50 protein-coding genes and 1 tRNA gene (1 of these 51 running past the window's edge) are annotated in these 56,258 nt (G+C 75.7%); 14 read left to right on the top strand and 37 right to left on the bottom strand.

From position 1 onward, the window contains the following. The first annotated feature begins 538 nt into the window (after positions 1–538). Positions 539–949: a large conductance mechanosensitive channel protein MscL gene (gene mscL, locus DMH08_RS10540; protein WP_026402304.1), complete on the top strand. Its 411-nt coding sequence runs from the start codon at positions 539–541 to the stop codon at positions 947–949. A 2-nt stretch (positions 950–951) separates the two neighbouring features. On the opposite strand, the gene DMH08_RS10545 is transcribed toward mscL, so the two are convergent. Beyond that, positions 952–1,986: a D-alanyl-D-alanine carboxypeptidase family protein gene (locus DMH08_RS10545; protein WP_034517708.1), complete on the bottom strand. Its 1,035-nt coding sequence runs from the start codon at positions 1,984–1,986 to the stop codon at positions 952–954. Between the two features lie 100 nt (positions 1,987–2,086). After that, positions 2,087–2,503, bottom strand: coding sequence for a hypothetical protein (locus DMH08_RS10550; protein WP_125613332.1), 417 nt, complete (start codon positions 2,501–2,503; stop codon positions 2,087–2,089). Positions 2,504–2,701: 198 nt separating this feature from the next. On the opposite strand from DMH08_RS10550, the gene DMH08_RS10555 reads away from it, so the two are divergent. Further along, positions 2,702–2,777 (top strand) — tRNA-Arg (locus DMH08_RS10555). A gap of 6 nt (positions 2,778–2,783) precedes the next feature. Here DMH08_RS10555 and DMH08_RS10560 read toward each other — a convergent pair. Next, the gene (locus DMH08_RS10560) at positions 2,784–3,164 is read right to left on the bottom strand and encodes a winged helix-turn-helix transcriptional regulator (RefSeq protein ID WP_026402306.1); all 381 of its coding nucleotides are present in this window, start codon (positions 3,162–3,164) and stop codon (positions 2,784–2,786) included. Between the two features lie 111 nt (positions 3,165–3,275). On the opposite strand from DMH08_RS10560, the gene DMH08_RS10565 reads away from it, so the two are divergent. Then, the gene (locus tag DMH08_RS10565; protein WP_125613333.1) at positions 3,276–4,142 is read left to right on the top strand and encodes an NAD(P)-dependent oxidoreductase; all 867 of its coding nucleotides are present in this window, start codon (positions 3,276–3,278) and stop codon (positions 4,140–4,142) included. Positions 4,143–4,190: 48 nt separating this feature from the next. Here DMH08_RS10565 and DMH08_RS10570 read toward each other — a convergent pair whose 3' ends face one another. The 14 genes from DMH08_RS10570 to DMH08_RS10635 form a co-directional block, all read right to left on the bottom strand. Then, positions 4,191–5,768 carry a sialidase family protein gene (locus tag DMH08_RS10570; RefSeq protein WP_158642287.1) on the bottom strand — a complete coding sequence of 526 codons (1,578 nt, stop codon included), beginning with the start codon at positions 5,766–5,768 and terminating at the stop codon, positions 4,191–4,193. A 102-nt stretch (positions 5,769–5,870) separates the two neighbouring features. Continuing rightward, positions 5,871–6,974, bottom strand: a complete 1,104-nt coding sequence (locus tag DMH08_RS10575; protein ID WP_051300599.1) for an alanine racemase — start codon at positions 6,972–6,974, stop codon at positions 5,871–5,873. Continuing rightward, the gene (locus DMH08_RS10580) at positions 6,971–7,798 is read right to left on the bottom strand and encodes an amidohydrolase family protein (protein WP_034517710.1); all 828 of its coding nucleotides are present in this window, start codon (positions 7,796–7,798) and stop codon (positions 6,971–6,973) included. Before DMH08_RS10580 ends, DMH08_RS10575 begins: the two co-directional genes overlap by 4 nt. After that, positions 7,795–8,667, bottom strand: a complete 873-nt coding sequence (locus DMH08_RS10585; protein WP_084550164.1) for an IclR family transcriptional regulator — start codon at positions 8,665–8,667, stop codon at positions 7,795–7,797. The genes DMH08_RS10580 and DMH08_RS10585 overlap by 4 nt, the downstream gene beginning before the upstream one ends. Before the next feature lie 17 nt (positions 8,668–8,684). Next, the gene (locus DMH08_RS10590) at positions 8,685–10,295 is read right to left on the bottom strand and encodes an N-acyl-D-amino-acid deacylase family protein (RefSeq protein ID WP_125613335.1); all 1,611 of its coding nucleotides are present in this window, start codon (positions 10,293–10,295) and stop codon (positions 8,685–8,687) included. Then, complete coding sequence (locus tag DMH08_RS10595) at positions 10,292–10,756, bottom strand: RidA family protein (RefSeq protein ID WP_125613336.1); 465 nt, start codon at positions 10,754–10,756, stop codon at positions 10,292–10,294. Before DMH08_RS10595 ends, DMH08_RS10590 begins: the two co-directional genes overlap by 4 nt. After that, a complete protein-coding gene (locus tag DMH08_RS10600) occupies positions 10,753–11,778 on the bottom strand; it encodes an ABC transporter ATP-binding protein (protein ID WP_125613337.1) in 1,026 nt (341 codons plus the stop codon). The genes DMH08_RS10595 and DMH08_RS10600 overlap by 4 nt, the downstream gene beginning before the upstream one ends. After that, on the bottom strand, positions 11,771–12,766 hold the full coding sequence (locus DMH08_RS10605; protein WP_199747729.1) for an ABC transporter ATP-binding protein: 996 nt from the start codon (positions 12,764–12,766) through the stop codon (positions 11,771–11,773). The genes DMH08_RS10600 and DMH08_RS10605 overlap by 8 nt, the downstream gene beginning before the upstream one ends. Next, positions 12,763–13,668, bottom strand: a complete 906-nt coding sequence (locus tag DMH08_RS10610; RefSeq protein WP_064743612.1) for an ABC transporter permease — start codon at positions 13,666–13,668, stop codon at positions 12,763–12,765. The genes DMH08_RS10605 and DMH08_RS10610 overlap by 4 nt, the downstream gene beginning before the upstream one ends. Beyond that, complete coding sequence (locus tag DMH08_RS10615) at positions 13,665–14,624, bottom strand: ABC transporter permease (protein ID WP_026402314.1); 960 nt, start codon at positions 14,622–14,624, stop codon at positions 13,665–13,667. The genes DMH08_RS10610 and DMH08_RS10615 overlap by 4 nt, the downstream gene beginning before the upstream one ends. A 97-nt stretch (positions 14,625–14,721) precedes the next feature. Then, positions 14,722–16,332, bottom strand: a complete 1,611-nt coding sequence (locus tag DMH08_RS10620; protein WP_158642288.1) for an ABC transporter substrate-binding protein — start codon at positions 16,330–16,332, stop codon at positions 14,722–14,724. A 127-nt stretch (positions 16,333–16,459) separates the two neighbouring features. Continuing rightward, positions 16,460–17,314, bottom strand: coding sequence for a fumarylacetoacetate hydrolase family protein (locus DMH08_RS10625; protein ID WP_125613339.1), 855 nt, complete (start codon positions 17,312–17,314; stop codon positions 16,460–16,462). Positions 17,315–17,317: 3 nt separating this feature from the next. Next, positions 17,318–18,259, bottom strand: a complete 942-nt coding sequence (locus DMH08_RS10630; protein WP_125613340.1) for a Gfo/Idh/MocA family protein — start codon at positions 18,257–18,259, stop codon at positions 17,318–17,320. A 26-nt stretch (positions 18,260–18,285) separates the two neighbouring features. After that, the gene (locus DMH08_RS10635) at positions 18,286–19,308 is read right to left on the bottom strand and encodes a Gfo/Idh/MocA family protein (RefSeq protein WP_125613341.1); all 1,023 of its coding nucleotides are present in this window, start codon (positions 19,306–19,308) and stop codon (positions 18,286–18,288) included. A gap of 181 nt (positions 19,309–19,489) precedes the next feature. On the opposite strand from DMH08_RS10635, the gene DMH08_RS10640 reads away from it, so the two are divergent. Further along, positions 19,490–20,824 carry an aspartate aminotransferase family protein gene (locus DMH08_RS10640; RefSeq protein ID WP_125613342.1) on the top strand — a complete coding sequence of 445 codons (1,335 nt, stop codon included), beginning with the start codon at positions 19,490–19,492 and terminating at the stop codon, positions 20,822–20,824. Positions 20,825–20,902: 78 nt separating this feature from the next. Here the strand turns inward: DMH08_RS10640 and DMH08_RS10645 are convergent, their stop codons facing one another. From DMH08_RS10645 to DMH08_RS10680, 8 genes are all read right to left on the bottom strand, one after another. Further along, on the bottom strand, positions 20,903–22,150 hold the full coding sequence (locus DMH08_RS10645; protein WP_125613343.1) for an endonuclease/exonuclease/phosphatase family protein: 1,248 nt from the start codon (positions 22,148–22,150) through the stop codon (positions 20,903–20,905). Between the two features lie 47 nt (positions 22,151–22,197). After that, entirely contained in the window at positions 22,198–23,277 is a 1,080-nt protein-coding gene (locus DMH08_RS10650; RefSeq protein ID WP_125613344.1) for an esterase-like activity of phytase family protein, read from the bottom strand. Between the two features lie 175 nt (positions 23,278–23,452). Beyond that, positions 23,453–23,779: a monovalent cation/H(+) antiporter subunit G gene (gene mnhG / locus DMH08_RS10655; protein ID WP_026402322.1), complete on the bottom strand. Its 327-nt coding sequence runs from the start codon at positions 23,777–23,779 to the stop codon at positions 23,453–23,455. Further along, entirely contained in the window at positions 23,776–24,042 is a 267-nt protein-coding gene (locus DMH08_RS10660; protein WP_125613345.1) for a monovalent cation/H+ antiporter complex subunit F, read from the bottom strand. The genes mnhG and DMH08_RS10660 overlap by 4 nt, the downstream gene beginning before the upstream one ends. Further along, positions 24,039–24,563: a Na+/H+ antiporter subunit E gene (locus DMH08_RS10665; protein WP_125613347.1), complete on the bottom strand. Its 525-nt coding sequence runs from the start codon at positions 24,561–24,563 to the stop codon at positions 24,039–24,041. The genes DMH08_RS10660 and DMH08_RS10665 overlap by 4 nt, the downstream gene beginning before the upstream one ends. Continuing rightward, positions 24,560–26,074 (bottom strand): Na+/H+ antiporter subunit D, encoded by a 1,515-nt coding sequence (locus tag DMH08_RS10670; protein WP_125613349.1) that lies wholly within the window; start codon positions 26,072–26,074, stop codon positions 24,560–24,562. The genes DMH08_RS10665 and DMH08_RS10670 overlap by 4 nt, the downstream gene beginning before the upstream one ends. Continuing rightward, positions 26,071–26,607, bottom strand: a complete 537-nt coding sequence (locus DMH08_RS10675; RefSeq protein ID WP_125613351.1) for a Na(+)/H(+) antiporter subunit C — start codon at positions 26,605–26,607, stop codon at positions 26,071–26,073. Before DMH08_RS10675 ends, DMH08_RS10670 begins: the two co-directional genes overlap by 4 nt. Next, positions 26,604–29,513, bottom strand: coding sequence for a Na+/H+ antiporter subunit A (locus tag DMH08_RS10680; protein ID WP_125613353.1), 2,910 nt, complete (start codon positions 29,511–29,513; stop codon positions 26,604–26,606). Before DMH08_RS10680 ends, DMH08_RS10675 begins: the two co-directional genes overlap by 4 nt. Before the next feature lie 277 nt (positions 29,514–29,790). On the opposite strand from DMH08_RS10680, the gene DMH08_RS10685 reads away from it, so the two are divergent. Then, on the top strand, positions 29,791–30,582 hold the full coding sequence (locus DMH08_RS10685; protein WP_125613384.1) for an SAM-dependent methyltransferase: 792 nt from the start codon (positions 29,791–29,793) through the stop codon (positions 30,580–30,582). 106 nt (positions 30,583–30,688) lie between these two features. Here the strand turns inward: DMH08_RS10685 and DMH08_RS10690 are convergent, their stop codons facing one another. Further along, the gene (locus tag DMH08_RS10690) at positions 30,689–31,711 is read right to left on the bottom strand and encodes a CU044_5270 family protein (RefSeq protein ID WP_125613355.1); all 1,023 of its coding nucleotides are present in this window, start codon (positions 31,709–31,711) and stop codon (positions 30,689–30,691) included. 1 nt (position 31,712) lies between these two features. Beyond that, the gene (locus DMH08_RS10695; protein ID WP_026402328.1) at positions 31,713–32,261 is read right to left on the bottom strand and encodes an RNA polymerase sigma factor; all 549 of its coding nucleotides are present in this window, start codon (positions 32,259–32,261) and stop codon (positions 31,713–31,715) included. Between the two features lie 107 nt (positions 32,262–32,368). On the opposite strand from DMH08_RS10695, the gene DMH08_RS10700 reads away from it, so the two are divergent. Continuing rightward, on the top strand, positions 32,369–32,749 hold the full coding sequence (locus DMH08_RS10700; RefSeq protein ID WP_233617518.1) for a YchJ family protein: 381 nt from the start codon (positions 32,369–32,371) through the stop codon (positions 32,747–32,749). A gap of 20 nt (positions 32,750–32,769) precedes the next feature. On the opposite strand, the gene DMH08_RS10705 is transcribed toward DMH08_RS10700, so the two are convergent. Continuing rightward, positions 32,770–33,150 (bottom strand): winged helix-turn-helix transcriptional regulator, encoded by a 381-nt coding sequence (locus DMH08_RS10705; RefSeq protein WP_125613358.1) that lies wholly within the window; start codon positions 33,148–33,150, stop codon positions 32,770–32,772. Between the two features lie 81 nt (positions 33,151–33,231). Between DMH08_RS10705 and DMH08_RS10710 the strand changes: the two genes are divergently transcribed. Further along, on the top strand, positions 33,232–33,642 hold the full coding sequence (locus DMH08_RS10710; RefSeq protein WP_026402331.1) for a RidA family protein: 411 nt from the start codon (positions 33,232–33,234) through the stop codon (positions 33,640–33,642). On the opposite strand, the gene DMH08_RS10715 is transcribed toward DMH08_RS10710, so the two are convergent. The 5 genes from DMH08_RS10715 to DMH08_RS10735 all read right to left on the bottom strand — a co-directional run bounded on the left by DMH08_RS10715 (position 33,585) and on the right by DMH08_RS10735 (position 44,581). Beyond that, complete coding sequence (locus DMH08_RS10715; RefSeq protein WP_125613360.1) at positions 33,585–34,364, bottom strand: ABC transporter ATP-binding protein; 780 nt, start codon at positions 34,362–34,364, stop codon at positions 33,585–33,587. The two genes, DMH08_RS10710 and DMH08_RS10715, sit on opposite strands and share 58 nt — an antisense overlap. Beyond that, positions 34,357–35,304: an ABC transporter ATP-binding protein gene (locus DMH08_RS10720; protein WP_125613362.1), complete on the bottom strand. Its 948-nt coding sequence runs from the start codon at positions 35,302–35,304 to the stop codon at positions 34,357–34,359. Before DMH08_RS10720 ends, DMH08_RS10715 begins: the two co-directional genes overlap by 8 nt. Beyond that, positions 35,301–37,913: an FtsX-like permease family protein gene (locus DMH08_RS40040; protein WP_158642290.1), complete on the bottom strand. Its 2,613-nt coding sequence runs from the start codon at positions 37,911–37,913 to the stop codon at positions 35,301–35,303. The genes DMH08_RS10720 and DMH08_RS40040 overlap by 4 nt, the downstream gene beginning before the upstream one ends. Then, complete coding sequence (locus DMH08_RS10730; protein WP_125613364.1) at positions 37,913–41,221, bottom strand: ABC transporter permease; 3,309 nt, start codon at positions 41,219–41,221, stop codon at positions 37,913–37,915. The genes DMH08_RS40040 and DMH08_RS10730 overlap by 1 nt, the downstream gene beginning before the upstream one ends. 114 nt (positions 41,222–41,335) lie before the next feature. After that, positions 41,336–44,581, bottom strand: coding sequence for a BTAD domain-containing putative transcriptional regulator (locus DMH08_RS10735; RefSeq protein WP_125613366.1), 3,246 nt, complete (start codon positions 44,579–44,581; stop codon positions 41,336–41,338). A gap of 134 nt (positions 44,582–44,715) precedes the next feature. On the opposite strand from DMH08_RS10735, the gene DMH08_RS10740 reads away from it, so the two are divergent. Both DMH08_RS10740 and DMH08_RS10745 read left to right on the top strand, forming a co-directional pair. Next, positions 44,716–45,396: an NADPH-dependent FMN reductase gene (locus DMH08_RS10740; protein ID WP_233617519.1), complete on the top strand. Its 681-nt coding sequence runs from the start codon at positions 44,716–44,718 to the stop codon at positions 45,394–45,396. A 23-nt stretch (positions 45,397–45,419) separates the two neighbouring features. Further along, positions 45,420–45,980, top strand: coding sequence for a dihydrofolate reductase family protein (locus DMH08_RS10745; RefSeq protein ID WP_026403595.1), 561 nt, complete (start codon positions 45,420–45,422; stop codon positions 45,978–45,980). 25 nt (positions 45,981–46,005) lie between these two features. Here DMH08_RS10745 and DMH08_RS10750 read toward each other — a convergent pair whose 3' ends face one another. After that, complete coding sequence (locus tag DMH08_RS10750) at positions 46,006–46,632, bottom strand: TetR/AcrR family transcriptional regulator (protein ID WP_026403596.1); 627 nt, start codon at positions 46,630–46,632, stop codon at positions 46,006–46,008. A 72-nt stretch (positions 46,633–46,704) separates the two neighbouring features. Here DMH08_RS10750 and DMH08_RS10755 point away from each other — a divergent pair, with 72 nt between their 5' ends. Both DMH08_RS10755 and DMH08_RS10760 read left to right on the top strand, forming a co-directional pair. After that, positions 46,705–47,490, top strand: coding sequence for an ABC transporter ATP-binding protein (locus DMH08_RS10755; RefSeq protein ID WP_125613368.1), 786 nt, complete (start codon positions 46,705–46,707; stop codon positions 47,488–47,490). Positions 47,491–47,517: 27 nt separating this feature from the next. Beyond that, on the top strand, positions 47,518–48,267 hold the full coding sequence (locus tag DMH08_RS10760) for an ABC transporter permease (protein ID WP_125613370.1): 750 nt from the start codon (positions 47,518–47,520) through the stop codon (positions 48,265–48,267). Positions 48,268–48,307: 40 nt separating this feature from the next. Here the strand turns inward: DMH08_RS10760 and DMH08_RS10765 are convergent, their stop codons facing one another. Further along, on the bottom strand, positions 48,308–49,234 hold the full coding sequence (locus tag DMH08_RS10765) for a helix-turn-helix domain-containing protein (RefSeq protein ID WP_425248266.1): 927 nt from the start codon (positions 49,232–49,234) through the stop codon (positions 48,308–48,310). A 266-nt stretch (positions 49,235–49,500) separates the two neighbouring features. Between DMH08_RS10765 and DMH08_RS10770 the strand changes: the two genes are divergently transcribed. The 3 genes from DMH08_RS10770 (at position 49,501) to DMH08_RS10780 (ending at position 52,149) form a co-directional block, all read left to right on the top strand. Further along, positions 49,501–49,851: a YciI family protein gene (locus DMH08_RS10770; RefSeq protein WP_026403599.1), complete on the top strand. Its 351-nt coding sequence runs from the start codon at positions 49,501–49,503 to the stop codon at positions 49,849–49,851. 133 nt (positions 49,852–49,984) lie between these two features. Beyond that, positions 49,985–51,226 (top strand): RNA polymerase sigma factor, encoded by a 1,242-nt coding sequence (locus DMH08_RS10775; protein ID WP_233617520.1) that lies wholly within the window; start codon positions 49,985–49,987, stop codon positions 51,224–51,226. Next, a complete protein-coding gene (locus DMH08_RS10780) occupies positions 51,223–52,149 on the top strand; it encodes a threonine/serine dehydratase (protein ID WP_125613374.1) in 927 nt (308 codons plus the stop codon). The genes DMH08_RS10775 and DMH08_RS10780 overlap by 4 nt, the downstream gene beginning before the upstream one ends. Here the strand turns inward: DMH08_RS10780 and DMH08_RS10785 are convergent. Together DMH08_RS10785 and DMH08_RS10790 are read right to left on the bottom strand one after the other, a co-directional pair. Then, positions 52,146–53,399: a serine hydrolase domain-containing protein gene (locus DMH08_RS10785; protein ID WP_125613376.1), complete on the bottom strand. Its 1,254-nt coding sequence runs from the start codon at positions 53,397–53,399 to the stop codon at positions 52,146–52,148. The two genes, DMH08_RS10780 and DMH08_RS10785, sit on opposite strands and share 4 nt — an antisense overlap. 193 nt (positions 53,400–53,592) lie before the next feature. Further along, positions 53,593–56,258: the 3' portion of a DUF6493 family protein gene (locus DMH08_RS10790; protein ID WP_125613378.1), read on the bottom strand. Its footprint extends 298 nt past the window's final position; only the last 2,666 of its 2,964 coding nucleotides appear in the window; its start codon lies off the right edge, out of view; it ends in the stop codon at positions 53,593–53,595.

Here is a 56,258-nt window from a genome sequence, read left to right on the forward strand (position 1 = left end):
TCGGGCCCGTCCTCCTCCTGGGCGATGGCCTGCTCCAGGACGATCAGCGAGTGCTCGTAGACGTCCTTGTGCCGGTGGTGCTCGTCGATCTCCAGCCGCGCCCTCCGCCCGTCCGGCAGGCGACGCGTCACCGTGGGGCGGCGCGCGCGTGGTGGTGTCGTCCGTCCCGGTGATCGCAGTACCGGCCGCCGACGAGGAAGCGACCCGCGACGGCGCCCTCCTGGTCCTCGCCACCACCAGATCCCAAGCCTCCGCCCTGGCCGGAGCCCGAACGGACCTCTCCGTAACAATCGCCCCCACCTGACCTCCGGCCCCGAGGGCGGTCGACCGGCACGGAGGCGTCCGGCTTCGCAGTCACTCACCTGAGCGAGGGTGAAAGCGCTCAACCCGGCCGCGGTGGGATGGGTGTGACTTGGCGAAATGGGTGGGGAAACCATACGATCCGTGACCGTTCCGGTGCGTGCTGTTCGGGTTGTGTGCCGGGCGGTTCAGCGGCGCGTTCGTATGGGCGCGTCACCCCCGAGGAGTGGAGCGTTCAATGGGTGGTTTCAAGAAGTTCCTGCTGCGCGGCAACCTGGTCGACCTCGCGGTCGCGTTCGTGGTCGGCGCGGCGTTCGCGAGCCTCGTGAAGGACTTCGCCGACTCGTTCATCAACCCGCTGATCGCGCTGATCGGGGGCGAGCCCGACTACACCGGCCTCGCCGTGACCGTCAACGGAACGAAGTTCCCGTACGGAATCTTCCTCACCTCGGCGATCGCGTTCCTGATCACCGCGACGGTCGTGTACTTCTTCGTCGTGCTGCCGATGTCGAAGCTCATCGAGCGCATGGACCGCAACAAGGAGGTCACCGAGCGGGACTGCCCCGAGTGCCTCGGGAGCATCCCGGTCAAGGCGCGCCGCTGCCGGTTCTGCACCGCGGAGGTCACGCCCGTCCAGGCGTCCGTCTGAGGTCAGTGGGCGCTGTCGGTCCCGTACTCCCAGTGCCACGGTTCGAACGGATTGCTGTAGGCCCACGCCGGGTGGAACCATCCGTACCGCTCGGCGTTGGCCTCCATCCACGCGAACTGGACGGACCCGGCGCTCTGGACGCCGCCGCACAGGTCGAGGGCCTGGCCCTTGCCGTGGTTGCTGGTTCCGGGGACGGCGGCGAAGCCGGGGCGGCGCGCGTAGACGCTGTGCTGCTCGGACAGGTTGCGGTAGGCGTCCGTCACGCACATCTCACGGCCGAACCGCTCCTTGTAGGCGGTGTTCAGCTTGTAGAACCCCAGGGCGGCGTCCGCGCGGAGCTGGTGGCCCTTCTGCGGCAGGTCGCAGAGGTACTTGGACGGGATCAGCCCGTTCGGGAACCCCTTCGCCTCGGCCACCAGGCCCTCGTCGCACTCGAGCTGCACCCGCTTCGACCGGGGGAGGTCGCCGAGCAGGCCGTTGAGCTGCTCGGTGAGTTCGGCCGACCGCTTCTTGAGCGAGGCGATGTCCTGCTCGACGCGGGCCTGCTCGACCGCGTTGCTCGACTGCAGTTCCTGCGCGGTCGACGCGAGTTCGCGGTGGCGGCCCTGGAGGTCGTCGGCACGGTCCACAAGCGCCTGCTGCGTCTGCGCGAGCATCGTGACGTCCGCGGTGGAGCGCAGCACCTGCACCGGGCTGCCGCCGCCGAAGATCGCGAGGGAGCCGGTGGCGTCCGGATGCTGGTAGGACGTGTTCGCCAGCCGGGCCACCGGCTCGCGGATCCGGTTGAGCTCGGCCTCGGCCGCGGCCAGGTCCTTCAGCGTGGTGCGCAGCTTCTCCTGCGACTCCTTGAGGGCCTGCCGGCGGTCCTTCATCTCGCCCGTGGCCTTCTCCAGCTCCTCGCGGGCCTTCGCGGCCTCGCTGCGGAGCTTCTCGAAGGCATCGGCCGGGTTGTCGGCCGCTCTCGCGACGCCGTGCGCGGAGAATATCGCCATCACCAGGAAGACCGCGGTCAGCGCAGCCGACCGGGGGTTCGGCACGGTGGTTTTCCTCCTGATGCCCGAATGCGGATCAGCGCCAGAACGCTACCAGAACCGGGACGGGCACCCTGCGTCATCGCGGTGCCGATCCGGCGACGGTTCAGCGGTCGCCGCGGCCGCGCCAGCGGCACCACCGTTCGAGGAACGGGACGTCCTCCCACCTGCACTCGCGCCGCTCCCTGGACCGCTCGGCCCGCTTCGGCGCGGACGACCTGCGCGGCGTCGCGGCCGTCGGCGCGGGCGCCCGCGGCGGCGGCGGCGGGGTGAGGGTGTCGGCCTGCGGCCCGGCCTCCGGCGCGACGTACTTCCCGTACGTCGGCTCCGCCGCCGGCGTCATCTGCTGGACGGGCGCCGCGGCGCGGGCCGAGCCGTCCCGGTCGCCCCCGAACGTGAACGCGCCGAGGGTCGCAAGGACCGGCACCACCACCAGCACGCCGATGACCGCCGCCCGTCTCCGCCGGGGCGTCCGCTCTTCGGCCGTGCCCGCCTCCGACTGCCCACGATGCCGACCCGTCACGGCACCGAAGCGTACCGAGGTCGTCGCACTCCGCCTAGCGCCATCCCCACAGATTCCGCGCACCGGATGTCAACTCATCCCACATCCGCCGCGATCGACGGGACAGGACGGGCGAAGGGGATAAGGACGCGCGTCATCGGCGCCCGTCCTCTACCCTGTAGGTGCCGTCCGCTACGCTCGTGCGGCGAGCGACGACCGGCCTCCGTAGCTCAGGGGATAGAGCACCGCTCTCCTAAAGCGGGTGTCGCAGGTTCGAATCCTGCCGGGGGCGCCACCACCGTCAGGGGCGGGGCATCGGGGGGACTTCGGGGTGGTCCACCAGGTCGGACGCCTCGCGGCGGATGCGGTCGCGGCCCCATGCGCCGAGCGGTTCGAGGGCCTTGTTGAGGGCGCGGCCGTGCTCGGTGAGGGAGTACTCCACGCGGGGCGGCACCTCGGCGTAGACCTTGCGGTGGATCAGGCCGTCCTCCTCCATCTCGCGCAGGTGCTGGGTCAGCATCTTCTCGCTGACGCCCGGGAGGCCGCGGCGGAGTTCGGCGAAGCGCCGGGTGCCGAGTTCGTCCAGTTCCCAGAGGATCAGGCCCTTCCACTTGCCGCTGACCACGTCGAGGGCGGCGTCGATTCCGCAGAAGTACGGTCCGCGCCTGGCCGGCTTCGTCATGCGCACCCACTAACTCGGAGGTAAGTACCCCAGAAGATAGTGGGTACTTCCGGGTTCGGCGGGACGGTTCCAGCATGGAGGCGACCGATCGACGATCGAGGAGTTGCTTCCATGGCGAAGACGCGGGTTCCCGTCGCGATGCTCGGGATGGGTGCGATGGGACGGGCGCTGGCCGGTGCGCTCGTGGACGCCGGGCGTCCGGTGGCGGTGTGGAACCGGACGCCGGGGAGGGCGGACGACCTGGTCCGGCGGGGTGCCGTCGAGGCCGGGCTGCGGGACGCGGTGGCCGCGGGCGGCCCGGTGGTGGTGTGCCTGTTCGACCACGCGTCGGTGCACGAGACGCTCGCCCCGGTGGCGGACGGGCTGCGGGGGCGCACGGTCGTGAACCTGACGACCACGACGCCGGGCGAGGCGCGGGAACTGGCCGTGTGGGCGGACGCGCACGGGATCGCGTACCTGGACGGGGCGATCATGGCGACGCCGCCGATGATCGGCGCTCCGGGCGGGCAGATCCTCTACAGCGGGTCCCGGGAGGTGTTCGAGGAGCACCGGGAGCTGTTCGGGCTGTGGGCGGACGCGGTGTACGACGGGGCGGACGCCGGGACGGCGTCGCTGTTCGACCTCGCGATGCTGGCGGGGATGTACCCGCTGTTCAGCGGGTTCCTGCACGGGGCGGCGATGGTGCGGGCGGCGGGGATCACGGCCGCGGAGTTCGCCGCGCGGGCCGCGCCGTTCCTCGCCGCGATGACCGGGGCCCTCCCGGAGATGGCGCGGGTCGTGGACGGCGGCGGCAGCGGCGACGCGGGGCAGAGCCTCGACTGGACGGCCGCGGCGCTGGACGCGATCGCCCGGGCGAGCCGCGAGCAGGGCGTCGAGCCGGTGCCGGTCGAGATGGTCGCGGGGCTCGTCCGGCGGCAGGTCGAGGACGGGCACGGCGCCGACGACTTCGAGCGGATCATCGAGAGCGTGCGGGGGTGACGGGGAACGCGCCGGATCCCCGAGGGGACCGGCGCGTTCCGTGCGCGGTCAGTGCCGTCCGGGGGCGCGGACGGCGACCTCGGACAGGACGGCCCACCCGTCGGCCTGCGTGATCTCGACCGCGATCCGGTCGATCGGTGCGCCGGGGGCGGCGGGGAACCAGGTGAGGTCGTCGCCCCAGCGGACGCGGTGGTCGAGTTCGCCGACCGTCCGCCACGTGCCGTCGGCGGCGCGGACCCGGACCGTCGCCGCTTCGGCGTGGCCGGGCTTGAGGGAGACGCCGATCTGGGCGGCGCGGGTCGGCCGGTCGAAGGCGATCGTGTACCGGGCCGGTCCCGACCGGGGCGCCCACGCGGCGTCGTTGTAGCCGACGACCCCGTCGATCGCGCCCGCGGGGCCCACGTCCGGCCGGTCGGCGGCCGTGTACGTCAGGTCGGTGTCGATGGTGAGGCGGCCGGCGGCGTGCAGGGCGGCCAGGTCGACGCGCCTCGGGTCGGGGCGGTCGGGGCGGATGCCGTGGACGTCGACGAAGTCGCCGATCAGGCGGCCGGAGGTCGAGTCGTAGCCGAGCACGAGGACGCGGCCGGGCCGCACCTCGGCGACCGCGGGGTTGGCCTGGTCGCCGGTGCCGGAGTCGTAGACGAGGTCGCGCGGGGCTCCGGTCCACGAGCGTCCGGGGTCGCGCAGGACGGCGCCGACGGTGCCGCGGCGGCTCGTGAAGCGGCCGGAGAGGTCGCCGTAGGCGAGGAAGACGTCCCCGTTGCGCAGGACCTCGGTGTGCGCGGAGGACGTCACCATGTCGATCTCGGCGGGCGCGCTCCAGGTGCGGCCGCCGTCGCGGGACCAGGATTCGCGCGAGCGGACCGCGCCCATCGTGGAGGCCGCCGTCCCGATGCGGAGCAGGGCGTGGACCGTGCCGTCGGGCAGGACGGTGAGGACGGGCTCCTGGAAGTGGGTGCCCTCCGCGGCCCCGATCGTCGCCTCGGTGCCGGCGTCCCACGTCTCGCCGCCGTCCAGGCTGCGCACGACGGTGGCGCGCTGCCAGCGGTCGTCGGGGACGGTGCCGTAGAGGGGGATGACCAGTTCGCCGTCCGGCAGTTCCTTGACCTGCCCGTGGCTCGCCGCCCAGCCCAGCTCGTAGGTGTCGACGATGTCGGACTCGCCGCTCATCGCGGTGCCCACCGCGACGGGCTCGGACCAGGTGGCGCCGCCGTCGTCGCTGTGCCGGACGAACGTGCCCATCGGCTCGGCGGGCGAGACCGAGTAGTCGATCTGGAACCAGCTCAGGACGAGCCGGCCGGACGACAGCTGGGCGATCATCGGGTCGCGGTCGTCGTACGGGGAGTCGTGGGCGACCGCCGGGGAGGTCCAGGTCCGGCCGCCGTCGCGGCTCGTCAGCATGAGGAGCCGGCCGTCCTGTCCGGTGTGCCCGGCCCCTTCGCGGACGACCGTGAAGAGGGATCCGTCGTGGAGGCGCTCCATGTTGGGGAAGTGGAGCTTCTTCCCCGGGGCCGCCTGTCCCACGATCACGTCGGGCCGGTCCGGGGTCGAGGCGTCGGGCGGGGCCGCGTGCGCCACGGCGCCGGACAGGGCCGGCAGGAGCGCCGCACCCAGGGCGATGGACATCGCTCGTTTGAACAACATAAGCCCGGATAAAACACGGAATATCATTCCATGTCAATGGATCCGGGCTCATGCGTTTTCAGTTTTGCGACCGTGGCGCAGGATTCAGTGGCGGGCCTCGATCGGGTGCCGTTCTACGGCCGAACCGGCGTCCACGAAATGTACGGCGCTCCACATATTGGTCGTGCCGCAGGCATGGTTGGGAATGATGCGCAGCAGGTCCCCCACGCGAAGCCTGGACGTGCCGGGGCCGGTGAGGTAACCGTGCTCCTCGTTGGCGTTGCCGAAACGGATTCCTTCCATGGGCACGCCGTCGACGTCGCAAACGATGCCGAGAATTCCGGCCGTGGCGATGGTGTCGGAACTCATCGCTTTGATTCCCGCGTCGATGATGACCGTTCCGGGGCGCTGGGCGCTGGTGACGCGGGCGAGCACCGTCTGCGCGCACTGCTCGACCCGCGCGCTGCCGAGCCCGACCTGGTTGGAGTCGTAGTAGACGTACGTACCGGGACGGGCCTCGGTGACGCCCTCGGCGAACGGCGCGGACGTCGCGCCCGGCGTGGAGCCCACCGAGACCAGCGGGCACGCGTGGCCGTCGGCGCGCAGCGCCTCGGCGACCTGGACGAGCGTGCGCCCCGCCAGGTCGCCCGCGGCCTCCAGCCCGGCGCGGTCGGAGCCGTGCGCGGCGAGATGGCCCTCGTGGGTGAGGACGCCCCGCAGCTCCAGCGCGGGCAGCGCGGCGATCGCGGCGGCGGCCGCCACGGCCCGGTCGGGATCGACGCCCGCCCGGTGCAGGCCGGTGTCGACCTCCAGGACGAACGGCACGGCGACGCCCGCGGCCGCGGCCGCCCGGGACAGCGGCCCGGCGGCCTCCGCCGAGTCCAGCGCGACGGTCAGCCCGCCCCGCCCGGCGGCCCGGACCGCGAAGTCGACCTTCGCGGGCCCGACCGGCTGGTGCGCCCACAGCAGGTCCGCGACCCCCGCGTCCTGCAGCAGGGCGACCTCGGCGGGCGTCGCGCAGGTGAACCCGACCGCGCCGTGGGCGAGCTGGCGGCGGGCCACCGCCACGCACTTGGACGTCTTGAAGTGCGGGCGCAGCGCGACGCCGGCGCGGCCGACGGACGCCGCCATCGCGGCCAGGTTCGCCTCCATGCGGGCCCGGTCGACGAGCAGGGCGGGGGTCGCCATCTCCGCCAGCGGCACGTTCACGCGAGCCCCATCGCCGGACGCGGGTCGCCGTCGAGCAGCCACTCGACGGTCTCCGGCCTGATCTCGGGGAAGCCGGACGGGCGCCGCCCGACCATCTCGCGCAGCCCGGCCACGGCCTCGGCGGGCGTCCAGAGCGGGTAGTCGGAGCCGAAGACGAGCCGGTCGACCACGTCCCACTCCTGGGCGCGGGCCAGCGCCAGGTAGCCGTCCATCGGGCGGGCCCAGCTCGCCGACACGTCGGAGTACACGCGCCGGTTCTTGCGCAGCGTCACGATCGTCTCGCGCTGCCACGGATGGCCGAGGTGCGCGATGATCTGGACGAGGCCGGGGTGCCGCCGCGCGACGTCGTCCACCACCAGGGGGTTGCTGACCGACAGGTCCCCGGCCGGGCTCGGGGTGGCCCCCATGTGCCACAGGACGACCAGTCCCGCCTCGGTCGCGGCCCGGTAGAAGGGGTCGTACGCGGTGTCGGTCGGGTCGAACAGCGCCAGCACCGGGTACAGCTTGATGCCGCGCAGCCCGCGCCGGACGCCGTCGGCGAGCTGGTCGAGGACGTCGGGGTCGGTCGGGTCGAGCGCCATGAAACCGATCGTGTCCGTGCGGGTCTCCGCGCAGAAGCGCTCGGTGTGGTCGTTGGGGGTGAGGACCCCGGCGGCGGTGGCGCGGATGCCGAAGACGCACGCGGCGGTCACGTCCGCCATCGCCCGGTCGTAGTCGGCCGGGCCGAACTCGTGGGCGCCCCGGCCGTACACGGGTTCCCAGTGGTCGTCCCACTCGTGGCCCCAGTGCTCGGGGCGCTGGCAGTGGGTGTGGAAGTCGATCAATTGTCCTCCGGTGTGCCGGGTGCGCCGGAGCGCAGCGACGAGTGCAGGTGTTCCAGGGCCGCGACGACGTCGGCGTCGGCCGCGAGGGCCGCCGCGGCCGCGCGGAGCCGGTCCAGGTGGGCGGCGATCCGGTCGTCGCCGAACTCGGCGGACGGCCCGGACACGCTGACCGCCGACACGCAGACGCCGTTCACCTCGACCGGGACCGCGACGCAGCGCAGCCCGACGCTGCCCTCGTTGTCGTCGAGGGCGTACCCCCGCTCGGCGGTGGCCGCCAGGTCGCGGGCGAGGGCGGCGGACGTGGTCAGCGTCATGTCGGTGCGGCGCGGAAACGGCTCGGGCGGCAGGTGCGGCGCCCGGCCGGCGGCGGGGACGCGGGAGAGGAGCATCTTGCCGAGGCCCGTGCAGTAGGCGGCGTCGCGGGTGCCGGGCAGGATGTGGAACCGGATCGGACGGTCGGGTTCCCGGACGCACACGTGCAGGACCTCGGGCCCGTCCAGCACCCCGAGGTTGGCGGTCTGCCCGGTGTCCGCGGCGACCCCGGCGAGGTGGGCGCCGGCGATCTGGGACAGGTCGAGACCGGACAGGTAGGCCGTCGACAGCGCCAGCGTCTTGTGCCCGAGCCGGTACGCGGGGCGCTCGTCGGCGCGCACCACGTACTCCATCTCCTCCAGGACCGCGAGCAGTCGCACCAGGGTGCTCTTCGGCAGGCCGGTGTCGGCGGCGAAGTCGTTCAGCGTCAGCGTCGCGCCCTGCGCGGCGAGCCTTTCCAGCAGGGCCAGCCCGCGGGCCAGCGCGTTGGCGTGGTAGTTGGCCGACGCCGGGCGGTCGTCGTCCACGTCGCGGCGGCGTGCCGTGGTTCGTGCCATGGGTGCCTCGCCTTCGTTCAGGGGATGCGGAGGATCTCGCCGGGACGCGCGCCGCCGTGCACGCCGTCCTCGACCACGGGACGGCCGCCGACGACGACCGCGCGGATCCCGTCCGGAAACCGCTGGGGTGAAGCGAACGTAGCCCGATCGGCGATCCGTTCGGTGTCGAACACGGCGACATCGGCGACCGCGCCCTCGCGGAGGACGCCGCGGTCCGCGAGCCCGGCCCGCTCGGCGGGCGCGGAGGTGCACTTGCGCACCGCCTCGGCCAGCGGGAGCCCTCCGGGGCGGCGCGCGTACTCCGCGAACAGCCTCGGGAAGCAGCCGTAGGAGCGCGGGTGGGGGGCGCCGCCGCCGGTGGGGCCGTCCGGGTCGAGCGCCTGCCCGTCCGACCCGATCACGGCGGCCGGGTGGGCGAGGGCGTCCAGCAGGTCCCGTTCGCCGCGGCCCGCGGCGATCATCTGGACGCCGTTGCCGTGCTCGGCCGCGAGGTCGAGCGCGACGCGCGACGGGTCGGTGCCGGCCGCGGCGGCGATCTCGGCGATCGTCCGGCCGACGATCGCGCCGCCGGCCTCGCCGTCGCCGTCGCCCGAGCCGGCCGGTCCGTCCGGGACGCGGCTGACCGTGATGTCGTCCCAGGTGAGCGGCATGTCGCGCCACTCGTCCGCGACGCGCGCGCGGACGTCCGGGTCGGCGAGGCGGCCGCGCATGGGGTCCTCGCCGCCTTCCTGCGCCCAGTCCGGCAGCAGCTGGGACAGCGGCGCGTTCCCGGCCAGGTAGGGGTAGACGTCGAAGGCGACGTCCGCGCCGCCGGCGCGGGCGTCGTCGATGAGGTCCAGGGCGCGGGCGACCGAGCCGTGGTTGCGCCGCCCCACCGCGACCAGGTGGGAGATCTGCGTGCGGCAGCCGGTGGCGGACGCGACCGCGAGCGCCTGGCGGACGGAGTCGAGCAGCCCGTCGGCGTAGTCGCGGACGTGCCAGGCGAACAGGCGCCCGTGCTCGGCCGCGGTGCGTCCGAGCGCCAGCAGTTCGTCGTCGCGGGCGTAGCAGGCCGGCGCGTACACCAGGCCGGTGGAGACGCCGGCGGCCCCGGCGGCGAGCGCGTCGCCGAGCAGGCCGCGCATCCGGTCGAGTTCGGCCGCGCCGGCCGGGCGGTCCGCGAACCCGACCGCGGCGGCCCGCAGCGGGATGTGCGCGACGAGCGCGGCGACGTTGACCGAGGGGCGGGCGGCGTCGAGCGCCGCGAGGTATCCGGGCAGGTCCGACCAGGTCCAGCGGACGGCCGGGTCCAGGTCGAGGTAGCCGGCCGCGGCGCGCAGCGCGGCCGGGTCGGCGGCGACCGGCGCCACGCCGAGGCCGCAGTTCCCGACGACGACCGAGGTGACGCCCTGCCGGACGGCGCTGTGCGCCTCCGGCCCCGACAGCAGGGTGAGGTCGGAGTGGGTGTGGACGTCGACGAAGCCCGGCGTCACCGCGTGCCCGGACGCGTCGAGGGTCCGCGCGGCGGGGCGTCCCGCCAGGTCCCCGATCGCCTCGACGCGGCCGCCCGTGACGGCGACGTCGGCGCGGACGGGGGCGGCGCCGGTCCCGTCGACGACCGTCCCGCCCGTGATGAGCAGGTCGGTCATGAGCGCAGCAGGAAGGTCGCCTGGACCTCGACGGGGCTGCCGGTCGGCAGCGCGGCGACGCCCAGCGCGGCCCGCGCGTGCCGTCCCGCCGTCTCGCCGAGGACCTCCAGGAGCAGTTCGGTCGCGGCGTCGGCCACCAGGTGCTGGTCGGTGAAGCCGGGCGCGCTCGCCACCCAGATCGTCACCGCCTCGACCTGCTCGATCCCGTCCAGCCCGCCCAACTCGTCCCGGACGGCGGTGAGGACGTTGCGGGCGCACTGCCGCGCGCACGCGCGGGCCTCGTCGAACGCGACGCCGTCGCCGACGCGGCCCTCGGCCAGCAGCTTCCCGTCCCGGACGGCGACCTGCCCGGAGGCGATCAGCCGCGTCCCGGCGCGCCGGACGGCGGCGACCGCGGGGCGCGTCCCCGCCGGTGCGGGGTCGGCGGGGGCGGCGGCCAGGCGGGTGTCGGCGTCGTTCACAGGGTCTCCTTCGTCGTGGTGGTGCCGGTGCGGGGTTCGGCCGGTCCGGGGAAGTGGCAGGCGACCGGATGGCCGCTCCCCTCCCGGACGACCAGCGGCGGCTCCTCCGCCGCGCAGACGTCCCGGGCCTTCCAGCAGCGGGTGCGGAACCGGCAGCCGGACGGCGGGTCGACGGGGCTCGGCACGTCCCCGGTGAGGGTGATGCGGTCGCGGCGCCCGGCGCCGCCCGGTTCGGGGCGCGGGACGGCCGACAGCAGCGCCTGCGTGTACGGGTGGGCGGCGCGCCGGAAGATGTCCTCCCGGGTCCCGCGCTCCACGACCTTCCCGAGGTACATCACGGCGATCTCGTGGGAGACGTGCCGCACCACCGAGAGGTCGTGCGAGATGAACAGGTACGCCACGCCCAGGTCGCGCTGGAGTTCGCGCAGCGTGTTGACGACCTGCGCCTGGATCGACACGTCGAGGGCGCTGACGGGCTCGTCCAGGACGAGCACCTTCGGGTCGAGCGCGAGGGCGCGGGCGATGCCGATGCGCTGCCGCTGGCCGCCGGAGAACTCGTGGGCGTAGCGCCGGGCGTGCGCGGGCGCGAGCCGCACCATGTCGAGCAGCTCCGCCACCCGCTTCGCCCCGCCGTCGTCGTACCGTCCCTGGACGCGCAGCGGCTCGGCGATGATGTCGTGCACGGTCATGCGCGGCGACAGCGACGCGTACGGGTCCTGGAACACCAGCTGCAGGTCGCGGCGGAGCGCGCGCAGGTCGGCGCCGCGGGCGCGGGTGACGTCCCGTCCCGCCACGACGATCTTCCCGGCGGTCGGCTCCAGCAGCCGGACCGCCATCCGTCCCGTCGTGGTCTTGCCGCAGCCGGACTCGCCCACCAGGCCCAGGGTCCGGCCGGCCCGGAGGGCGAGATCCACGCCGTCCACGGCGTGCACCCTGCCGGTCCGGCGGCGCAGCGGGCCCGACCGCACCGGGTAGTGCTTGGCCAGCCCGGTGACGCGCAGGACCTCCTCGGTGTCATCCATCGGTGTCCTCCCCGGCCAGTTCGGCGTGGAAGTGGCAGGCGCTGGTCCGTCCGGGCCCGGTCGGGGCGGGTTCGGGACGCTCCGTCCGGCACCTGTCGCGGACCATCGCGCACCGCGGCGCGAACGGGCAGCCGGCCGTGACCTCGCCCGGCGCGGGCGGCGCCCCCGGGATCGGGGTCAGCTCGTCGGCGTCCTCGTCCATCCGCGGCAGGCTGTCCAGCAGCCCCCGGGTGTACGGGTGCCGCGGCGCCCGGAAGATCTCGGCGACCGGGCCGTGCTCGACGACGCGGCCCGCGTACATCACCACGACCCTGTCGGCCATCTCGGCGACCACGCCCAGGTCGTGCGTGATCAGGACGGTGGCGGCGCCGGTCTCCCGGCGGGCCTCCCGCAGCAGGTCGAGCACCTGGGCCTGGACGGTGACGTCCAGCGCGGTGGTCGGCTCGTCGGCGATCAGCAGGTCGGGTTCGTTGGCGATCGCCATCGCGATCATCGCGCGCTGCCGCATCCCGCCGGAGAACTCGTGCGGGTACTGCTTGAGCCGCTTCGCGGCGCCCGGCACCCCGACGAGCGCGAGCAGGTCGGCGGCGCGGCGCCGCGCCGCGGCCCGGGACATGCGCGCGTCGTGCAGCCGGAGCGCCTCGGTGAGCTGCCCCCCGATCGTCATGACCGGGTTCAGCGCGGTCATCGGATCCTGGAAGATCATCGCGATCCGGCCGCCGCGCAGCCGCCGCAGCTCGCGCGGCGGCAGCCCGCGCAGGTCGACGCCGTCGAACACGACCCGTCCGGACGCCACCCGGCCGGGCGGCTTGATCAGCCCGAGCGCCGACATCGCGGTGACGCTCTTGCCCGACCCCGACTCGCCGACCACGCCGAGGGTCTCTCCCGGCAGGACGGTGTATCCGGCGCCGTCCACCGCGCGGACGGTGCCCTCGTCGGTGTCGAACTCGACGACGAGGTCCTCGATCTCCAGCAGTGGAGCGTTCACTTGTCACCACCCCGTCCGGCCGGGGTGACGGCGTCCCGCAGCCCGTCCCCGACGAAGTTGACGGCGAGCACCGTCACCGCGATCGCGATGCCGGGCGGGATCCACAGCCACGGCATGGTCTGGACGAGCGTCAGGTTCTGCGCGTCGTTCAGCATGTTCCCCCAGCTCGCCTGCGGCGGGCGGACGCCGAGGCCGAGGAAGGACGCGGTGGTCTCCAGCATGATCGCCTGCGCGACGGCCAGCGTGCCGGTCACGGTGACCGGGGGCAGCGCCGCCGGGACGATGTGCTTGCGGATCAGCCACCGGGAGTTCGCGCCCGCCGCGCGGGACGCCTGGATGTACTCGCGGTCGCGCAGCGCCAGCGTCACGCCGCGCACGACCCGTCCCGCGACCGGCCACTGGGTGAACCCGATGGCGGCGATCAGCACGGGCACGCTCGGGCCGATGATGCCGGCCAGCACCAGGATCACCACCACGGTCGGGAACGACATCACGATGTCCGCGCACCGCATGATCACGTTGTCGGCCCAGCCGCCGAACAGGCCGGCCACCGCGCCGAGCAGGGTGCCGAGGAGCACGGCGGCGAGCGCCGCCGTGAGCCCGACCAGCAGCGACACCCGTCCCGCGTACAGCGTCCGGGCGAACACGTCGCGGCCGGAGGTGTCGGTGCCGAACCAGTGCCGCGCGGACGGGCCCTCCCGGACGGCGTCCAGGCTCACCGCGTTCGGCGGGTGCCCCGCGAGCAGCGGGGCCAGCAGCGCGGCGAGCGCGATCACCGCGAGCACCACCGCCCCGGCCACGGCCAGCCGGTTGCGGCGGAACCGGCGCAGGGCCCGGGCCCGCGGTGACGCCGACGCGGCCTTGCCGGTCTTCTCACCGGTGGGAAGGATCGACGCGGTCACCGGAGGCTCACTCTCGGGTCGACGGCCGCGTACAGCAGGTCCGCGACCAGGTTGCAGATCAGCACCAGCACCGCCACGTACAGCGCGAACCCGACGATCACCGGGTAGTCGTGCTGCCCGATCGAGCTGACCGCCAGCTGCCCCATGCCGGGCCAGGCGAAGACCTGCTCGATCACCACCGCGCCCGCCAGCATCTGCGGGATCTGGTACATCACCACGGTGATCAGCGGGATCAGCGAGTTGCGCAGCGCGTGCCGCAGGACCACCCGGACCGGGCCCGCGCCCTTGGCCTCGGCCGTCCGGACGTAGTCGGCGCCGAGCTCGTCCACCAGCCCGCCGCGCACGTACCGGGTGAACGGCCCGGCCGTGACGAACGCCAGGATCAGCCCCGGCAGGACCAGGTGGCGGAGCTGGTCGAGCGGCCCGCCGTCGCCGGGCGTCGTCATCCCGGCGGACGGCAGCCAGCCGAGCTTCAGCGAGAACACGTAGATGCCGACGATGCCCAGGAAGAACGGCGGGACCGACACCGCGGCCAGGCCGATCACGGTGGCGCCGTAGTCGACCGCCGAGTTGCGGCGTACCGCGGCGGCCACGCCCAGCGCGACCGCCACCACCAGGGCGACCGCCAGCGCGGCCCCCATGAGCTGCAGCGTCGGCCCGACGCGTTCGCCGAGCACCGCGGACACCGGCCGGTGGCCGACGTAGGAGTACCCGAGGTCGCCCCGCACCGCGTCCGCCAGCCAGTTCCAGTACTGGACGAAGACCGGCCGGTCCAGTCCCAGCTCGTGCCGCTTGGCCTCGATGAACGCCGCGCCCCCGCTCTGCATCTGCTCGGGGTTGACCATCATGCGCACCGGGTCGCCGGGGGCGAGCCGCACCAGGCTGAAGATCCCGACGCTGATCAGGACGAACACCAGCAGGTTGACCAGCAGGCGCCGGATGACGTAGAGCGCCACGCGTTCACCTCCTCTCGTTGATCGCCCGAGCCCGGGCCGGGACGGGACGCGCCCGCGGCGGGGCGCGTCCCGGTGCCCGGCGGTCCGGGAGGCCGGGTCAGCTCAGCTTCCAGTTCGCGAAGTTCCAGAACCCGAGCTCGTTGGTCGGCATGCCGGACGGCTCGAAGCCCGCCAGGTTCGTCCGGTACGCCCAGATGGTGTCCGGGTTGTACAGCCACAGGTACGGGACCCCGGCCTGCTCGATCTCGGCCGCCCGCCGGAACAGGCCCTTCCGCTCGGCCGGGTCGGCGACGGCGTCGGCGCGCTCCAGCAGCCGGTCCAGTTCCTCGTCGCAGAAGTGGCCGATGTTGCCGCCGTCCGGGTAGCCGGCGTCGCAGCCGTCGATGGTCCCCACGGTGGACGGCTCGGTGGCGTAGTTGCCGCCTCCGAACAGCGCCAGGTCGAAGCTCCGGTCCTCGTAGGACGACAGCAGCGCGTCCGCCTGCACCTGCTCGAGTTCGACCTTCACGCCGACGGCCCCGAGCTGGCTCTGGATCACGGTGGCGGCGGTGTCGCGGTCGCGCTGGCCCGGCACCCACGACAGGGTGACCGGTTCGGACGGGTCCCAGCCCGCCTCGGCGAGCAGGCTCTTGGCCTTGGCCGGGTCGTAGGGGTACCGCTCGCCCGCCGGGGCTAGCTCGCCGTAGAAGCTGGAGTCGACGACGGTGCCGGCGCCGCCGAGCACCTTGTCCACCAGGCCCTTGCGGTCGATGGCGTGCAGCATCGCCTGCCGCACCTTGGCGTCCTTGAAGCGGTCCTGGCTCTGGTTGACCGCGATCCGGTTGAACCCCGGGCTCTTGGCCGTCGCGACCTTGACGCCGTCCATCGCCTCGACCGTCGGCAGGTCGGTCGGCGCCACCTGGACGAGGTCCATCTCCCCGGTGCCCAGCTGCGCGGTGGCCACGTCCGAGGTCACCGGCTTGAGGTACACCTTCTTGATCGAGACGGGCTCGCGGTGGTTCGGGTTCGCGGCCAGCTCGACGTACTGGTCGGTCTTGTACTGGACGAACGTGAACGCGCCGGACGAGACGGTCGGCCGGGTGAAGAACGCGTGGCCGCCCAGGTCCTTGTCGGGGACGGCGCCCAGCACGTGCTCGGGGAGGATCGGCGTGTTGCCGATCAGCCCGGCCAGGCCCGCCGCCGGACGGGTCGTGGTGATCTTCACGGTGGTGTCGTCGACCGCGGTGACGCCGTCGAGCGTGTCGGCGTCGCCGTCCGCGAGTTCCTTCGCGCCCTTCACGGCGGCGAACTTGCCCGACTGGGCGCTGCCGGTCTCCGGGTCGGCGAGGGCGGTGTAGGTGAACACCACGTCCTTCGCCGTCAGCGGCTTCCCGTCGCTCCACTTCAGGCCCGGCTTGAGTTTGATGGTGATGGTCTTCGCGTCGCCGGACACCTCGGGCGCCGCCTCGGCGAGCCGCGGGGTCAGCTCGTAGGAGGCGTCCGCGCCGTACAGCGAGTCGAAGATGAACGACATGACGAGCTGGTCCGGCCCGTTGTTGGGCGCGAGCGGGCTGAACGTCTTGGGCTTCTGGTAGAGGTACATGTTCAGAACGCCGGTGTCGCCCGCCCCCTGCTGGGTGGGGTCGGAGCTGCACGCGGCGAGGGCGCCCGCCGCGAGCACGGCGCCGAGGGCCGCCGCCCCGCCGCGCCCGCCGATGCGCCCGCGCATGCCGGTTCGACGCGTGCCGGTCGGACGCATGCCGGTTGGACGCATGCCGGTTGGACGCATGCCGGTTGGAATGGTCATGACTGCCTCTTCTCGGTAGCCGGGCTCCCGCCCGGCCACGGCGGTCCGCTCAGCGGACCCGGTTCACCAGGCTGCCGAGACCGGTCACGCGGACCGTCATCTCGTCGCCCGCGGACAGGAACTCCCCCGATGCCAAACCGACTCCGGCGGGCGTGCCGGTGTACAGCACGTCGCCGGGTTCCAGCGTCATCAGCCGGGACGCGAACGCCACCAGCTCCGCGACGCTGAAGATCATCTGACCGGTGTCGCCCTGCTGCCGCACCCGCCCGTTGACCTCCATGGTCACGTCGAGCTTCTGCGGGTCGGGCACCTCGTCGGCCGTGGTCAGGTACGGGCCCATGGCGGCGAAGCCGTCCGGCCACTTGCCGTTGAGCCAGTCGAAGAACCCGACCATCGGGTCACCGGTGTCGCGCTCGTGCCCGTAGTCCATCTTCCGGCCGGACACGTCGTTGCCGATCGTGTAGCCGCCGACGTGCTCCAGGGCGCTGTCGAGCGGGATGTCCTTGCCGCCGCGGCCGATCACCGCGACCAGCTCGGCCTCCCAGTCCACCTGCGGGCTCACCGACGGGATCGCGATCTCCTCGCCGGGGCCGCTGACCGCGGTGGCGGGCTTGAGGAACAGCCGCGGCGAGATCCGCGACTTGTCCAGCCGGTCGCCGCCGGTCTCCTCCACGTGCTCCTGGTAGTTGGCGGCGACCGCGAGCACCTTGCCCGGCCGGAGCAGCGGCGCGAGCAGCGTCACCTCGGCCAGCGGGTGCTCGCCGGACGGCTCCGGCAGCGCGTCCGGCGCGCCGAGCACGGCGCTCAGGTCGCCGGGGCCGAGGTCGGTGACGGTCGCGGCGTCGGTGATCCGGCCGTGGCGGACCCCGCCGTCGCCGGGCAGGCGGTAGGTGGCGAGCTTCATGCGTCAGTCCTCCGAGGGGTCGAGCGGCACAGTGGGGTCGAGCGGCACGGGGGTGCCGAGGGCGAGGGAGCGGGCCGCGGCGTCGGTGACGCGCAGGGCCGCGGCGGCGTCCGCGGGGCCGGCCTCGGGCGGGCGCCCCGAGACGATCGCGGTGTGCAGGGCGGTGAGCATCCGGCCGACCGTGCCGTCCGCGTGCCAGGCCGCGCGGGTGCCGAGCACCGTCCGGACGGCCGCCGCGGGGCGGGTCGCGTCGACGTCCATGACGCCGCCGGACCCGCTGATCCGGTACCTGTGCAGTGCCACGCTCCCGTACGGGGCCGTGGTTCCCGGCAGCCGGCCGACCGTGATGGTGCTGGTCAGTCCGTGGTCGTGGTCGAGGAGGAGCACGGTGGAGCGGCGGGGGTCGCGGCCCGGCAGGGCGTGCACCCGGCGGACGGCCCGGCCGGTCAGTGCGAGCACCACGTCGACCGGGTAGAGCCCGAAGTTCACCAGCTCGCCCTGCGGGCACGGGTCCCCGCCGTCCACGAGGAAATCGGCCTGGACGTTCCAGGGCAGGCCGATGCGTCCCGCCGCCAGGGCGGCTCCGGCCGAGCGGACGGCCGCGCCGAAGCGGTGGTGGTGCGCGGGCATGCAGACCAGGCCCGTCTCCCGGGCCGCGTCCTCGACGCGCCGCGCGTCCGCGGCGTCCAGCGCCATCGGCTTGTCGGCCAGCACGTGGCAGCCGGCGCGCAGCGCCTCGACGATCCGGTCGGCGCGCTCGCCGGGCGGGGCGCACACGGAGACGACCTGGGCGCCGGTCTCGGCGATCGCCGCGGTGAGGTCGTCCGCGGCCGCCTCGACGAGGGCGAAGCCGGGGTGCGCGCGGAAGGCGGGCACGTACATGTCGCTCTGGTGGTCCTGCGTGCCGAGGCCGCTCGTTCCCCAGGGCAGCGTCCGCAGTGCCACGGTTCGCGGTGTCGCGGTGCGCGGTGTCACGCGGCCTCCTTAACGACGTCGTCGACCCGTACGGGCAGGCCGGTGGCGATGGAACGTTCCGCCGCGACGCCCATGCCGACGGCCAGCAGGCCGTCGGCACCGGACACGGCGGCCGGGGCGCCGGTGACGGCGTCCGCCCAGGCGGCCATCTGGGTGGCGAACCCGTCGGTGCCGCCGGGCGGCAGCAGCGCCGTGCCCGACTCGTCGGTGACGGTTCCGGACTCGGCGTCCCAGGGCAGCGACAGCAGCCCGCCGGTTCCGGTGACCAGCACGTCCCGGCGCGCGTAGGAGGCGGGCCGGTGCCCGCGGCTCATCTCGCACACCGCGACCGCGCCGCCGGCGAACCGGACCGTCATCTCGAGGTAGTCGTAGATGTCCAGCTCGGCGGCGGTCTGGCGGCGCCCGCGGGCGTACACCGTCTCCGGGACGTCGCCCGTCCACCAGGTGACCAGGTCCAGCAGGTGGACGCCGTTGTGCAGGGCGTGGCCGCCGGAGCGGGACGGGTCGAGCATCCAGCCGCGCCAGTCGGGCCAGATCCAGCCGCCCAGGATCGACAGCCGGACCAGGTCGACGTCGCCGAGTTCGCCGGAGCGGATCACGTCCCGGACCGTCAGCGCGTAGTCATAGTGGCGGTGGCTGTGCGCGGGCATCAGCACCCGCCCCGCACGCGCGAACGCCTCGACGGCCCGCCGGGCGCCCGCGACGTCCGTGGCGAGCGGCTTCTCGATCAGCAGGTGCGCGCCCGCCGCGGCGACCCGCTCGGCGATCCCCGCGTGCGTGTCGTTGGGGGTGCACACCACGCAGCCGTCCGCGCCGGTCTCGGCCAGCGCGGCGCCGAGGTCGGTGTACCACGGGACGCCGCCGTTGGCGCGGGAGGCGGCGGCGGCCCGGCCCGCGTCGACGTCCACGACGCCGGCGAGTTCCAGGCGCGGCTCGGCATGGATCGCGGCCGCGTGCTGCGCGGCGATGAAGCCGGTGCCGACGACCAGCACCCGCACTGTCGCGGAAAGGGATTCCATGCCGGTGAATACTGAGCGGTGAGCGATTCAAACGTCAAGAGGTCGGTGGATTTTTCTTTACCCCCTCCCTGCTCAGTGGCCTTCCTTCCCGACAGAACCGTTGACATGGAACGCCTTTTCATGCAACATCCACGCCGAAACGAGACCGTTACAGTCTGCTCATTCACTTGGGGGGAACCCGATGACGACCGCCGACCTGGCCCGGCCATCCTCCGGCGGGGACCCGCTGGCCGCCGCGCGGGAGGTGATCCCCGGCGGCGTCAACTCCGCCACCCGCCTGGTCGGCCCGCCGCACGCGCTCGCCGCCGCGTCCGGCGCGTACGTCACGGACACCGACGGCCGCCGCTACCTCGACTACCACGCCGCGTTCGGCGCGATCCTGCTCGGCCACGCCGCGCCCGAGGTGGACGACGCGGTGCGGGCGGCCATCGGCGGGCTGGACCTGGTCGGCTGGGGCGTCACCGCGCCCGAGATCGAGCTGGCGCGGCTGGTCACCGAGGCGATCCCGTCCGCGGAGCAGATGATCTCGGCGATGTCGGGCAGCGAGGCCACGGCGCAGGCGGTGCGGCTGTCCCGCGCGGTCACCGGCCGCCCGCTGATCGTCAAGTTCCAGGGCGGCTTCCACGGCTGGCACGACGCGGTCGCCCGGAACGTGATCTCCCCGCCGGAACGCGCCTACGGCAGCGACCCGCTCTCCGGCGGCATCCTTCCCGAGGCGCTCGGCTCGACGCTGATCGCCGAGTTCAACGACCTGGACTCGGTCCGCTCCCTGTACGAGGCCCACCCGGACCGCATCGCCGCCGTGATCATGGAGCCGATCCCGCACAACGTCGGCGCGCTCGTCCCGACCCGGGAGTTCGCCGAGGGCCTGCGCGCCCTGACCGCGGAGCAGGGCTCGCTGCTGATCTTCGACGAGGTCATCACCGGGTTCCGGCACGCGCTGGGCGGCTACCAGGAGATCTGCGGCGTCACGCCCGACCTCACCACGTTCGGGAAGGCGATGGGCAACGGCTACCCGATCGCCGGGCTGGCCGGACCCCGGCGGCTGATGGAGCACTTCAGCTCCGCGGGCGGGGACGTCCTGCTGGCGGGGACCTTCAACGGCAACCCCGTTTCGTCCGCGGCCGCCATCGCCACCATCACCTACCTGCGCGACAACCCGGACTTCTACCGGCGCACCCACGCCCTCGGCGACCGGATGCGGGCCGGACTCGACGGCATCTGCGCCGAACTGGGCATCGCGGCCACCGCCGCGGGGTTCGGCGGCGTCTTCGCCCTCTACTTCACCGGCGCGCCGATCCGCGGCTACCGCGACCTCATGCGCAACAACGACGCCGCGTACGTGGCCTTCCACCGGCGCATGACCGATCGCGGTTTCCTGATGCTCCCGCTCTCCCTCAAGCGCAACCACATCTCCGCCGCGCACACCGCCGAGGACGTCGACCGCACCCTGGAGGCCGCCAGGGACGTGCTCCGGACGATCCGCGACGACGGGACGCTGGCCGCCGCCGAGTGAGCCCGCCCGCCCCGGCGGCTCCGCCCGGTCCGGCGGGGCGGGCGCCGTCCTTCGCCGCCGGGGAGCGCGGCGCCGCGCCTAGCGGCGGACGTCCAGCCAGACCAGGCGGTGGTCGGAGGACGGGAACGGGTAGGTGCCGGTCAGCCGGGACAGCGGGTCGGACGACACGGGCCAGAACACGCCGCTTCGGACGGTGCGCGTCCCCCGCGACGGGAGGACGTAGTCGACCCGCAGGTTGCCCGGGGACGTGTCGGCGAAGTCGGCGGTGTCGTGGCGCGGGTCGCCCTCGTGGCCGCGGTTCGCGCCGCCCTGGACCTCGGCGGCCTCGGCGGCGCCGCGGCTGGACGGCACGGACGACGCGTCGACGCGGGGGTTGCGGAGGAGCTGCCGGATCGCTCCGTTGAAGCCGTCGCCGTCGTTCGGGTCGGCGTTCTGGTCCCCGGCGATGACGAACCGGGCGCCCGGCGCCAGGCCGCCGCGCCGCCCGCGGTCGTCGTAGATGTAGCGGCCCCGCCACGGCCGGACGTAGTCCGCCCAGAAGCGGATCTCGTCGTGGTTGCGGCGCCCGTTGCGGTCCTCGGCGCCGTCGAAGGACGGCGGCGTCGGGTGGCTGACGAGGAAGTGCACGGTGCGGCGGCCCACGCGGACCGGCACGTCCCAGTGGCTCTTGGACGACAGCCGGACCTTCGCCAGCTCCTCGTCGCTGTACCAGTCGGACGGGGTGTGGGTGGTGGTGTCGTCCGGGAGGGCGGCGCCCGGCATGTCCTTCCACAGGAACTTCTGGAAGGTGCGGACCTGCCGGCGGTCGATCGGGTAGCGGGAGTAGACGACCATGCCGTACTGGCCGGGGAACACGCCGTAGCCGTAGGCGTCCTGCCCGTAGGGGTCGGAGCCGGGCTCGGTGACCGCCTCGCCGTCGTTGTTCAGGTCCAGGCCGGACGGGACGCCGGTGTTGCTCGGCGCCGTGTAGCGGTAGCGGTAGCGGATGGGGTCCGCGCCGCCCTGCCCGACCGACAGGTAGTTGTCCTGGAACAGCCGGGCGGCCTCGCCGCGCCGGTCGTAGTCGAACTCGTTGACGAGCAGGACGTCCGGGCGGGCGCGCTGGATGATCTCGGCGACCGTCCGGGCCTGCTCGTCGGTGCGGCCGGACAGGTCCGCGACGAGTTCGCCCTCGGCCGCCCGGTTCAGCGACGCGTTGAAGGTGGCGAACCGGACGTCGGGCGCGGGGCGTCCGGCGTGGGCGGAGGCGGCGGGCGCGGGCAGGGCCACGGCCGCCGCCGCGGTCGCCGCGGCGGCGAGCGCCGCGGGGGCACCGGCACGGATCATGGGTTCTCCTTCGGCCGGCCCGGGCGGTGCCCGGGCGTTCGGGGCGGTCAGGCGCGGACGCGCACGGCGAGCGCGTACACGCGGGTGGTCTGCGCGGCGCTGCCGTTGTCGTCCGACACGAGGTACAGGACGCGGCGCCCGTGCGGCGCGCGGCCGCCGAGCGCCATGCCCTCGACGTTGTCGAGGAGCGGGTTGGGCTGCGGCTGCTTCGCGGTCGCGCCGGACGGCGGGCAGTCCGCGAGGTCGACCAGCGGTTCCTTGCGGAGCACGGCCGGGGAGTCCGCGGGGACCGACGCGGCGTCCGAGACGTCCGCCGCGCGGCGCGTCGACGCCGCGTAGACCCGGACGGTGTTGCCGACGCCGGACGTCCAGCCGCGTTCGAGGGCGAGCAGGCCGCCGCCGCGGAGGGCGACGAGCTCGACGAGGCCGAGGCCCGGGTCCGTCCGGTAGGCGTACTGGGCGGTGGGCCGGTGGTCGCGGCCCGGGCGGCGGTCGTAGCGCAGGATCCGGACGACGCCGGGCGCGTCGGCCGCCAGCGGGCCCTCCATCCCGGCGTACAGGGTGCGGCCGTCGGGGGTGGCGGCGAGCGCCTCGAACGTCTGGTTGGCGACGGCGCCGCCCGCCGGGGCGACCCGGAACCGCGCGGGCACCGGCAGCTCGGCCCGCCGGCGGCCGGTCCGCGCGTCGAAGCGGCGGACGGACGGCTCGGTCTCCGAGCTCACGAGCACCGTGCGTCCGCCCGGCTCGGCGACGAGGCCCTCCCCGTCGAGATCGGCGCCGGTGTAGGGGGTGCCGTCGGGCCGCTTCAGGATCGTGGATCCGCGCGCCTCCGCGTGGAGGCCGCCGCGGCGCGTCCGCAGGTCGAGGCCGTACACGCGGGCGGGCGTGGTGCCGATGTTGTCGACGAGCGCGAGGGCGCGGCCGGGGCGGGTGACGGCGAGCGCCGAGAGCCCGGCGACGGCCGTCCCGTCCAGGGTCGCCTTGTCGAGGGCGTCGGTGAAGCCGAGCAGCGCGGCGGACGGCGAGCACGCCGCGGCGCGCGGCGGGGGCGCGGCCGCGGCGGGGACGGCGAGGGCGCCGCCGAGCACCAGCCCGGCCGCGGGGACGAGGAACCTACGCGACCACATGTCGGCCTCCGGGGGAACGCATGACCCCTGAGCGTACGGCGGGCGGGCCCGCCGTACCCCGAGCATGATCGAAGCACCCGCCGAACATCAGGTGAACGCCCGCCCCGGCCCGGATTCTCCGGCGGGCGGCCCGGTCGCCGGAGGTCCGCACGCCGGGTCGCGGCGGCCGTCCGGATCACCCTTCCTCGGACTCGTCGACGACGAGGCGGTCGCGGTCGATGCCGCCGGTGCGGTAGGCGGCGCCGCCGATCGTCTGGGCGGCGACCGGGGCGGTGATGAGCTGGAAGACGGCGACGAGCAGCAGCGGCGCGGCGGCGCTGAGGGTGTCGGCCTGCGGCGCGACGCCCGCGAGGACCAGCACCAGGCCGATCGTCTGCGGCTTCGTCGCGGCGTGCAGGCGGCTGAGCAGGTCGGGGAAGCGCAGCGCGCCGAGCGCGCCGAGGAACGAGAAGGTCGCGCCGGCGGGCAGCAGGACCGCGGTGACGAGGTCGGCGGGGCTCATCCGTGCTCCCCCCGCTCCCCCGCGAGCCGGGCCGCGGTGACCGAGCCGACGAACCCGAGGACGGCGATGACGACGAGGAGCGTGGAGTTCGCGGGCTCGTCCTGCGCGGCGACGTGCACGGCGATGCCGCTGATGAGCAGCACCGCCAGGACGTCCAGGGCCATGATGCGGTCGAACGCGGTGGGGCCGCGCAGCAGCCGGAGCGTCGTGAGGGCGAACGCGGCGCCGAGGAGGCTCAGGGTCAGGGCGTAGACGGCGGTCATGCGGGCTCCTCCGGTTCGGGCGCGCCGAGGGCGCGCAGCAGGCGGCGTTCGGTGGCGAGCAGGCCGCGCCGGACGGCCTCGGCGTCGGCGGGGTCGTCGACGGGCATGCCGTGGATGAGGAAGAGGGAGTTCTCCCAGTCGACGTCGAGGACGAGCGTGCCCGGGCGCAGCGACGTGCTCGTGGTCACCGCGAGGAGGACGACGTCCGACTGCGAGCGCGCGCGCACGCGGACGAGGGCTCCCTGGACGCGGCTCGGCCGCCACAGCGCGTGCTTGCCGATGACGACGCTCGACGCGAAGAGGTCCCACCCGAACTCGAGCAGGGCCTCGGTGAGCCGGACGGGACGGAGCCGCTTGATGAACGGGACGGTCGGCAGCCGCGTGACGGCGTACGCGGCGTAGGCGACGGCGATGCCGGACAGGACGGTCGCGCCGTCGACGCGTCCCCACAGCAGCAGCCACACGCCGAGCAGCCACAGGGCCATGCCGGTGCGGGCGGCGATGCGGCTCAGGACGTTCACCGTTCCCCCAGGACGGCCCGGACGTACGGGACGGGGTCGAGCAGTTCGGTGGCGGCGCGGTGGCTCCAGTCGGTGAGGGGGCCGGCGAACGCGGGGATGAGGAGGCCGACGCAGACCATCGCGGCGGTGACGGTCCGCATGACGCGGACGCCGCCCCGCGCGGCCGCGTCGTGGGGGCGTTCGGGCAGTTCGGCGGCGGGGGTGCGCCAGAACGCGAGGGCCCACACGCGGCTCATCGCCATGAGGGTGAGGAGGCTGGCGAGGACGGCGACGCCCGTGACGGCGTACGCGGCGGTGCTCCCGGACCCGACGCCGGCCTGGAAGATCGCGAGCTTGGCGATGAACCCGGAGGTCGGGGGGACGCCGCTGACGCTCAGCGCGGGGATGAAGAACAGCACGGAGACGAACGGGGAGACGATCGCGAGGCCGCGCAGCCGGGTGAGGGTGATCTCCCCGGTGAGTCCCTGCATGAGGTCGCTGACCAGGAACAGCGTCGCCTGGACGATGATGTGGTGGACGAGGTAGAGGATCGCGCCGGTGAGTCCCGCGACGGTGAACAGGCTGAGCCCGAACAGCATGTAGCCGATGTGCCCGACGAGGGTGAGCGACAGGACGCGGTGCAGGTCGTCGTGGGTGAGGGCGCCGAGCGTCCCGACGAGCAGGGTGAGCGCGGCGAGGCCGAGCATCGGCCAGGAGAGCGATTCGCGGGGGAACAGCAGGGTCTCGACGCGGATCAGCGAGTAGACGGCGGCCTTGGTGAGCAGCGCGGCGAACACGGCGGTGATCTGGGTGATCGCGACCGGGTAGCTGTCGGGCAGCCACAGGTGCATCGGGACGATCGCGCTCTTGATGCCGAACACGACGAGGAACAGCATGGCGAGCCCGGTGCGGGTCCCGGCCGGCAGCTCGGCGGTGCGGGTGGCCAGCTCGGCGAGGTTGACGGTGCCGGTCGCGGCGTAGGTGAGCCCGATGGCGGTGAGGAAGAGGATGGACGAGGTCAGGCTGACGGCCGTGTACGTCATGCCGGCCTGGACGCGTTCGCGGCTGGGCGACAGCGTCAGCAGGACGTAGCTGGACGCGAGCATCACCTCGAACGCGACGAACAGGTTGAACAGGTCGCCGGCGAGGAACGTCAGGCAGACCCCGGCGGTGAGGGTGAGGTACGCGGGGTAGAAGACGCCGGGTTCGTGCTCGCCGCCGAGGCCGCCCGCGCCCTCCCCCACGCCGTGGATCATGATCGCGAGCAGCACGACGGCGGACACCGTCACCAGCAGCGCGGAGAGCCGGTCGGCGACGAGCGTGATGCCGAGCGGCGCGGCCCAGCCGCCGAGCTGGACGGCGGTGACGCCGTCCCGGGCGACGGCGGCGACGAGCGTCCCGGCCGCGGCGACGACCCCGGTGACGACGAGCGGCGCGACGATCCGCAGCAGGGTGTCGCGGCGCCGGACGATCAGCGCGAAGGCCGCGCCGAGCAGCGGCAGGACGAACGGGAGCGGGACGAGGACGTTCATCCGCCGCCTCCGGGCGGGCGCTCGTCCGGCGGCGCCCCCTCACCGGACGGGCCCCCCTCACCGGATGGGCGCTCGCCGGGCCCCTCTTCGCCGGACGCGGGCTCGGGCCCGTCCCGGGGGGCGGGCTCCGGGCCGCCCTCGACCGGGTCGCCCGTCCAGGTGTCGGGGTCGGCGCGCTCCGCCGCCGAGATGCGGCGGTCCTCGACGTCGTCCTGCACCTCGTCCTCGCCGGTGAGGAGGCGGCTGCGGTAGGCGAGCGCGAGCAGGAACGCGGTGACGCCGAAGGTGATGACGATCGCGGTGAGGGCCATCGCCTGCGGCAGCGGGTCGGCCATCTCCCGGTCGTCCTTCCCGCCGAGCAGCGGCGGCGCCCCGGACGGCCCGCCCGCGAGCAGCAGCGCGAGGTTCCCGCCGTGGCCGAGCAGCATGAAGCCGACGACGATGCGGACGAGCGAGCGCTGCAGCATGAGGTGAAAGCCGGTCGCGAACAGGACGGCGACGGCGACCATCAGCGTGACGGTGGGTCCGGTCATCGGGGCTCCTCTCCGGCGACGTCGCGGGCCGCCTCCTCCGCGCCGCCGTCCCGGCCCTCGTCCTGCCTCCGCTCCAGGCTCGCGCCGAGGGTGGTGAGGATCGTCAGGACGAGCCCGAGCACCAGCAGGTACACGCCGATGTCGAAGAACAGGCTGGTGGGGACGTGGATGTCGCCCACGAGGGGGGCGTGCGCGTGGTACGTCGTCTGGTACAGGAACGCGCCGTCGATGAGCCAGCCGGCGGCGCCGGACGCGAGCGCGACCAGCAGTCCGCCGCCGAGCAGCACGGCGGGCCGGACGGGGATGGCGAGGGCCAGCTCGCGCTTCCCGCCCGGCAGGTAGCGCAGGACGAACGCCATCCCGGCGACGAGCCCGCCGACGAACCCGCCGCCGGGGCGGCCGTGCCCGGCGACGAGCAGGTACACCGACACCACCAGGAGGGTGGGCCCGAGGAGGCGGGCGGTGGCCTCCAGCACGACGGACGAGCCGCCGAGCGGCGGCCGTCCGGGTGCGGCGAGCCAGCGCGTCCGCCCCTCCCGCGGCGCGGGCGGGGGCCGCGACGGCTCGCCCCGCATCCCGTGGGTGGGGCCGGGCCGGACGGTGCGGCGCTCGCGGAGCGGCGGGGCGCCGGGCCCGGTGAGGACGAGCCCGGCGACGCCCATCGCGGCGACGGCGAGCACGACGATCTCGCCGAGCGTGTCGAGCGCGCGCAGGTCCACGATGATCGCGTTGACGACGTTCTTCGCCTCCTCCTCCCTCGCGGGGCCGGCGTAGGCGGGGCCGACGGGGGCGGCGGTGCGGCTGAGCGCGGCGACGGCCAGGAACAGCGCGACGAACGCGCCGAGGCAGGCGCTGAGGAGGGCGGTGCCGACGCGGGCGGGCGTCGTCCGGCGGCGCGGCGGGAACCGGTCGGGGAGCCGCCGCAGCGCCAGCACCAGCATGATCAGGGAGAGGGTCTCGACGACGAGCAGGGTGAGCGCCACGTCGGGGCCGCCGTGCACGACGAACAGGCCGCCGACGGCGTAGCCGACGCCCGCGAGCAGCAGCGCGGCCGACAGCCGGCGGCGGACGCGGACCGCCGCGAGCGCGCACACGACGACGATCCCGACGAGCAGCGGCTGCCCCGGTTCGTCCCAGCCGCTCAGCCGCTCGGCGGACGGCGCGGGCGCGGTGCCGCGGAGGAGCCCGGAGACGAGCCCGACGCCCGGCAGCAGCAGCACCATCGTCCCGATCACGGCGAGGTACGCGGGCAGGGAGCCGGTCTGGACGCGGCGGGTGACGCCCCGCGCGGCGGCGAGCGTCGCGGCGACGGTGCCGTCGTAGGCGTCCTGCGCGTCGGGGGCGCGCCACCGGACGGGCGGCGCGGGGAACGTCCGCCCGAACGCCCGGTACAGGGCGAAACCGGCGGCGAACGCGACGAGGGTGAGGACGACCGGCAGCCCGAGCCCGTGCCAGAGCGCGAGCTCGTAGCCGGGGTGCGGGGCGGGGAGCGTGTCGGCGTACCCGGCGAGGAGGGTGTCGAGGGGGCCGGTCAGCAGGCCCCCGGCGAACCCGGCGGCGGCGAGGGCGACGACCGGTCCGACGAGCCCCCACGGGGTGCGCGGCCGTCCCTCCTCGCCCGCGGAGCCGCCGAACGCGCCGTGCATGAACCGGAGGCCGTAGGCGACGGTCAGCGCGGAGCCCGCGACGATCCCGGCGAGGACGGCGGCGTCGGCGCCGCCGTGCGCGAACGCCTTGAGGGCCGTCTCCTTCGCGACGAACCCGAGGAGCGGCGGCACGCCCATCATGGACGCGACCGCGAGGGCGGCCGCGACGGTGAGGACGGGGCGCCGCCGCCCCGACAGCTCGTAGGCGCGGCGCGTCCCCTCCTCGTGCTCGATGACGCCGACCGCGAGGAACAGCGGCGCCTTGAACAGGCCGTGCGCGAGCAGCAGCGCGACGCCGGCGAGCGCGGCCGTCCGGGTCCCGGCGCCGAGCAGCACCATGAGGAAGCCGAGCTGGCTGACGGTGCCGTAGGCGAGCAGCCGCTTCAGGTCGTCCTGGCGGAGCGCGATGACGCCGCCGACGAGCAGGCTGACGAGGCCGACGGAGACGATGAGCGGGCTCCAGAGGCCGGTCTCGGCGAACGCGGGCGACAGCCGCGCCACCAGGTAGACGCCGGCCTTCACCATCGCGGCGGCGTGCAGGTAGCCGCTGACGGGCGTCGGCGCGACCATCGCGGCGGGCAGCCACGCGTGCAGCGGCATCTGCGCGGACTTCGCGAACGCGCCGAGCAGGACCAGCACCATCGCGGTGCGGGCGGCGGCGCCGCCGGGCGGGTCCGCGACGATCTCGGAGATCCGGTACGTCCCGGCGGTCTCCCCGAGGACGACGAACCCGGCGAGCATGACGAGGCCGAACGCGGTGGTGGTCAGCAGCGCCTGGAGGGCGGCGCGCCGGTCCTCGGTCCGCTCGGGGTGCCCGGCGCCGATGAGGATGAACGAGCTGACGGTGGTCAGTTCCCAGAACACGTAGAGGACGAGCAGGTTGTCGGCGAGGACGAGCCCCGTCATCGCGCCCGCGAACGCGACGAGCGTCCCGACGGTGAGCCGCTCGGTGCGGGGGCCGGACGGGAAGTACCGGGCGGCGTAGCACAGGACGACCGCGCCGACGCCGCCGACGAGCAGCAGCATCACGACGGCGAGGGCGTCCAGCCGGAAGTCGATCGTGAGGCCGAGGCCGGGCGCCCAGGACAGCCGCGCGGTGTCGTCGTGCCCGCCCGCGACGTCCCCGGCGCGGGCGACCGCCCACGCGGCGGTGGCGGCGGGGACGAGCGCGGCGGCGTACCCGAGCGCGCGGCCGTCCCGGCCGGCCGCCCAGGGGACGAGGACGGCCGCCGCGGCGTACAGCAGGATCAGCGTGAACATGAGGACGCCGCGGCACCCCCTCCCTGCTGATCACCGGTGCTGACGTCGATCTACCCGACATGCGGCACCGAAACGGAGGCGGCGGAACGGTGTTCGGCGGAGTGCGCGGCGGGACGGGCGGCGGCGGGGACGCCGCGCGGCGGCCCGCGCGAACCGGTTGTCGGGCGGGCCCGCGTTTGGTTCGCTGCTCGTGACACGCCCGAGGACCCCCGGCCTTATGGAGGCGACCGTGAGCGGCGACGAGGCATTCTCCTGGCACGAGGCCGAGAAGGACTTGATGGCCGGGATCGACACGTCGATCCCGCATTCGGCGCGGATCTGGAACTACTGGCTGGGCGGCAAGGACAACTACGCCGTCGACCAGGAGGCCGGCGCCCATTTCGCCGAAATCTATCCGAGCATCGCCGACATGGCCCGCTCGTCCCGGTACTTCATCATGCGGGTGGTGCGGTACCTGGCGGGCGAGGCGGGGGTGCGGCAGTTCCTCGACATCGGCACCGGCCTGCCCAGCCACGACAACACCCACGAGGTGGCGCAGCGCGTCGCGCCCGGCACCCGCACCGTGTACGTCGACAACGACCCGCTCGTCCTCGCGCACGCGCACGCCATGCTCACCGGCAAGGGCACCGGCGGCACCGACTACATCGACGCCGACCTGAACGATCCCGGGGCGATCCTGGACGTCGCCCGCACGAAGCTCGACTTCGGGCGGCCCGTCGCGCTGATGCTCATGGGCGTGCTCGGGCACGTCCCGGTGTCCGGGGACGACGACGCCCGCGCCCGCGGGATCGTCGGGACGCTGAAGGACGCGCTGCCGTCCGGGAGCTACCTCGCCCTCTACGACGGGACGGACACCGACCCGTCGTTCGTGGCGGCGGTCGGCGACTACAACGCGGGCGGGTCCGACCCGTACGTCCTGCGGAGCCCCGAGCAGCTCGGGCGGTTCCTGGACGGCTTCGAGCCCGTCGACCCGGGCCTGGTGGAGATCGGGCGGTGGCGCCCGGACCCGAACCCGTTCGACGACGCCCGCGGCCACGACGCCTGGGGCGGTGTCGCCCGCAAACCCTAGGCGCCCGCAAACCCTAGGCGCCCGCAAACCCTGGGCGCCGCGGCCGGTGGCGGGCCCCTGGCAGCGCCCCCGGGGACGCCCGTCGGGACGTCCCCGGGGAGGTCGGTCAGGGGCGTTCGCCGGGCTCGTCGACGATCGCGGCGGCCGTCCTGACCTGCTCGTACTGCAGGGTGCCGCTCTTGACGACGAGGTCGCCGCCGTCATCGCCTTCGAGGGTCCGGTCGCCGACCGTGACGGAGCGCTCGCCCAGGTAGCGGTAGGTCTCCGGGTCCAGCAGGACCTCCTGCCGCACCCAGCCCTCCCGCGCGGTCAGCCCGAGGGTGACCGCCGGGCGCCCGGCGGCGTCCACGGTGCCCTCGGTGGCGGTGACACCGGGGATCCGCCGCATCGCCCCGAAGATCGCCGCCTCGACCTGCGGCGGGTGCAGGTTCTCGGCGAGGATCGTGATGAGGGTGCCGAACGCGAGTTCGTCCGGCTGGCCGGGCATCGCGCCGATCTTGCGGAGCAGCGCGTCCGGGTCGGTCGGCAGCGGGTCGAACCGGGACGCGCGCGGCTTCCCCTCCGAGGCGGGCGGCTCGGTGAGCTTCCCGTCCCGGTACGCGGCGTACTGGTGCTTCCCGTCGACCCGCCGCCACAGCTCCCAGGACTTCGTCTCGTACGGCCCGCCGGTGACGGCGCCGGACGCTTCGGCCGCGCCCTTCATCCGGACCTTGGTGTAGAGCCACTGCTCGGGGCCGGGCGCGGTGTACGGGCGGGCGGCGGCGGCCGCGACGGCGCCGTCGAGGATCTCGGAGGCGTGCGCGACCGACCCGACGGCCGGGACGGGCGCGGCGGGCCGCCCGTCGCCGGTGGAGACGACCGCCACTCCGGCGGTCGCGGCGGCGGCCAGGGCGCCGGCCGCCGCGAGGCGGACGGCGAGGCGCGGGAACCGGCGCGCGGACCGGCGGGGCGGTGCGGGCGCGTCGGCGGGCGACGCCGCGGTGATGTCGGCGAGCAGGGCGCGCGCGGCGGGCCGGTCCGCGTACCCGGCGAGGTCGCCGTCGCGCACCCGGGCCAGGGTGCGCACCAGCTCGTCGGCGGGGTCGCCTGCGGGACGGTCGGCGGGGCGGTCGGTGGGACGGGACGTCATGTCAGCGGCCTCCGTTGGCGGTGAGGGGCGCGGTGTCGAACCCGGCCGAGTGCAGGCGGCGGGACAGCCGCTTGCGGGCCCGGTGCAGCCGGACGCGGGCGGTCCCGGCGGAGCAGCCGAGGACGGCGGCGACCTCGGCGTGGCCGAGGCCCTCCCAGGCGACCAGGCGGAGCAGTTCGCGGTCGCTCTCGGACAGGCCCGCGAACGCCTGCGCGACGGCGGACGTGTCGACGAACTCGTCCGCCGCGGCGGCGAGCTCGTCGCGGAGTTCCGGGTGCAGGGGCGCGGTGCGCTTCCGGCGCCGCGCCTCCTTCTCCCAGTGCCGGGCGAGCACGCGGCGCGCGACGCCGTACAGCCACAGCCGCGCGGCGTCGCCCTCCGGGACGTCGTCCAGCCGCCGCCACGCGACGGTGAAGATCTCCGCGACGACGTCGGCGGCGTCGTCCGGGGAAGTGCAGCGCCGCAGGACGTAGCCGAGGATCGGCTCGTACAGCGCGGTGTAGACGGCCTCGAACCGGGCTTTCCGCCCGGCCGTCCTCGGGTCATCCATCGGCGGCCCGGTGGTGCTCGTGACGCATGCGGCTCTCCTCGAGTCGGTTCGCCCCATACGTGCGGGGAGGGGTGCCGGCGTTACACCCGGCGCGGTTGAATGGGTGCGTGGCGAAGGCGTGCGCGTGCGGAAGCGGGATCGGGTACCGGCGGTGCTGCGGGCGGTTCCACCGGGGCGAGGCGGCCGCGGCGACGGCCGAGGAGCTGATGCGGTCGCGGTACAGCGCGTTCGCCGAGCACGACGCGGACTACCTGCTGCGGACGTGGCATCCGGCGACGCGCCCCGGAGGGATCGACTTCGATCCGGGGACGCGCTGGACGGGCCTGGAGATCGTCCGGACCGAGGCGGGCGGGCCGGCGGACGCGCGGGGCGTCGTCGAGTTCCGCGCCCGGTACGCGTCCGGCGGGGAGGCCGGGGAGATGCACGAGGTCAGCCGGTTCGTCCGCGACGGCGACGCGTGGGTCTACGTGCGCGGGAAGGCCGGCTGAGCGGCCCACCGCTCCCCGCGTCACCCTCCCGTCTCGGTGTCGAACCGCTCGCGTGCGGCCTCCACGGCGGGCATGGTGGCGGTGCTCCAGTCGAGGAGCGCGTCGATCAGGTCCTGGAGCGTCTTCCCCAGCGGAGAGATGCGGTACTCGACGGCGAGCGGCCGGGTGCCGACGACGACCCGTTCGACCATCCCGTTGCGTTCGAGGCGCCGCAGCGACGCGGTGAGCGACTTCTGCGTGACGACCGGGATGGCGCGGCGCAGCTCGTTGAAGCGCAGGGACCGCTCGCACAGTTCGTCGAGCACCTGCAGCGACCACTTGTCGAGCACCTGGTCGAGCAGTTCGCGGTGCTGCGCGGTGATCTGGGGGCGGTCTGCCCCGGGCCGGGCGGTTTCCTTCATGACACCTGGTCTCGTTGAAGTTCCCTTCGGACACCAAGTACACCTTGGATACCGCTAATCGGCAACCGGAAGGGATCTCCCATGAGCGTGCGGCTGCTCACCCCCGAGGGCATGTTCCAGCCCGTCCCCTACCACCACGTCTCGGTCTCCACGGGCACCCGCCAGGTGCACGTGGCCGGGCAGATCGCGCGCGACGCGGAGGGGCGGCCCGTCGCGACCGGCGACCTCGCCGGACAGGTCGTCCAGGCCATGCGCAACACCGCGCGCGGCCTCGCCGGCGCCGGGGCCGGGTTCACCGACGTCGTCCGCCTCCGGTTCTTCGTCGCGGGCTACCGCCCGGAGATGATGGACGCCTTCATGGCGGGCATCGAGCGCGTCGCCGCGGAGGTGGGGCTGCCGCGGCCGTGGCCGCCCGTGTCGGTCATCGGGGTGGACTACCTGTTCGAGCCCGACGTGCTGGTCGAGGTCGAGGCGTTCGCCGTCCTCGACTGACCGGCGGAGACCTCGGTGATCGCGCCGTCCGCCAGCCGCAGCACGCGGTCGGCCTCGCCCAGCAGCGCCGGGTCGTGGGTCGCGACGATGACGGTCACGCCCTCGCTCGCGACGATCGCGCGCAGCAGCGGCATGAGGGCGGCGGCGGTCTCGGAGTCGAGCTGCCCGGTGGGCTCGTCGGCCAGCAGCAGCCGCGGCCGGTTCGCGAGGGCGCGGGCGACCGCGACGCGCTGCCGCTGCCCGCCGGACAGCTCGTGCGGGCGCTGCTCCGCGTGGTCGGCCAGCCCCACCAGCCCGAGCAGGACGCGGACGCGCTCGTCCCGTTCGGCGGGCGGGGTGCGGGTGAGCCGGAGCGGCACCTCGATGTTCTCGGCGGCCGACAGCACGGGCAGCAGGCCGTGCGACTGGAACACGAACCCGATGACGTCGCGGCGGAGGGTCAGCAGGGCGTCCTCGGGGAGCGCGCCGACGTCGCGGCCGGCGACGCGGACGGTGCCGCCGTCGGGCGCGTCGAGGCCGCCGATCAGGTTGAGCAGCGTGGTCTTGCCGGACCCGGACCGCCCGGTGACCGCGACGAACTCGGCGGGCGCGACGGTGAGGGACGCGCCGCGCAGCGCCGGGACCTCCACGCGCCCGGTGCGGTAGGTCCGGACGAGGCCGCGGGCCTCGACCATCGGCCCGCCCGCCGGGTCGGCCGCCGGTTCGCTGGCCGGTTCACTCATCGGCTCCCCCGTTCGCGGTCTCGGCGCCGTCCGGCCAGACGCCGACGTGGTCGGTCTCCAGCGCGAGCCGGACGCGGTCGCGCATGCCCAGCGCCGCCGTGAAGCCCTTCGGGAGCTGCACGCGCCCGGCCCGGTCGAGCAGCGCGTACTCCTCGTCGGTCCGGACGCCGTCGGCGCCGGTGCGGCGCCGGACCTCGCTGCTCGTCCGCCCGTCCCGGATCCCGACCGTGCGGTCGACGCGCTCGGACACCTGGGCGTCGTGGGTGACGACGACGGTCGTGGTGCCGAACTCGGCGTTGACGCGGCGGAGCGCGTCGAACACCTCGCCCGCGGTGCCGGTGTCGAGCTCCCCGGTGGGCTCGTCGGCGAGCACGACGTGCGGCTCGTTCGCGACGGCGACGGCGATCGCGACCCGCTGCCGCTGGCCGCCGGACAGCTCGGCGGGCCGCCGCCCGGCGCAGTCGCCGACGCCGAGCATGCCGAGCAGCTCCGCGGCGCGGGTCGTCCGGTCGCGGCGGCGCCGCCCGGCGAACCGCATCGGCAGCTCGACGTTCTGCGCGGCGGTCAGGTACGGGAGGAGGTTGCGGCCGGTCTGCTGCCACACGAACCCGACCTGCCCGCGGCGGAAGCGGAGCCGCTCTTTGGACGTCATGGTGAGCAGGTCGGCCCCGGCGACGCGGGCGACCCCGGCGGTCGGGACGTCCAGCCCGGACAGGATGTTCAGCAGCGTCGACTTCCCGGACCCGGACGCCCCGACGATCGCGATCAGCTCGCCCGGGTCGACGAGCAGGTCGAGGCCCTGCAGCGCGACGACCTCGATGCCGTCGGTCTTGTAGATGCGGACGAGGCCGTCGCAGACGATGTGGGCGCCGGCGCCGAACTCCGGGCCCCGGTCGACGGCCCGGCGTTCGAGTTCGGCCAGATCGGGTGCGTCGGTCATGTCGGTCGGTCCCCCGTTCTCGGGACGGCGCCGGTCCGCGCGTCGAAGGCGCGGTCGACGAGGACGGCCGCCGCGGCGGCGGCCAGCAGGGCGGCGAGCAGCCCGAGCACGGCGGCGGCGCTCGGGAGGCCGGCGGTGGCGGCGAACCCGCTCGTGTAGGGGCGCAGGTCGACGACGGGCCCGGTGATGCCGGGCAGCAGCAGCCCGAGCGCCCACCCGGCGCCGACCGCGCACAGCAGCACCGGGGCGAGCTCGACGAGCGCGAGGGCGCGGCCCTGCCGCCGGCTCAGCCCGAGGACGCGCAGCCGGGCGACGGTCTCGGCCCGGGCGCGGGCGCCGACGACGAGGACGAGCAGCACGGTGAGCAGCCCGAACGCGGCGGCGATGAGCGCGCCGCCCGCGAAGGTGCGGTGGACGACGGTGACCAGCGGCGCGTCCGTCATGGCGTGCAGGACGTCGCGGCGCAGCTCGACGCCGGTGCCGTCCGCGGCGGCGCGGAGGGCGGCGGCGTCGAGGCCGGTCCCGGCGACGAAGTAGTCGGCGGCGGCCCCGCCGGCGGTGACGGCGTCGAACGGGACGATCGCGAACGCGCTCCCGGCCGTCTGCCCGGGGAAGCGCTCGATGCGCCCGGCGGCGGTGACGCGGACGGGGTCGAGGCCGTACCGGCCGAGCGTCACGGGTCCGGGGCCGGCGATGTCCGCGGCGGCCGGGGACAGCAGCGCCCGGGACGTCCCGGGCGCCGCGGGCACGCCGGGCACGGCGGGCGCGAGGTCGCGGTAGGCGTCGAGGTCGACGGCGATCAGCGTGATGGGGGCGGGGTCGTCGGGGGTGGTGACGTCCGGGACGATCCGGGCGGGCACGACGCCGGTGACGCCGTCGACGCCGCGGAGCCGTTCCGCGGCGTCGGAGCGGAACCGGTCGGCGGACACCCGCGCGTCCGCGCCGACCCGGGACCAGGCGGCGCGGTCCTGGGCGCGCTGCAGCCCGGCGTCGACGGTCGCGGTGAACCCGGCCGTCGCGGCGGCGAGCAGCAGCACGGCGAGCGGCAGCGCGCCGATCGCGCCCTGCCGGGCGGCGCGGGCGACGCCGAGGAACGCGACCGCGCCGGACCGGCGGCGCAGCAGCGGCCCGGCGGCGCGCAGCAGGTACGGGTAGCAGCGCAGGACGAGCGCGCCGAGCGCGGCGCCGAGCAGCACGGGCACGGCGGCGACCAGCGGGTCGGCGCCCGCCGCCGCGCCCGCGTCCGCGCCGCGCCGCCGCAGCAGCACGACGCCGATGGCGGCGAGCGCGACGAGCAGGCCGTCCAGGACGAGCCGCCGCCGGGACGGGCGGACCGCCGCCAGGTCGGCGCGGCCGCCGGCCGCCGTGGGGACGCGTTCCCGCAGGACGGCGGCGGCCGGGACGGCGACGGCGAGGGCGGCGAGCACGGCGACGGCGACCGCGGACGCGTCCTGCGGCGGGCCCGCGTCCAGCAGGCGCCCGGCCGCGTACCCGAGAGCGGCGGCGGGCAGCACGGCGGCGGCGGTGACGGCGCAGGCGGGCGCGGCGAGCTGCGGCAGCGACGCGCCGCGCGCCCGCATGGCGGCGAGCGCGGGGCGGAGCCGGTCGCCGAGCAGCCCGGCGGCCAGCAGCACCGCCCCGGCGGCGACGGCGGCGAGCCCGCCGAAGGCGAGGCCGAGGACGGACCGGGCGGCGTGCAGCCGGCCGGCGTAGCCGGCGAGGTCGTCGCCGAGGGACGACTCGACGGCGCACGGGAAGATCTCGACGCGGCTCTTGACGGCCGTGCGGTACGCCTCCAGGGCGGCGGCGAGCCCGGCGGCGCCGGCCGCGTCGACGGCGTCCGCCCGGACGGGGAACCGCCACGTGTAGGTGAGCCGCCGGGCGGGCTCGGCGGTCAGCAGCCGGTAGCCCGGGCCGTCGGCGAGCAGGGTGCCCGCGTCCGCCCGGGTGCCGTCGGAGCCGATCGTCACCGTCTCCGGCCGGAGCAGGAACCCGCGCTCCGCCCAGTAGGGGTCGCCGGGGTCCTCCGGCTCGTACAGCCCGGAGACGCGCACCCGCAGCGGCCCGGCGTCCTTGTCGGGGAGGACGAGTTCGTCGCCGACGCGGTGGCCGAGCCGTTCGGCGAACGGCCGGGCCATGGCGACGTGCAGCGCGGCGCCGTCGCGGTCGTTCGGCCCGTTGCGGGGCGCGGCGCCCTCGACGAAGCGGACGCGTTCGAGCGCGCCGGCGTCCCAGCCGACGGCGAGCAGCTGCGGCCCGCGGTCCCCGGCGACGGACATCCGGTCGGTCGTGACGGACGGCTCCGGCTGCCCGGCGGCGCCGTGCAGCGCGGGCGGCAGCAGGGCCTCCCAGGCGCGCCCGTGGTGCATCATCGCGGCGTTGGTGGGGACGGCCGTGCGCGCCTCGCCCGCCTGCACCTTGCCTTCGACGACGACGGCGGGGGTGCGGCCGACCGCCGCCCGCGCCGCCCGGTCGTACCCGGCGGCCGTCGAGGCGGGCACGGCCACCGCGAGCAGCGCGGTCACCAGCGTCAGGACGCCGAGCGCGGCGAGCGGCGCCCACTGTGCGCGCGCGAGCCGGCTCCAGGGCCCGTTCGGCGGACGCGCCATCATTCCTCCCTCGCGCCGGGTCCGGTGCCGGGTCCGCCGCGGCCGAGCGCCCGCAGCACCGGCGGGAGGACGAGGCCGAGGACCGCGACGACGCCCGCGAGCATGGCGAGCACGAGGGGCCACCGGACGACGAGTTCGGCGGGCGGGTACGGATCCGCGGCCTGCACGCCGAGGACGATGTGCGGGACGACGAGCCGTGCGACGGCGAACCCGAGGACGGTGCCGCCGGCGAGGCCGAGCGCGATGAGGAACGCCTGCTCGACCGCCAGCGTCCCGGCGATCTGCCGGGGGTGGACGCCGAGGGCGCGCAGGACGGCGAACTCGCGGGCGCGCTCCCCGGCGGTGACGGCGGCGTTGACGGCGAACGCGAGGGCGGCGAACGCGACGGCGGCGCCGAACCCGAGGACGAGCGACCCTTGCAGGGCGGCGCCGAGCGGGGCGTCGGCGAGACCGGCGCGCAGCCGCGACCGGTCTGCGGCGACCGTCCCCCAGGCGGGCCGCTTCGCGAGCGCGGCGGCCGCGGGGCCGGTGTCGCCGCCGCGCACCGCCGCCCACCACTCGCCGGGCGCGGCGTCGGCGGTGTCCGCACCGGCGGCGAGCCGGGCGCTCTGGAGCGCGGGCAGGTCGACCAGGACGCCCGGCAGGCCGGGGTCCGTCGCGGGCAGCGCGGGCACGATCCCGACCACCGTGACCGGCTGGTCGCCTTCGGGTGTGGCGAGGGTGACGGTGTCGCCGGCGCCGGCCTTCGCGCGGTCGGCCGCCGCGCGCGTCACGACGCCGGGCACGGCGGGCAGCGGGGCGTCCGCCCCGGACGCGGCGGGGGCGGGCGCGCCCGGCGCGGTGAGGACGGCGTGGACGCCCCGCGACCGGGTGGACGCGTCGGGCGGTTCGGCGGCGGGGATCGGGAGGTCGGCGATCTCGCCGCCGTCCCGCTCGTTCGGCACGGGCCGCACCCCGGGCGCGGCCAGGTCGTCGGTGATCCGCCAGCGGGCCCCGTCCGGGAGCGCGGCGGGCCGCCCGTCCCCGCGCACGCCGAGCACCTCCAGGCGCATCGGCCCGGTGGGCGGGCCGTCGTCGTAGGAGTAGTGGAACGCGCGGACCGCCAGCGGGAACGCCGGGCGGCCGTCCGGCCCGGCGAGGTCGGCGACGCGGACGGCGACGGTGCGGGCGCGGCCGTCCGCGCGGACGGTCGGCAGGTCGACGCGGTGCAGCAGGCCGCGCGCGTCGGCGATCGTCGCGGCGACGGTGTAGGGGGCGGCGGCCGGCGGTTCGGGGGTGTCGCCGTGCGGCGGGCCCTCGCGGGTGAGGCGCAGCTCGAACTCGAGCCGTCCGGGCGTCCCGGGGACGGCGACCGCGGGCGCGGGCGGGCGCCCCGCCGCCAGGTCGCCGAGCCGCAGGCCGTCCCGGAGGCCGGGCCGGACGCGCAGCAGCGGGGCGAGGGCGCCGGTGTCGGCGGCGAGCAGCGTCGCGTCGCCGGTCCCGAGGGAGCCGCCGGTGCGCAGCACCGCGGCGGTGCCGGTGACGCCGGGCAGCGCCGCGAACCGCCCGCCCGCGCCGAGGACGGTCGGGCCCCCGCCGCCGGTGGCGGCGGCGATCCGCAGGTCGGCGCCGCCGCGGAAGTCGGCCTGGTCGAGCTGCGAGCGCCGCCAGGTCGACATCGTCGTCACCGACAGGACGCCGACGGCCATCGCCATGACGAGCAGCAGCACGGGGCCCGCGTAGCGGAGCGGGCGGCGGCCGACCTGGCGGGCGGCCAGGACGGGCGCGAGCCCGCGGCGCCCGGCGGCGAACCGCTCGGCGGCGCGGGTCGCGGCGGGCAGCAGCCGGAGCAGCAGCACCGCGCCGGCGAGCAGGCCCAGCGCGGGACCGGCCACGATGAACGGGTCCACGCCCGCCCCCGTGCCGCCGGCGCCGTACCGGGTGAGCTGCCAGATCGCGAGCGCCGCGACGAGCAGCAGCGCGAGGTCGCCGCCCGAGCGCCGCAGCCGGCCCCGCTCCGTCCGGCCGATGCCCGCCCGCACCTCGACGAACGTCCGGTTCGCGCCGCGCAGCGTCGGGACGGCCAGCACGATCGCGCACGCCGCCGCCGTGGCCACCGACACCGCGTACAGCGGGGCGAGGGGCCCGGTGCCGGGGGCGAGGCCGGCGGCGCGCACGGCGGGCGCCGTCCCGGCGAGCCGCAGCAGCGGGCCGGCGAGCAGCGGGCCGAGCAGCGCGGCGGGCGCCGCGATCAGCACGCCCTCGGCGAGCGCGAGCCCGGCGAGCTGCCGCATCCCGAGGCCGCGGGTGCGCAGCAGCGCGACCTCGCCGCGCCGGTGGTCGGCGACGAGCCGGGCCACCAGCAGCCACGCGCAGCCCGCCAGCAGCACGAGTTGCAGCACCGGGATCAGCATCGTCGACCGCGCCGCCTGCAGCGCGCCCTGGAGCCGCCCGGTCAGCTCGGGCAGCTCCGTCACGACGGTGTAGCCGGCGCCCTGCCCGGCGAGGGCGTCCGAGCCGCGCGCGACGCGGTCGCCGAGCGCGCCGAGGTCGTCGGCGCCGACGCCGCGCAGGTCGGGCATGACGGTCCAGCGGGCCTCCGTGCCGGTGCCGCCCGCGAACCGCTCCGCGAACGCCTCGGGGCGGACGACGAACGGCCCGTACGTCGTGTAGTCGAGCCGCTCGGCGCCCGTCGTGATCAGCCGGTCCCCGCTCCACACGTGGTGGCGGGGGTCGCGGACCTCGAACAGCCCGACGACCGCGACCCGCGCGACCGCCGTCTCGTCCACGCGTCCCCGCAGCGTGAGGACGTCGCCGACGCGGACGTCCAGCGCCGCGGCGGCCGGGGCGGGCAGCACCGCCTCGACCTCGTCCGCCCGCTCGTCCGCCTGCTGGTCCGCCCGCTCGCCGCCCGGGCCGGGCCAGCGCCCGCCGGTCAGGCGCGCGTGCCGCTCGATCGCGGTGTGCGTCTCGAAGACCGTGAGGTCGGGGCGGCCGCCGCGCTCCCGGCCGGGCAGGGCGTAGGAGTCGCTGCGCGCGGACAGCGCGACCGCCGGGGGCGCGTCCGGGTAGATCCGCCGGATCTCGCCCTCGATCCGCCCGCGCGCCTCGGTGAGGCCGCCGCCGGGGACGTGCCCGGTGATCGTCGTCCCGGCCGTGGCGAACGTCGCGTCGCCGAGGGTGCGCTGCAGCCCCTGGCGGGTGACCGATCCGCCGTAGCCGACGAGCGCGGCGAGGACGGTCGTGGCGAACAGCGCGGTGGCGCAGGCGGCCAGGACCAGCGCCCGGTCCCCCGCCATCCGCCTGGCCACGAGCCCCGGATGCCACATGCTCGCCCATGCTCGGCGCGGGTGATCCACCGCACAAGGGCCGTCGAATACTCGACGACAAATCGCAACAATTACGAAAGTTAACTGTTAAAACGCCAGATAAACCGGTCGTTCTTACGGCCCGCGCCACGGCGAGGGACCCGCGGCGGCCTCGGCGCGCCGCAGGACGTCCTCGACCTCGCGGCCGGGACCGTCCGCGAACGCCGCCGCGAACGCGTCCGTCCCGAGCGCCGACCGGGACCGCTCCGCCGCGCGGTCGATGTCCGTGCGCTCCGCCGGGCTCGCCGGCGACCCGACCTCGGCCCGGACGGCCGCCGCCCTCCCCAGCAGCGCGGCTGCCTCCGCGTGGTCGCCCGCCAGCCCGTACGCGCCCGCCAGCCCCTCCAGGGCCCCGGCGAGGTCGCGCGGCGACTCCTGGCGGATCGCGACGGCCAGCGCGTCCCGGTGGTGGCGGACGGCCGTGTCCGCGTCGCCCCGCAGCTCGGCCACGTACCCCAGGCCGAGCAGGTTCAGCGTCAGCGACAGCGGCGGGAACTCGTCCGGCGACGCGCCCTCCATCATGGCCGCGTGCCGCCGCGCCGCCTCGTCCAGCAGCCCGGCGTACCGCGCCGCGAGCGCCATCCCGGCCTCGGCGAACCGGACCGCCTGGAGGTGGCCCCGCTCCGTCCCGAGCCGCATCGCCCGGTCGCACAGCCGCAGCGCCGCCTCCGGGTCGCCGCGCATGACGGCGATCCAGCCGCGCCAGGCGAGCCGTCCGGCGACGTCCGGCCACAGCCGCAGCTCCTCCGCCATCCGCTGCCCGTCGCGGTGCAGCCGCTCCGCCCCGTCGAAGTCGCCGGTCAGCTCCGCCAGCCCTCCCAGCCACTCGGTCGCCTGGAGCCGCCCCCACCGGTCGCCGAGGCCGCCGAACAGGACGGCCGCGCGCCCGGCGTCGCGCTCCAGCGCGGCGAGGTCGCTGCGCACGTGGGCGTGCTTGGCGCGCAGCAGCAGCGCCGCCGCCTCGCCCCACGCGTCGCCGGCGGCACGGAACGCGGCGAGCGCCTCCGCCAGGACGGGCGCGACCGCCGTGACGTCGTCCACGTCCGAGCCCGCGAACGCCAGGAACCACCGCGCCCACGCGGCCAGGTGCGGGTCCCCGGTCGCGTCCGCGGCACGGAGCGCCGCGGCGCTGCGCGCCGGCCAGTCGCCCGCGTCGCCCTTGAGCATCGTGAGCCCGGCCCGCCACGTCACCGCGCGGGCGCGCGCGGCGGGCGACCCGCCCTCCGGCGCCAGCACCGCGTCGAGCGAGCGCAGCGCCTCGCCCAGCCGGCCGCGCAGGAACCAGTACCAGGCGAGCGCGTCGACCAGCCGCAGCGCCCGCTCGGCGGCGCCGTCCGCGACGGCCGCGTCGAGCGCCGCGCGCAGGTTCGCGGTCTCAGCGTCGAGCGTCCGCAGCCAGGACGCCTGCCCAGCGCCGCGCAGGTCGGCGCGCTCGGCGAGGCCGGTGTAGTACTCGCTGTGCAGCGTCCGGACGCGCGCGTACTCGCCCGCGTCCCGCAGCCGGTCGGCGCCGTAGGCGGCCACCGACTCCAGCAGCCGGTACCGCGGCTCCTCGCCCGGCCGCTCCACCAGCACGACCAGCGACCGGTCGACCAGCCGGACCAGCAGGTCCAGCACCTCCTCCGCCGGGACGTCGCCGCCCGCGCACACCGCCTCGGCCGACTCCACCGCGCAGCCGTCGGCGTGCACCGACAGCCGCCGCAGCACCGCCCGCTCCGGCTCCGCGAGCAGGTCCCAGCTCCAGTCGATCATCGCGGTGAGGGTGCGCTGCCGGGGCGGCGCGCCCCGGTAGCCGGTCGCGAGCAGCCGGAACCGGTCGTCCAGCCGAGCGACGAGCCCCGCCACGCCCAGCGTCCGGACACGCGTCGCCGCGAGTTCCAGCGCGAGCGGCAGCCCGTCGAGCCGCCGGCACAGCACCGCGACCGCCGCGGCGGTGTCGCCGTCCAGCCGGAACCCGCGCGCCGCCGCCTCCGCCCGCGCCGCGAACAGCCGCACCGCGCCGGACCGCGCGAGCGCCGCGGGGTCGTCCGTCCCGTCCCGGCCGGGCACGTCCAGCGGCGGCACCGCCCACACCACCTCGCCGGGCGGGCCGAGCGGCTCCCGGCTCGTCGCCAGCACCCGCAGCCCCGGGACGCGGGCGAGCAGCCGCTCGGCCAGCTCGGCGGCCTGCTCGACGACGTGCTCGCAGTTGTCGAGGACGAGCAGCAGGCGGCGCCCGGCGAGCGCGGCGGCGAGCCGGTCGAGGGGCGCGTCCGGGCCGCCGGGCGCGTCGTGCACGTCCAGCACCGCCGTGACGACCTCGGCCAGGTCCGCGGCGGCGGCCCGGTCGACCGCCGCCAGCTCCACCAGCCACACCCCGTCGGGGAACCCGTCCGCGAGCCCGGCGGCGACCTCCACGGCCAGGCGGGTCTTGCCGACGCCGCCCGGCCCGGTCAGGGTGACCAGCCGGTCGGTGCCGAGCCGGGCGCGGACGTCCGCCACCGCGCCGTCCCGTCCGATCAGCTCGGTCGGCGGGAGCGGCAGGTTCGTGCGCGGCGCCGGGCGGGACTCCGCGGCCGGCGCGGGCGGCGCGTCCAGCGCGGGGTCCTGCCGCAGGATCGCGCCGTGCAGCTCCGCCAGCTCGACGCCCGGGTCCAGGCCCAGCTCGTCGGCCAGCAGGGCCCGGAACCGGTCGAAGCCCTCCAGCGCCTCGTGCTGCCGCCCCGCCCGGTACAGGGCCCGCATGTGCGCGGCGCGCAGCCGCTCCCGCAGCGGGTGCGCGGCGACGGCGGCGGCCAGCTCCCCGGCCAGCGCGCCGTGCTCGCCGAGGTCCAGCCGCACCTCCGCGTGCTCCTCCAGCGCGGTCAGCCGCAGCTCCTCCAGCCGCGCCGCCGCCGGACGGACGAACGGCTCGTCGGCGAAGTCGGCGAACGCCGCGCCGCGCCACGTCCCGAGGGCCTCGGCGAGCAGCGCGGCGCGCTCCTTCGGGTCCGCCGCCGCGCGCGCCGCGGCGACGAGGGCCTCGAAGCGGCGCGCGTCCACGCTCCGGTCGGCGGCGGCCAGCAGGTACCCGGCGGGACGCGACTCCACGAGGGCCCGCGCGCCCGGTTCGGCGTCCTCCAGGACCCGCCGCAGCTGCGACACCTTCGCCGACAGCGCGCCCGCCGGGTTGCCCGGGAGCGCCTCGCCCCACAGGTCGTCGACGAGCCGGTCGGCGGGGACGGGCCTGCCCTCGTGCACGAGCAGGTCGGCGAGGAGCGCCCGCACCTTGAGGCCGGGTACCGGGACGAGCCCGCCGTCGTCCGTCCACACGGCGAGCGCGCCGAGCACCCCGAATCGCATGCGTCGAACCCTAGCGACGCCCGTCCCCACCTGCGGCATATCGGGCGAATCGCCGGACGGGAAGGCGACCGTAAGGATCCCGTAAAGCACCCGCGCCACAGTGGGTCGTGTTCGAGAGGGACAGGGAGGACACGGTGAGGGAGGTGGGCATGGGCGAGGCGGGCACGATCCCGCCGGGCACGATCTCGGCGGGCGCGGTTCCGGCGGGCGCGGTTCCGGCGGGCGCCGGCGGGACGGGCGGCGGGCGGCTGCGGCTGGCGGTGATCATCGGCAGCACGCGGCGCGGGCGGTTCGGCCCGACCGTGGCGGAGTGGTTCGCCGGGCGGGCCCGCAGGCGCCCGGACCTGGACGTCGACCTCGTCGACCTCGCGGCGTGCGCGCTCCCGCAGGCGCTGCCGGACGAGGACGAGCCCGCTCCGCCGGCGGTCGCGGCGCTGGGGCGGCGGCTCGCGGCGGCGGACGGGTTCGCCGTCGTGACGCCCGAGTACAACCGGGGCTACCCGGGCGTGCTCAAGACCGCGATCGACTGGTACTACGACGAGTGGCGGGCCAAGCCCGTCGCCGTCGTGTCCTACGGCCGCGAGTCGGGCGGCCTGCAGGCGGCCGCGCAGCTCCGCGAGGTGTTCACCGAGCTGGAGGCCGTCCCGATCCGGGACGGGGTGGCGCTGCCCTGCTACTGGCGCGACTTCGCCGCCGACGGCTCCTGGCCCAAGACCGGCGCCGAGTGCAACACCACCGTGACCACGACCCTGGACCGTCTCTCGTGGTGGGCCCGCGCCCTCCGCGACGCACGTATCGCACACCCGTACGGCTGAAGCCGTTGATCCGGAGGACGACCATGCGCAAGATCATCAACTCCACCTACGTCACGCTCGACGGCGTCATCGCGGACCCGCAGATCTGGACCGCCCCGTACTTCGGGGAGGAGGCCGGCGCGTACGGCAGCGAGCTGCTGTTCTCCTGCGACGCCCTGCTGGCGGGCCGCGAGACCTACGTCGCGTTCGCCGAGACGTGGCCGGCCATGGAGGAGCAGACCGGCGAGTTCGGCGCCCGGATGAACTCCATCCACCACTACGCCGTGTCCGACTCGCTGGAGAAGGCCGAGTGGGGCGACAGCACGATCATCCGGCGGGACGACGCCCCCGCGACGATCGCCGAACTGAAGGAGCGGGACGGGCAGAACATCCTGCAGTACGGCTTCGGCAAGGTGACGGAGACGCTGATCGAGCACGGACTCCTGGACGAGCTGCGGCTGTGGATCCACCCGGTGATCGTGGGGCCGTCCGAGACGGCCGGGCTGCTGAGCAGCGCGGGGTTCGGCGCCTCGTTCGAGCTGGCCGACACCCGGACGTTCGCGAGCGGCGTCATCGTCGCGACCTACACCCCGGCGGCCGAGTGAGCCGGAGCCGGGCGCGCGCGGCCGCTCAGCGGCGCGCGTAGTCCAGGACGCGGGGGCCGAGCAGGCCCTCGGCGGCGTCCAGCAGATCGAGCATCGCGCCGGCCGTGGCGTCCACGTCATGGCCGGCTTCGGTGCGCCTGCCCAGCTCCATCAGCACCCGCGCGTGCAGCCAGCCGATCTGTCCCGCGACCAGCCCGGGGACCGGGTCGTCCGGGCCGGCGCCGGTCTCCCGGGCGAGCAGCGCGGCGAGGTCGGCCTCCATCCGGACGGCGATGTCGTCGAGCCGGGCGAGCAGGGTGGGGGCGGCGCGCATCATCGCGTGGAAGGCCGCGAAGCCGGGCGTGAGGCCGAGCACCGGGTCGCGCCGCCGCACCTCCTCGCGGAGCCGCCGCAGGACGGCCTCCGCGGCGGACTCGCCGGGCTCGCGCGCCGCGACGATCGCGGCGAGCCGGTTCCCCTGGTGGGGCGGCAGCACGAGGTCTTCCTTGGTCTCGAAGTAGTTGTAGACGGTGTTCACCGAGACGTCCGCGGCCGCCGCGACCTCGGCGATCGTCACCGCGTCGAACCCGCGCGCCGTGAACAGCCCCGCGGCCGCGTCCGCGATCCGCCGGCGCGTCTCCCGCTTCTTGCGCTCCCGCAGCCCCTCCGCCATGCCGCCACTCTAACGCCCTCCAAACTTGGAGTCGATTGCAAGTTTGGAGTTCGCTGTGGTTTTATGTCGGGCATGCCCACGCCAGCCATCGACGTCCGGGGCCTGACCCGGACCTTCGACCTCAAGACCGGCCCGGTCCACGCCGTGCGCGGCATCGACCTCGCGGCCGAGCGCGGCGAGATCCTCGGCTTCCTCGGCCCGAACGGAGCCGGCAAGACCACGACGATCCGCATGCTCACCACGCTGCTCCCGCCCACCGGCGGCGAGGCGACGATCGCCGGACGCGACCTGCGGCGGGACCCGGCGGGCGTGCGGCGCCGCATCGGCTACGTCGCGCAGGCGGGCGGCCTCGACCCGGCCTGCTCGGTGCGGGAGGAGCTGGTCACGCAGGGCCGCCTGCACCGGCTGCCGCGCCCGGAGGCCCGCGAGCGCGCGGCCGAACTCGCGGCCGACCTCGCCCTCGGCGACCTGCTGGAGCGGCCCACCGCCGCGCTGTCCGGCGGGCAGCGCCGCCGTCTGGAGATCGCGCTCGGCCTGGTCAACCGCCCGGAGGTGCTGTTCCTGGACGAGCCGACCACCGGCCTCGACCCCGGCGGCCGCGCGGAACTGTGGGAGCTGGTCCGCCGCATCCGCGCCGAGCACGGCACCACGCTCGTCCTCACCACCCACTACCTCGACGAGGCCGACGCGCTCGCCGACCGGGTGGTCGTCGTCGACGCCGGGACGGTCGTCGCCGCGGGCTCCCCCGCCGACCTCAAGGCGCGGCACGCCGGTGACCCCGCCGCGAGCCTCCAGGACGCCTTCCTGGCCATCACCGGGCGCGCCCCGGCGGGCGAGAACGCCCCCATCGCCATCTAGACGGACCACCGAACGGAAACCGGAACCATGCGCCCCTTCCTCGCCGACACCGGCGTCGTCTTCGGCCGCTACCTGCGCGCCACGCTGCGCTCCAAGACGAACCTGTTCTTCGGCATGCTCCAGCCCCTGCTGTTCCTGGCCCTGTTCGGGCCGCTGCTCACCGGCCTCAGCCTCGGCGTGGACGGCTCGTCCTGGCAGGCGCTCGTGCCGGGCGTGCTGGTGCAGCTCGCGCTGCTCGGCGGCTCCTTCGTGGGGCTCGGCGCGATCATCGAGAAGAGCACCGGGGTGCTCGACCGGATGCGCGCCACCCCCGTGAGCCCCGCCGCGCTGCTGCTCGGCCGGACGCTGCGCGACGTCGTCCAGCTCGTCGCCCAGTCGGCCCTCCTCGTACTGCTGGGGCTGGCGTTCGGGCTGCGCGCCCCGGTCGCCGGGATCGTGCTCGGGCTGGTGTTCGTCGCCGTCCTGTCGGGCGCGCTGTCGGCCCTGTCGTACGGGCTGGCGATGCGGGTGCGGACGCCCTCGGAGTTCGCCGCCGTCACGAACACGGCCGTGCTGCCGCTGATGCTCGTGTCCGGGCTGCTGCTGCCCATGTCGCTGGCGCCCGCGTGGCTCGACGGGGTCTCGCACGCCGTCCCGTTCCGGTACACGGTCGACGCGGTGCGGCAGGCGTACCTCGGGAACTACGCGAACGGGACGGTCGCCGCCGGGGCCGCCGTCACGCTCGCGTTCGCCGTCCTCGCGTTCGCCGCCGGCGCCCGCCTGTTCCGCCGCGCCTGAGGCCGCCGGACGCCGCGCCCGGCGCGCCCGGCGCGTCGGGTCACTCGTCGAGGACGGCCCGCAGGACCTCCGGCGTCCGCACCGGCGGCTCGGCCTGGACGCCGAGGCGGTTCAGGACGTCCTGGTAGCGGGCGATCTCCGACGGGCGGTCCGGGTAGAGGGCGCCGGTGAGCTGCTCCAGGTAGACGACGTCGGGCAGTTCGGGCTCGGCGAACCGCAGCAGCGTCACCGGGCCGCCCTCGGCCGCGTGGCCGCCCGCGGAGAACGGCAGCACCTGCACGGTGACGTTCGGCCGCTTCGCCATCTCGATGAGGTGCCGGAGCTGGCCGCGCATCGTGCCGGGCCCGCCGACCGCGCGCCGCAGCGCCGCCTCGTCGATCACCGCCCACAGCTTGAGCGGGTCGGGCCGGGCGAACACGCGGCGGCGCTCCATCCGCAGCTCGACCAGCTTGTCGATCTCCTCCTGCGGCGACTCGGGATGCCGCGCCCGCAGCAGGGCGCGCGCGTACTTCTCGGTCTGCAGCAGTTCGGGGATCGCCTGCACCTCGTACTGGCGGATCAGCACCGCGCCCTGCTCCAGCCCCAGGTAGGGCTCGAACCAGCCGGGCACGACGTCCCCGTACCGCTGCCACCAGCCGGGCTGGTTGGCGTGCTCGGCGAGGGCCAGCAGCGGCTCCCGGACGCCCGGGTCGGCCACGCCGTAGAGGGTCAGCAGGTCGGCGACGTCGCGCTCCTTGAACCCGACGCGCCCCAGCTCCATCCGGCTGATCTTGGAGTGGGAGCCGCGGATCTCGTAGCCGGCCGCCTCGGTGGAGATGCCGGCCGCCTCGCGGTGCCTGCGGAGCTGCGCGCCGACCAGCATCCGCAGGACGGTCGGGCCGGCGAGCTCCCGGCCGCGGACGGGCGGCCCGCCCCGGGCACCGCCGGGCGCGGACGGCGCGCCGGATGCGCGCGGTGGTTCTCCCACGGGGCGCCTCCCAGGACGCGCGGAACGTGCCGACGGAGAAAAGTTACCCGGCGCCCGTGGCTTTGCCCAATGTCCGGACGTGCCCGAGCGAGCGCTCGTCCTCGACCGATACCGGTGGCACGGGTACCTCGCGGCGCCGTGACCTGCCAGGATGCGAATCTGAAAATTTCTCGAAGAAAATCCGGCCCGGATGTCGATCCGGCCGCCCCCGCTTCGACGCGCCAGTGAAGGCCCGGGAGGCACCCGGGCCGCACGGAGGAGACGACATGCGCTACCTGATGATGACGACGGACAACGGCCCGGCCGAGCAGGCGCCGCCGGACGAGAAGATGATGGCCGAGATGGGCGCGTTCATCGAGGAGCTGACGAAGTCGGGCGCCCTGCTGGCCACCGGCGGCCTGGAGCCGGGCGGCACCCGCATCTCGGCGGCCGGCGGCAAGATCACCGTCACCGACGGCCCGTTCAGCGAGGCCAAGGAGACCGTCGTCGGGTTCGCGCTGATCGACGTCCGCACCCGCGAGGAGGCGATCGAGCTGGCCACCCGGTTCTGGAAGATCGCCGGGGACGGCCAGGGCGTGATCCAGCAGGTGTTCGGCCCCGAGGACATCCCGGGCTGACTTGCGCGGGTGCGCCGCCGGTGCTCTCATCGGCGGCGTGACGCTTCCCGAGAGCGGACGCTCCCGCGTCCACGCCCGCATCGACGCGGTCTGGCGGCTCGAGTCCGCCCGGATCATCGGCGGGCTCGCCCGCATGGTCAACGACGTCGGCCTCGCCGAGGAACTCGCGCAGGACGCGCTCGTCGCCGCGCTCGAACAGTGGCCCGAGTCGGGCGTCCCGGACAACCCGGGCGCCTGGCTCATGGCCGTCGGCAAGCGCCGCGCGATCGACCGCATCCGCCGCGACCGGAGCCTCGACGGCAAGCTGGCGGAGCTCGGGCACCGGCGGGAGGCGGAGGCGCACGACCCGCCGTCCGAGTTCGCGGCCGCCGAGGACCCCGAGCGCATCGAGGACGACGTCCTGCGGCTCATCTTCACCGCGTGCCACCCGGTCCTGTCCGCCCGGGCGCGCACCGCCCTCACCCTCCGCATGCTCGGCGGCCTCTCCACCGACGAGATCGCGCGGGCGTTCCTCGTCGGCGAGGCGACCGTCGCGCAGCGGATCGTCCGGGCGAAACGGACGCTGTCCGAGGCCGGGGTCCCGTTCGAGGTGCCCGAGGGGCCCGACCGCGCGGCGCGGCTGGCGTCCGTCCTGGAGGTCCTGTACCTCATCTTCAACGAGGGGTACGCGGCCACCGCCGGAGACGACTGGGTTCGCACCGACCTCTGCCAGGAGGCGCTGCGGCTCGGCCGGATCCTCGCCGGGCTCGCGCCCCGCGAACCCGAGGTCCACGGGCTCGTCGCGCTCATGGAGATCCAGGCGTCCCGCTCGCGCGCCCGCACCGGGCCGTCCGGCGAACCCGTCCCGCTGCTCGAGCAGAACCGCGGGCGGTGGGACCCGCTGCTCATCCGGCGCGGGTTCGCCGCGCTGCTGCGCGCGAAGGAACTCGGCGGGACGCCCGGCCCGTACGTCCTCCAGGCCGCCATCGCCGCCTGCCACGCCCGCGCCCGCACCGCCGCCGACACCGACTGGACGCAGATCGCCGCCCTGTACGAGGTCCTCGCGGGCACGGCCCCGTCCCCCGTCGTCGAACTCAACCGCGCCGTCGCCGTCGGGATGGCGCACGGCCCCGAGCGGGGCCTCGCCCTCCTCGACGCGGTCGCCGACGACCCCGCCCTGCGCGGCTACCACCTGCTTCCCGGGGTCCGCGGCGACCTCCTCGCCCGGCTCGGCCGCACCGCCGACGCCCGCGCCGAGTTCGAGCGCGCCGCCGGGCTCACCCGCAACGAGCCCGAACGCCGCGCGCTCCTCGACCGGGCCGCCCGCCTCGCCGCCGCTGGTATGCATGAGGGTCGGGGCACGGCGACCGACCGTGCGGAAGAGGAGAGCCGATGATCGCCCGTCCGGACGTCGAGGCCGCCGCCGCGCGCATCGCGGGGCACGTGCGCAGGACGCCGCTGCTGGAGATCGAGCCGCTCGTCCCCGCCGGACGCATGTGGCTGAAGCTGGAGTACACCCAGCACACCGGTTCCTTCAAAGCCCGCGGCGCGTTCAACCGCATCCTGGCCGCCCGCGCCGACGGCCTGCTGCCGCACGCCGGCGTCGTCGCGGCGTCCGGCGGCAACGCCGGCCTCGCGTTCGCGTACGCGGCGGCCCGGGCCGGGGCGCCCGCCGAGGTGTTCGTCCCGGAGACCGCCCCGCAGGTGAAGGTCGACCGGCTGCGCGCGCTCGGCGCGGCCGTCGTCCGGTCCGGCACCCGCTACGCCCAGGCCGCCGAGGCCGCGCACAAGCGCGCCGCCGACACCGGCGCCCTGTTCTGCCACGCCTACGACCAGCCCGAGGTCTGCGCCGGGCAGGGCACCCTCGGCCTCGAACTGCTCGCCGAGGCCGACGTCGACACCGTCCTGCTGGCCGTCGGCGGCGGCGGGCTCATGGCCGGCGTCGCCGCCGCCCTCGAAGGGCGCGCCCGCGTCGTCGGCGTCGAACCGGAGACCATCCCCACGCTGGAACGCGCGATGGCCGCCGGGCGCCCCGTCGACGTCGACGTCTCCGGCGTCGCCGCCGACTCCCTCGGCGCCACCCGCCTCGGCGGCATCGCGCACGCCGTCGCGTCCCGCACCGGCGTCCGTCCCGTCCTGGTCGACGACGACGCGATCGTCGACGCCCGCCGCGCGGTCTGGGACGAGTACCGCATCGCCGTCGAGCACGGCACGGCCGCCGCCGTCGCCGCGCTCCGCACCGGCGCGTACCGTCCCGAACCGGACGAACGCGTCGTCGTCGTCCTGTGCGGCGCGAACACCGACCCGTCGACGCTCTAGGACGCGGCCCGGAGCGCGACCGACTGCAGCGGCATCGGCCGCGCTCCGGACGACTTCACCGCCGGCGCGTCCCCGCACGCGGCCTTCAGCAGGAAGGACGACATCGCGTAGTCGATCGGGTGCGGCACGACCGCCCCGTTCTCGATCTTCTGGTACTTCGTGAGGTTCATCGCGAACGACACCTGCCGGCTCCCGTCGGCCGTCGACAGCGACTGCGTGCCCGCGCCCCACACGGCGCCGTCATGGCCCCAGAACGTCCCGCACGGCAGGTCCATCGAGTACAGGCCCAGGCCGTAGTTCACGATCAGGTTGCCGCTCTCGTCCGTCCACGGCCGGGTCCGCTTCATCTCCGCGAGCGCCGCCTCCCCGATCAGGTCGCCGGCCAGCAGCGAGCGGTAGAAGGCGTTCAGGTCGTCCATCGTGGACACCAGCGCGCCCGCCGTCCACGCCCAGCTCGCGTTGTAGACGCTGTAGTCGCGCGGCGGGTCGATGAACCCGAGCAGCGACTCGTACATCTTCGAGTGCGGCCCCTGGATCTTCGCCTTCTCCGGGAAGTACGTGTGCCGCAGCCCCGCCTTCCGGATGACGTTCCGCTCGATGTACCGCACCGCGTCCTCGCCGGTCGCCTTCTCCAGCAGCAGGCCCGCGATGACGTAGTTGGTGTTCGAGTACGACACCCGCTCGCCCGGCTCGTTCGTCGCCGGGGCCTCCAGGCCCCACCGCACGAGCCGCTCCGGCGCGACCTCCCGGAACCGGTGCTCGTCGAGGCTCCGCCCCGACGGCTCCTGCAGCGACGGGAACGCCGCCGGGACGTAGTCGGCGATGCCGCTCGTGTGGTTGAGCAGCATCCGCACCGTCACCCGCTCGCCCCGCTCCCCCGGCACGAGGTCCGGCAGGTACCGGCCGACCGGCGCGTCGAGCCCGATGCGCCCCGCCTCGACCTGCTGCAGGATCGCCGTCGCCACGAACGTCTTCGTGATGCTCCCGACCCGCTGCCGCATGTGCGCCCGCACCGGCCGGCCCGTCCGCACGTCCGCGTCCCCGGCCTCGCCGCGCCACGCGTCGCGGCCGTCCCGCACCTGCGAGAAGATCCCGTACATCCCCGCCTCGTGGACGTCCCCGAGCGCCGCGTCCAGCCCGGCCCGGTCGAGCCCCCGGCCGTTCCCGGTCCCCGCCGCCGCGGGCGCCTGCAGCAGCCCCACCGCCAGCACCGCCGCCGCACCCGCGCCCACCGCGCGCCGCACCGTCATCTCGCTCCTTCCGTCGGCGATCGTCGTCGCTGACGAGCATTTCGAAGGAGGCTTGCGGATGTCATCCGACGTGGGAACGAGATCGGCCTCCTGCTCGAGGCCCAGCGCACCCCCGTCCGGGCGGACGGCCCGCCCGGTGACAGACCGCCCGCCGGCAAGGCGAACCGGCCGCGCCGCCCACCCGACGAGCCCGTCAGGACGCGAGTTGCCCGGCCAGGACGCGCGCCGCGCGGACGTACGCGGCCGACCCCGGCCGTGCCGCCAGTGCCTCGACCCCGGGGATCGCGCCCCGCGCGCCGCACCAGCGCGCCGTCCGCGCGGCCAGGCTGAGGAGCCGGTCGAGGCCGTGCACGGCACGCTCGCCCGGCGCGGGGCACAGCGGCGGCAGCGCGGCCGCGAGCACCCGCCACACGTCGGCGAACGCCCCCGCCTCGGCGGCCCGCTCCAGTTCGCCGGTCACGCGGGACGGACGGACGTCCCCGTCGAGGAGGAGGCGGGCGACGGCGCGTCCCACGGCGGCGGCGGGAAGGTCGCCGCGCGCGCAGAGGCCCAGGAACATGCGGTCGGGTCGCCGGTGCCGCTCTGCGAGCCGGCGGGCCAGGAAGTCGGCGATGTGGTCGGCGTACATCCCGTCCGCCGGCACCAGTTCGAGGAGTGCGGCGGCCGGACCGTCCCGCCTCGCGGAGTAGTACCCGCGGCCGCGCATCTCCGGCACCAGGTAGGCCGCGGCCGCCTCCGGATGGGACGGGATCACGCGCGCCCAGCCCACCCCGCGGTCGCCGTAGTGCGACGGGTACTGCGACGGTGTGCTGAACACCGCGTCCACCAGCGGCAGCCCCGTCGGCCCGCCGTCCACCAGCCCGAGCCGCCCGCGCCGGGAGCGCCACATCGACCGGACGGACGCCCGGGCGACCACGCGTCCCTCGACCGGCCGCGTCACGCCCTCCGGCGGAGCGACCCCGCGCCCCGGGGCGCGGGGGTCCGACCGGTCCGCGAACGCGGGGCGGACGTCGGCGTCGGGGGCGTCCCCGGTCCGGTCTTCCGCGGAGCTCATCGCCGACAGGGCGGGGGACGACATGACGAAGCGGACCATGCCGGGCACCGAAACGCCCCCTCCCCGAGCGGGCGCGGCCTCTTCGCCGGTGACGGTCCAGACCCCGGGCGGAAGCTCGGTGGGGTCGTCCGCGTCGTCGGGGAACGGGAACGTCGTGTCGAGCCCGGGGTCGGCCAGGGGGCCGTCGAGGACGTCGAGGTCGATCGCCGCTTCGGGGAGGCGCCCGTCCTTCTCCCGCAGCGACACGCGCGGGACGGGCGGTGCGGCCAGCCAGCGCGCCGCGGTCCGCGCGGCGGGCGTGCCGACCGCGGCGGCGCGGCGGGACGCCTCGGGGTGCGGGCCGGGCGGCAGCCGGAGCAGGGCTTGCTGGAGGTCGGCCGGGCCGGGTTCGGCACCGGCGTCCGCGACGGTCCGCAGGCGGTCGGCGAGGACGTCCGGGGCGACGTGACCGGACGGTTCGGTGGGGGTCGCCAGCAGCAGCGGCGGCAGCGCGCCCGCCTCGACGGCGCCGAGGATCTCGGCGGCCCGGTGGAGTTCGAGGGCCCCGAGGGGGCCGTCCGGTGCGACCGCCATCCGGTCGCGCCAGTCGGCGGGGACGGACGCGGGATCGACCAGCATCCGGGCGGCGGCGTTGGTCCACTCGTGGGTGTAGCACCAGGTGCGGCGCTCCCGGAAGTGGGGCCAGGCGAGTCTCTCGAGGACGCCTTCGACGGCCGCGCGGACCCCGTCCGGGTCTGCGTGGGCGAGCCGCACGAACCCCTCCAGGAGCCTCTCGACGTTCCCGTCGGAACCGGCGATGGCCGATGCGAGTTCGGACGGCGTCGCGATCGGGTCCGGCAGCGGCCGGGGCTCGCGGTGGGCGCTGGGCTCCGGGTCGAGAGCCGCGGCGGTGAGCACCGGCGGGGCGGGGTCGTCGTCGGCCTCCGCCTCGGCGGCGGCTTCGCCGCCGAAGCGGGCCGCGACCCGGGCGCCGAGGTCGGGCGGGAGCAGCGGCGCGGCGTCGGCGAGCGGGGCGCCGTCCGTCCCGCCGGGAAGGGCCAGCGCGAGCCGGACGGCCTTCTCCTGCACCGCGTACGACTCGTGCCCGAACACCTGCGCGAGCGCGCGGGCACCGGCGTCCGCCGTCTCGGGCCGGTCCCGGACGGTCTCGCGGAGCCACGCCAGCCCCGTCCGGACGAGCCCGGCCTCGGGGCGGAACAGCAGCCCGTCGAACGCCTCCGCCAGCCGGGCGGCGGGCAGGTCGGGCACCTCGCGGAGCAGGTCGAGGGCCAGGGCCGCCACCGGGCCCGGCGCGGCGGCGAGCAGCGCGGCGTAGTCGCGGACGCGGGCGGCCGTCTCGCGCCGCCGGGCGGACGGCTCGTCGTGCGTGAGCAGGTGGTGCAGGCGGACGAAGAAGCGCAGTTCGACCTCGGTGCCCCCGCGCAGGAACCGGCGGACGCAGCCGTCCAGCAGCGCGTCGCGGTCGGCGTCGCCGCGGGCGGCCATCGTGGCGAGGGTGCGCGGCCACGTGCGGCTCTCGCGCAGGGCCCGGCCGACGCCGTCGGCTTCGAAGACGCGCGGGAGGAGGGCGGGCAGCAGCGGGTCCTTCGGGCGCGGCGGGCCGGACAGGACCCAGCCGACGACGAGCGGTGCGTGGTCCGGCGGCTCGGCGCCGGTCTCCCGCAGGAGGGCGAGGGCGAGGCCGATGCCGGTGTGCCGGGGGCCGCGGACGCGGAGGGCGAGGCGGCGCGCGAGGTCGGCGCGCCACGCGTCGTCCCGCTCGGCCCAGAGGTCGAGGAGGCGGCCGTCGTCGTCGGGGTCGCCGA

Origin of the sequence: Actinomadura sp. WAC 06369, assembly GCF_003947565.1 — a bacterium.
In the GTDB taxonomy this organism is placed as follows: domain Bacteria; phylum Actinomycetota; class Actinomycetes; order Streptosporangiales; family Streptosporangiaceae; genus Spirillospora; species Spirillospora rifamycini.

Bases quoted from the DNA above. Each gene is read 5' to 3' on its own strand.
- mscL (WP_026402304.1), top strand. From the start codon at position 539: ATGGGTGGTTTCAAGAAGTTCCTGCTGCGCGGCAACCTGGTCGACCTC.
- DMH08_RS10560 (WP_026402306.1), bottom strand. From the start codon at position 3,164: ATGACGAAGCCGGCCAGGCGCGGACCGTACTTCTGCGGAATCGACGCC.
- DMH08_RS10565 (WP_125613333.1), top strand. From the start codon at position 3,276: ATGGCGAAGACGCGGGTTCCCGTCGCGATGCTCGGGATGGGTGCGATG.
- DMH08_RS10570 (WP_158642287.1), bottom strand. From the start codon at position 5,768: ATGTCCATCGCCCTGGGTGCGGCGCTCCTGCCGGCCCTGTCCGGCGCC.
- DMH08_RS10585 (WP_084550164.1), bottom strand. From the start codon at position 8,667: ATGGCACGAACCACGGCACGCCGCCGCGACGTGGACGACGACCGCCCG.
- DMH08_RS10590 (WP_125613335.1), bottom strand. From the start codon at position 10,295: ATGACCGACCTGCTCATCACGGGCGGGACGGTCGTCGACGGGACCGGC.
- DMH08_RS10600 (WP_125613337.1), bottom strand. From the start codon at position 11,778: ATGGATGACACCGAGGAGGTCCTGCGCGTCACCGGGCTGGCCAAGCAC.
- DMH08_RS10620 (WP_158642288.1), bottom strand. From the start codon at position 16,332: ATGCGCGGGCGCATCGGCGGGCGCGGCGGGGCGGCGGCCCTCGGCGCC.
- DMH08_RS10625 (WP_125613339.1), bottom strand. From the start codon at position 17,314: ATGAAGCTCGCCACCTACCGCCTGCCCGGCGACGGCGGGGTCCGCCAC.
- DMH08_RS10635 (WP_125613341.1), bottom strand. From the start codon at position 19,308: ATGGAATCCCTTTCCGCGACAGTGCGGGTGCTGGTCGTCGGCACCGGC.
- DMH08_RS10640 (WP_125613342.1), top strand. From the start codon at position 19,490: ATGACGACCGCCGACCTGGCCCGGCCATCCTCCGGCGGGGACCCGCTG.
- DMH08_RS10645 (WP_125613343.1), bottom strand. From the start codon at position 22,150: ATGATCCGTGCCGGTGCCCCCGCGGCGCTCGCCGCCGCGGCGACCGCG.
- DMH08_RS10650 (WP_125613344.1), bottom strand. From the start codon at position 23,277: ATGTGGTCGCGTAGGTTCCTCGTCCCCGCGGCCGGGCTGGTGCTCGGC.
- mnhG (WP_026402322.1), bottom strand. From the start codon at position 23,779: ATGAGCCCCGCCGACCTCGTCACCGCGGTCCTGCTGCCCGCCGGCGCG.
- DMH08_RS10660 (WP_125613345.1), bottom strand. From the start codon at position 24,042: ATGACCGCCGTCTACGCCCTGACCCTGAGCCTCCTCGGCGCCGCGTTC.
- DMH08_RS10670 (WP_125613349.1), bottom strand. From the start codon at position 26,074: ATGAACGTCCTCGTCCCGCTCCCGTTCGTCCTGCCGCTGCTCGGCGCG.
- DMH08_RS10675 (WP_125613351.1), bottom strand. From the start codon at position 26,607: ATGACCGGACCCACCGTCACGCTGATGGTCGCCGTCGCCGTCCTGTTC.
- DMH08_RS10680 (WP_125613353.1), bottom strand. From the start codon at position 29,513: ATGTTCACGCTGATCCTGCTGTACGCCGCGGCGGCCGTCCTCGTCCCC.
- DMH08_RS10685 (WP_125613384.1), top strand. From the start codon at position 29,791: ATGGCCGGGATCGACACGTCGATCCCGCATTCGGCGCGGATCTGGAAC.
- DMH08_RS10690 (WP_125613355.1), bottom strand. From the start codon at position 31,711: ATGACGTCCCGTCCCACCGACCGCCCCGCCGACCGTCCCGCAGGCGAC.
- DMH08_RS10695 (WP_026402328.1), bottom strand. From the start codon at position 32,261: ATGGATGACCCGAGGACGGCCGGGCGGAAAGCCCGGTTCGAGGCCGTC.
- DMH08_RS10705 (WP_125613358.1), bottom strand. From the start codon at position 33,150: ATGAAGGAAACCGCCCGGCCCGGGGCAGACCGCCCCCAGATCACCGCG.
- DMH08_RS10710 (WP_026402331.1), top strand. From the start codon at position 33,232: ATGAGCGTGCGGCTGCTCACCCCCGAGGGCATGTTCCAGCCCGTCCCC.
- DMH08_RS10715 (WP_125613360.1), bottom strand. From the start codon at position 34,364: ATGAGTGAACCGGCCAGCGAACCGGCGGCCGACCCGGCGGGCGGGCCG.
- DMH08_RS10720 (WP_125613362.1), bottom strand. From the start codon at position 35,304: ATGACCGACGCACCCGATCTGGCCGAACTCGAACGCCGGGCCGTCGAC.
- DMH08_RS40040 (WP_158642290.1), bottom strand. From the start codon at position 37,913: ATGGCGCGTCCGCCGAACGGGCCCTGGAGCCGGCTCGCGCGCGCACAG.
- DMH08_RS10730 (WP_125613364.1), bottom strand. From the start codon at position 41,221: ATGTGGCATCCGGGGCTCGTGGCCAGGCGGATGGCGGGGGACCGGGCG.
- DMH08_RS10735 (WP_125613366.1), bottom strand. From the start codon at position 44,581: ATGCGATTCGGGGTGCTCGGCGCGCTCGCCGTGTGGACGGACGACGGC.
- DMH08_RS10745 (WP_026403595.1), top strand. From the start codon at position 45,420: ATGCGCAAGATCATCAACTCCACCTACGTCACGCTCGACGGCGTCATC.
- DMH08_RS10750 (WP_026403596.1), bottom strand. From the start codon at position 46,632: ATGGCGGAGGGGCTGCGGGAGCGCAAGAAGCGGGAGACGCGCCGGCGG.
- DMH08_RS10755 (WP_125613368.1), top strand. From the start codon at position 46,705: ATGCCCACGCCAGCCATCGACGTCCGGGGCCTGACCCGGACCTTCGAC.
- DMH08_RS10760 (WP_125613370.1), top strand. From the start codon at position 47,518: ATGCGCCCCTTCCTCGCCGACACCGGCGTCGTCTTCGGCCGCTACCTG.
- DMH08_RS10770 (WP_026403599.1), top strand. From the start codon at position 49,501: ATGCGCTACCTGATGATGACGACGGACAACGGCCCGGCCGAGCAGGCG.
- DMH08_RS10775 (WP_233617520.1), top strand. From the start codon at position 49,985: ATGGTCAACGACGTCGGCCTCGCCGAGGAACTCGCGCAGGACGCGCTC.
- DMH08_RS10780 (WP_125613374.1), top strand. From the start codon at position 51,223: ATGATCGCCCGTCCGGACGTCGAGGCCGCCGCCGCGCGCATCGCGGGG.
- DMH08_RS10785 (WP_125613376.1), bottom strand. From the start codon at position 53,399: ATGACGGTGCGGCGCGCGGTGGGCGCGGGTGCGGCGGCGGTGCTGGCG.